At 61.8% G+C, this 55,935-nt stretch carries 56 protein-coding genes (2 of these 56 cut by a window edge); 31 read left to right on the top strand and 25 right to left on the bottom strand.

What is annotated here, in order from left to right; genetic code table 11:
• Together gorA and HKD27_RS01325 are read left to right on the top strand one after the other, a co-directional pair.
• On the top strand, positions 1–375 hold the 3' portion of the coding sequence (gene gorA, locus HKD27_RS01320; RefSeq protein ID WP_194688187.1) for a glutathione-disulfide reductase. Its footprint begins 1,020 nt before the window's first position; 375 of the gene's 1,395 nt are visible here — the last part of the coding sequence; the start codon falls outside the window, past its left edge; it ends in the stop codon at positions 373–375.
• 80 nt (positions 376–455) lie between these two features.
• Positions 456–2,495, top strand: coding sequence for an FUSC family protein (locus tag HKD27_RS01325; RefSeq protein ID WP_194688186.1), 2,040 nt, complete (start codon positions 456–458; stop codon positions 2,493–2,495).
• A 6-nt stretch (positions 2,496–2,501) separates the two neighbouring features.
• Here the strand turns inward: HKD27_RS01325 and HKD27_RS01330 are convergent, their stop codons facing one another.
• On the bottom strand, positions 2,502–3,326 hold the full coding sequence (locus HKD27_RS01330; RefSeq protein WP_194688185.1) for an alpha/beta fold hydrolase: 825 nt from the start codon (positions 3,324–3,326) through the stop codon (positions 2,502–2,504).
• Positions 3,327–3,390: 64 nt separating this feature from the next.
• Positions 3,391–3,798: a hypothetical protein gene (locus HKD27_RS01335; RefSeq protein WP_081107264.1), complete on the bottom strand. Its 408-nt coding sequence runs from the start codon at positions 3,796–3,798 to the stop codon at positions 3,391–3,393.
• Between the two features lie 219 nt (positions 3,799–4,017).
• Between HKD27_RS01335 and alkB the strand changes: the two genes are divergently transcribed.
• From alkB to gltX, 5 genes are all read left to right on the top strand, one after another.
• Positions 4,018–4,671, top strand: a complete 654-nt coding sequence (alkB, locus tag HKD27_RS01340; RefSeq protein WP_194688184.1) for a DNA oxidative demethylase AlkB — start codon at positions 4,018–4,020, stop codon at positions 4,669–4,671.
• A gap of 47 nt (positions 4,672–4,718) precedes the next feature.
• Positions 4,719–6,110, top strand: coding sequence for a class II 3-deoxy-7-phosphoheptulonate synthase (locus HKD27_RS01345; protein ID WP_194688369.1), 1,392 nt, complete (start codon positions 4,719–4,721; stop codon positions 6,108–6,110).
• Positions 6,107–7,321, top strand: coding sequence for a nicotinate phosphoribosyltransferase (locus HKD27_RS01350; protein WP_194688183.1), 1,215 nt, complete (start codon positions 6,107–6,109; stop codon positions 7,319–7,321). Before HKD27_RS01345 ends, HKD27_RS01350 begins: the two co-directional genes overlap by 4 nt.
• Complete coding sequence (locus tag HKD27_RS01355) at positions 7,318–7,782, top strand: hypothetical protein (protein ID WP_194264174.1); 465 nt, start codon at positions 7,318–7,320, stop codon at positions 7,780–7,782. The genes HKD27_RS01350 and HKD27_RS01355 overlap by 4 nt, the downstream gene beginning before the upstream one ends.
• A 99-nt stretch (positions 7,783–7,881) precedes the next feature.
• Entirely contained in the window at positions 7,882–9,216 is a 1,335-nt protein-coding gene (gltX, locus tag HKD27_RS01360; protein WP_194264173.1) for a glutamate--tRNA ligase, read from the top strand.
• 44 nt (positions 9,217–9,260) lie between these two features.
• On the opposite strand, the gene HKD27_RS01365 is transcribed toward gltX, so the two are convergent.
• The 4 genes from HKD27_RS01365 to cysS are packed head-to-tail and all read right to left on the bottom strand — an operon-like array spanning position 9,261 to position 13,293.
• A complete protein-coding gene (locus HKD27_RS01365; protein WP_194688182.1) occupies positions 9,261–10,145 on the bottom strand; it encodes an aldose 1-epimerase family protein in 885 nt (294 codons plus the stop codon).
• Positions 10,146–10,158: 13 nt separating this feature from the next.
• Complete coding sequence (locus HKD27_RS01370; protein WP_194264171.1) at positions 10,159–11,124, bottom strand: ion channel; 966 nt, start codon at positions 11,122–11,124, stop codon at positions 10,159–10,161.
• A 31-nt stretch (positions 11,125–11,155) separates the two neighbouring features.
• The gene (locus HKD27_RS01375) at positions 11,156–11,932 is read right to left on the bottom strand and encodes an RNA methyltransferase (RefSeq protein ID WP_194688181.1); all 777 of its coding nucleotides are present in this window, start codon (positions 11,930–11,932) and stop codon (positions 11,156–11,158) included.
• A gap of 2 nt (positions 11,933–11,934) precedes the next feature.
• The gene (cysS, locus tag HKD27_RS01380) at positions 11,935–13,293 is read right to left on the bottom strand and encodes a cysteine--tRNA ligase (RefSeq protein WP_194688180.1); all 1,359 of its coding nucleotides are present in this window, start codon (positions 13,291–13,293) and stop codon (positions 11,935–11,937) included.
• Between the two features lie 86 nt (positions 13,294–13,379).
• Here cysS and HKD27_RS01385 point away from each other — a divergent pair, with 86 nt between their 5' ends.
• A complete protein-coding gene (locus HKD27_RS01385) occupies positions 13,380–14,774 on the top strand; it encodes an MATE family efflux transporter (RefSeq protein WP_194688179.1) in 1,395 nt (464 codons plus the stop codon).
• Here the strand turns inward: HKD27_RS01385 and HKD27_RS01390 are convergent.
• Positions 14,728–15,942 (bottom strand): MFS transporter, encoded by a 1,215-nt coding sequence (locus HKD27_RS01390; RefSeq protein WP_194688178.1) that lies wholly within the window; start codon positions 15,940–15,942, stop codon positions 14,728–14,730. The two genes, HKD27_RS01385 and HKD27_RS01390, sit on opposite strands and share 47 nt — an antisense overlap.
• Before the next feature lie 100 nt (positions 15,943–16,042).
• Complete coding sequence (locus tag HKD27_RS01395) at positions 16,043–16,513, bottom strand: BON domain-containing protein (RefSeq protein ID WP_194688177.1); 471 nt, start codon at positions 16,511–16,513, stop codon at positions 16,043–16,045.
• 364 nt (positions 16,514–16,877) lie between these two features.
• Here HKD27_RS01395 and rpsD point away from each other — a divergent pair, with 364 nt between their 5' ends.
• The 3 genes from rpsD to HKD27_RS01410 all read left to right on the top strand — a co-directional run bounded on the left by rpsD (position 16,878) and on the right by HKD27_RS01410 (position 19,811).
• The gene (gene rpsD / locus HKD27_RS01400; RefSeq protein ID WP_011253300.1) at positions 16,878–17,495 is read left to right on the top strand and encodes a 30S ribosomal protein S4; all 618 of its coding nucleotides are present in this window, start codon (positions 16,878–16,880) and stop codon (positions 17,493–17,495) included.
• A gap of 162 nt (positions 17,496–17,657) precedes the next feature.
• Complete coding sequence (locus HKD27_RS01405; RefSeq protein ID WP_228120253.1) at positions 17,658–18,062, top strand: hypothetical protein; 405 nt, start codon at positions 17,658–17,660, stop codon at positions 18,060–18,062.
• A 201-nt stretch (positions 18,063–18,263) separates the two neighbouring features.
• Complete coding sequence (locus HKD27_RS01410; RefSeq protein WP_194688176.1) at positions 18,264–19,811, top strand: peptide chain release factor 3; 1,548 nt, start codon at positions 18,264–18,266, stop codon at positions 19,809–19,811.
• 40 nt (positions 19,812–19,851) lie between these two features.
• On the opposite strand, the gene mtnK is transcribed toward HKD27_RS01410, so the two are convergent.
• The 8 genes from mtnK to aroB form a co-directional block, all read right to left on the bottom strand.
• Positions 19,852–21,039 (bottom strand): S-methyl-5-thioribose kinase, encoded by a 1,188-nt coding sequence (gene mtnK, locus HKD27_RS01415; RefSeq protein ID WP_194688175.1) that lies wholly within the window; start codon positions 21,037–21,039, stop codon positions 19,852–19,854.
• Positions 21,036–21,734, bottom strand: coding sequence for a hypothetical protein (locus tag HKD27_RS01420; RefSeq protein ID WP_194688174.1), 699 nt, complete (start codon positions 21,732–21,734; stop codon positions 21,036–21,038). Before HKD27_RS01420 ends, mtnK begins: the two co-directional genes overlap by 4 nt.
• Before the next feature lie 72 nt (positions 21,735–21,806).
• Entirely contained in the window at positions 21,807–22,649 is an 843-nt protein-coding gene (locus tag HKD27_RS01425; RefSeq protein WP_194688173.1) for an endonuclease/exonuclease/phosphatase family protein, read from the bottom strand.
• A gap of 17 nt (positions 22,650–22,666) precedes the next feature.
• The gene (locus tag HKD27_RS01430) at positions 22,667–23,350 is read right to left on the bottom strand and encodes a carbonic anhydrase (protein WP_194688368.1); all 684 of its coding nucleotides are present in this window, start codon (positions 23,348–23,350) and stop codon (positions 22,667–22,669) included.
• A gap of 117 nt (positions 23,351–23,467) precedes the next feature.
• On the bottom strand, positions 23,468–26,107 hold the full coding sequence (gene alaS, locus HKD27_RS01435) for an alanine--tRNA ligase (protein WP_194688172.1): 2,640 nt from the start codon (positions 26,105–26,107) through the stop codon (positions 23,468–23,470).
• Between the two features lie 83 nt (positions 26,108–26,190).
• Positions 26,191–26,703: a GtrA family protein gene (locus tag HKD27_RS01440; protein ID WP_194688171.1), complete on the bottom strand. Its 513-nt coding sequence runs from the start codon at positions 26,701–26,703 to the stop codon at positions 26,191–26,193.
• Between the two features lie 168 nt (positions 26,704–26,871).
• The gene (locus tag HKD27_RS01445; protein WP_041112059.1) at positions 26,872–28,011 is read right to left on the bottom strand and encodes an OmpA family protein; all 1,140 of its coding nucleotides are present in this window, start codon (positions 28,009–28,011) and stop codon (positions 26,872–26,874) included.
• A 316-nt stretch (positions 28,012–28,327) separates the two neighbouring features.
• The gene (gene aroB / locus HKD27_RS01450) at positions 28,328–30,019 is read right to left on the bottom strand and encodes a 3-dehydroquinate synthase (RefSeq protein WP_194688170.1); all 1,692 of its coding nucleotides are present in this window, start codon (positions 30,017–30,019) and stop codon (positions 28,328–28,330) included.
• 60 nt (positions 30,020–30,079) lie between these two features.
• Between aroB and HKD27_RS01455 the strand changes: the two genes are divergently transcribed.
• From HKD27_RS01455 to HKD27_RS01465, 3 genes are all read left to right on the top strand, one after another.
• Positions 30,080–30,493 (top strand): hypothetical protein, encoded by a 414-nt coding sequence (locus tag HKD27_RS01455; protein WP_062456347.1) that lies wholly within the window; start codon positions 30,080–30,082, stop codon positions 30,491–30,493.
• 10 nt (positions 30,494–30,503) lie between these two features.
• The gene (locus HKD27_RS01460; RefSeq protein WP_194688169.1) at positions 30,504–31,439 is read left to right on the top strand and encodes a tyrosine recombinase; all 936 of its coding nucleotides are present in this window, start codon (positions 30,504–30,506) and stop codon (positions 31,437–31,439) included.
• A gap of 63 nt (positions 31,440–31,502) precedes the next feature.
• On the top strand, positions 31,503–32,477 hold the full coding sequence (locus HKD27_RS01465; protein WP_194688168.1) for an acetyl-CoA carboxylase carboxyltransferase subunit alpha: 975 nt from the start codon (positions 31,503–31,505) through the stop codon (positions 32,475–32,477).
• Between the two features lie 46 nt (positions 32,478–32,523).
• Here the strand turns inward: HKD27_RS01465 and HKD27_RS01470 are convergent, their stop codons facing one another.
• Entirely contained in the window at positions 32,524–33,294 is a 771-nt protein-coding gene (locus tag HKD27_RS01470) for a molybdopterin-binding protein (RefSeq protein WP_194688167.1), read from the bottom strand.
• 99 nt (positions 33,295–33,393) lie between these two features.
• Here HKD27_RS01470 and HKD27_RS01475 point away from each other — a divergent pair, with 99 nt between their 5' ends.
• Complete coding sequence (locus HKD27_RS01475; RefSeq protein WP_194688166.1) at positions 33,394–34,287, top strand: SMP-30/gluconolactonase/LRE family protein; 894 nt, start codon at positions 33,394–33,396, stop codon at positions 34,285–34,287.
• Between the two features lies 1 nt (position 34,288).
• Here HKD27_RS01475 and HKD27_RS01480 read toward each other — a convergent pair whose 3' ends face one another.
• A complete protein-coding gene (locus HKD27_RS01480; RefSeq protein WP_194688165.1) occupies positions 34,289–35,296 on the bottom strand; it encodes a bifunctional GNAT family N-acetyltransferase/(deoxy)nucleoside triphosphate pyrophosphohydrolase in 1,008 nt (335 codons plus the stop codon).
• A gap of 1 nt (position 35,297) precedes the next feature.
• Complete coding sequence (locus HKD27_RS01485; RefSeq protein ID WP_228518247.1) at positions 35,298–36,470, bottom strand: Rieske 2Fe-2S domain-containing protein; 1,173 nt, start codon at positions 36,468–36,470, stop codon at positions 35,298–35,300.
• A 254-nt stretch (positions 36,471–36,724) separates the two neighbouring features.
• Between HKD27_RS01485 and HKD27_RS01490 the strand changes: the two genes are divergently transcribed.
• Positions 36,725–39,163: a TonB-dependent receptor domain-containing protein gene (locus HKD27_RS01490; protein WP_194688164.1), complete on the top strand. Its 2,439-nt coding sequence runs from the start codon at positions 36,725–36,727 to the stop codon at positions 39,161–39,163.
• Between the two features lie 49 nt (positions 39,164–39,212).
• Here the strand turns inward: HKD27_RS01490 and HKD27_RS01495 are convergent, their stop codons facing one another.
• A complete protein-coding gene (locus HKD27_RS01495) occupies positions 39,213–39,668 on the bottom strand; it encodes a hypothetical protein (RefSeq protein WP_194688163.1) in 456 nt (151 codons plus the stop codon).
• 53 nt (positions 39,669–39,721) lie between these two features.
• Positions 39,722–40,600, bottom strand: coding sequence for an ATP-binding protein (locus HKD27_RS01500; protein WP_194688162.1), 879 nt, complete (start codon positions 40,598–40,600; stop codon positions 39,722–39,724).
• Between the two features lie 119 nt (positions 40,601–40,719).
• On the opposite strand from HKD27_RS01500, the gene yajC reads away from it, so the two are divergent.
• A complete protein-coding gene (yajC, locus tag HKD27_RS01505; protein WP_024716829.1) occupies positions 40,720–41,064 on the top strand; it encodes a preprotein translocase subunit YajC in 345 nt (114 codons plus the stop codon).
• 89 nt (positions 41,065–41,153) lie between these two features.
• Here the strand turns inward: yajC and HKD27_RS01510 are convergent, their stop codons facing one another.
• Together HKD27_RS01510 and HKD27_RS01515 are read right to left on the bottom strand one after the other, a co-directional pair.
• Positions 41,154–41,762: a superoxide dismutase gene (locus HKD27_RS01510; protein WP_011253320.1), complete on the bottom strand. Its 609-nt coding sequence runs from the start codon at positions 41,760–41,762 to the stop codon at positions 41,154–41,156.
• Positions 41,763–41,830: 68 nt separating this feature from the next.
• Positions 41,831–42,703 carry an NAD(P)-dependent oxidoreductase gene (locus tag HKD27_RS01515; protein ID WP_194688161.1) on the bottom strand — a complete coding sequence of 291 codons (873 nt, stop codon included), beginning with the start codon at positions 42,701–42,703 and terminating at the stop codon, positions 41,831–41,833.
• 80 nt (positions 42,704–42,783) lie between these two features.
• Here HKD27_RS01515 and msrP point away from each other — a divergent pair, with 80 nt between their 5' ends.
• On the top strand, positions 42,784–43,722 hold the full coding sequence (gene msrP / locus HKD27_RS01520; RefSeq protein WP_194688160.1) for a protein-methionine-sulfoxide reductase catalytic subunit MsrP: 939 nt from the start codon (positions 42,784–42,786) through the stop codon (positions 43,720–43,722).
• Positions 43,722–44,348, top strand: coding sequence for a protein-methionine-sulfoxide reductase heme-binding subunit MsrQ (gene msrQ / locus HKD27_RS01525; protein ID WP_194688159.1), 627 nt, complete (start codon positions 43,722–43,724; stop codon positions 44,346–44,348). The genes msrP and msrQ overlap by 1 nt, the downstream gene beginning before the upstream one ends.
• A 16-nt stretch (positions 44,349–44,364) precedes the next feature.
• Here the strand turns inward: msrQ and HKD27_RS01530 are convergent, their stop codons facing one another.
• Together HKD27_RS01530 and HKD27_RS01535 are read right to left on the bottom strand one after the other, a co-directional pair.
• On the bottom strand, positions 44,365–44,928 hold the full coding sequence (locus HKD27_RS01530; protein ID WP_194688158.1) for a hypothetical protein: 564 nt from the start codon (positions 44,926–44,928) through the stop codon (positions 44,365–44,367).
• Entirely contained in the window at positions 44,925–45,533 is a 609-nt protein-coding gene (locus HKD27_RS01535) for an NYN domain-containing protein (protein WP_062456370.1), read from the bottom strand. The genes HKD27_RS01530 and HKD27_RS01535 overlap by 4 nt, the downstream gene beginning before the upstream one ends.
• A 199-nt stretch (positions 45,534–45,732) precedes the next feature.
• Between HKD27_RS01535 and rpoZ the strand changes: the two genes are divergently transcribed.
• From rpoZ to rseP, 12 genes are all read left to right on the top strand, one after another.
• Positions 45,733–46,128 carry a DNA-directed RNA polymerase subunit omega gene (rpoZ, locus tag HKD27_RS01540; RefSeq protein WP_024716831.1) on the top strand — a complete coding sequence of 132 codons (396 nt, stop codon included), beginning with the start codon at positions 45,733–45,735 and terminating at the stop codon, positions 46,126–46,128.
• A gap of 36 nt (positions 46,129–46,164) precedes the next feature.
• Positions 46,165–48,462, top strand: a complete 2,298-nt coding sequence (locus HKD27_RS01545; protein WP_011253327.1) for a bifunctional (p)ppGpp synthetase/guanosine-3',5'-bis(diphosphate) 3'-pyrophosphohydrolase — start codon at positions 46,165–46,167, stop codon at positions 48,460–48,462.
• A gap of 4 nt (positions 48,463–48,466) precedes the next feature.
• Positions 48,467–48,940 carry a holo-ACP synthase gene (gene acpS / locus HKD27_RS01550; RefSeq protein WP_194688157.1) on the top strand — a complete coding sequence of 158 codons (474 nt, stop codon included), beginning with the start codon at positions 48,467–48,469 and terminating at the stop codon, positions 48,938–48,940.
• Positions 48,941–48,949: 9 nt separating this feature from the next.
• The gene (lepB, locus tag HKD27_RS01555) at positions 48,950–49,765 is read left to right on the top strand and encodes a signal peptidase I (RefSeq protein ID WP_228120257.1); all 816 of its coding nucleotides are present in this window, start codon (positions 48,950–48,952) and stop codon (positions 49,763–49,765) included.
• Entirely contained in the window at positions 49,762–50,496 is a 735-nt protein-coding gene (rnc, locus tag HKD27_RS01560) for a ribonuclease III (protein ID WP_062456383.1), read from the top strand. The genes lepB and rnc overlap by 4 nt, the downstream gene beginning before the upstream one ends.
• Positions 50,497–50,521: 25 nt before the next feature.
• The gene (gene era, locus HKD27_RS01565; protein ID WP_011253331.1) at positions 50,522–51,409 is read left to right on the top strand and encodes a GTPase Era; all 888 of its coding nucleotides are present in this window, start codon (positions 50,522–50,524) and stop codon (positions 51,407–51,409) included.
• A gap of 111 nt (positions 51,410–51,520) precedes the next feature.
• A complete protein-coding gene (gene pyrH / locus HKD27_RS01570) occupies positions 51,521–52,261 on the top strand; it encodes a UMP kinase (protein ID WP_194264144.1) in 741 nt (246 codons plus the stop codon).
• Positions 52,262–52,329: 68 nt separating this feature from the next.
• Positions 52,330–52,896, top strand: coding sequence for a ribosome recycling factor (gene frr / locus HKD27_RS01575; protein WP_041112076.1), 567 nt, complete (start codon positions 52,330–52,332; stop codon positions 52,894–52,896).
• Between the two features lie 95 nt (positions 52,897–52,991).
• Positions 52,992–53,672 carry a polyprenyl diphosphate synthase gene (gene uppS, locus HKD27_RS01580; RefSeq protein WP_049750784.1) on the top strand — a complete coding sequence of 227 codons (681 nt, stop codon included), beginning with the start codon at positions 52,992–52,994 and terminating at the stop codon, positions 53,670–53,672.
• On the top strand, positions 53,669–54,517 hold the full coding sequence (locus tag HKD27_RS01585; RefSeq protein ID WP_194688156.1) for a phosphatidate cytidylyltransferase: 849 nt from the start codon (positions 53,669–53,671) through the stop codon (positions 54,515–54,517). Before uppS ends, HKD27_RS01585 begins: the two co-directional genes overlap by 4 nt.
• Positions 54,510–55,736, top strand: a complete 1,227-nt coding sequence (dxr, locus tag HKD27_RS01590; RefSeq protein WP_194688155.1) for a 1-deoxy-D-xylulose-5-phosphate reductoisomerase — start codon at positions 54,510–54,512, stop codon at positions 55,734–55,736. The genes HKD27_RS01585 and dxr overlap by 8 nt, the downstream gene beginning before the upstream one ends.
• Positions 55,729–55,935: the 5' portion of an RIP metalloprotease RseP gene (gene rseP / locus HKD27_RS01595; RefSeq protein ID WP_194688154.1), read on the top strand. Its footprint extends 894 nt past the window's final position; 207 of the gene's 1,101 nt are visible here — the first part of the coding sequence; the start codon lies at positions 55,729–55,731; its stop codon lies off the right edge, out of view. Before dxr ends, rseP begins: the two co-directional genes overlap by 8 nt.

The following is a 55,935-nucleotide window of genomic DNA, read 5'->3' on the forward strand; positions in this document are numbered from 1 at the left end:
TCCTTTGCCACGACGCCCAAGGCCGTGTTCTTCTCCCAGCCGCTCGCCACGGTCGGCCTGAGCGAAGAAGAGGCCGTGCAGAGCCACGACGTGGACATCTATACGTCCAGCTTCACCCCGATGCGCCAGACGCTTTCGGGCCGCAAGGGCAAGACCCTGATGAAGCTGGTTGTCGATGCAAAGAGCAAGATCGTGCTCGGTGCGCACATGATCGGTCCCGATGCGCCCGAGATCATCCAGGGCCTCGCCATTGCGATCACGGCAAAGCTGACCAAGCGGGATTTCGATCGCACGATCGGCCTGCACCCCACCAGTGCGGAGGAGTTCGTGACCATGCGGAGCCTCACACGTCACGTCCCCCGAAAAGCAGGCTGAACCATCATGGCGGCGCGTAACGGTCTTACGGAGGCCCCGCAGTCGGGCCGTCACACAGTTTCTGAAAGGCAGCACCGGGCATGAAGTTTGGCTGGCTGTTTGCCCCGTCCATCACGTCCGTCATGTTTGCTCTCCGCACCACGATCGCAGCGCTTCTGGCGCTGGCGATCGCGCTGTGGATGGAACTCGGTGAGCCGCAATGGGCGGCCATGACCGTCTGGATCGTCGCCCAGAATTCCCGCGGCGAGAGTATTTCCAAGGGCCGCTGGCGTCTCGTTGGCACCGTGATCGGGATTGTGATGGCCATCGTGCTCATGGCGGCCTTCCCGCAATATCCCTGGCTGTTTCTGCCAGCACTCGCGCTCTGGGTCGGGCTGTGTGCCGGTCTTGCGACGCTGACGCATAACTTCCGCGGCTATGCCCTCGTGCTGGCCGGCTATACCTGCACCATCATTGCGCTCGGTGCGGTCAAGGAGCCCGATCACGTCTTCAACGTCGCGATGGCGCGCGGCACCTATATTTTCCTTGGTGTGATCTGCGAGACGGCGATGGGCATGATTGCCCTGCCCAATGTCGCGGGCAGGGCGCGCGAGGAACTTCGCAAGCGTCTTCAGGGTATTCTGACCCGGGCCATTCCTGCCCTGACGGCTGTGTTGCGCCAGAAGCCGGGCGCTACGGATGACCTGTCCACCCTGCTGGGATCGCTTCAGGCTTCCAGCGACCAGATCGAATTCAGCCGCATCGAAATCCGCAGCGAGGGCAACGAGGTCGAGCACGCCTATGTCACGCTCGGGCTGGTCGCGCGCGTCCTGTCGCGCGGGCTGGGTCTGCGGACCCGCATGACGTCTGTCACGCATCAGCCCGAAGCCCTGCGGCCTTTTCTTGAAGACATGACTACTGCCCTGGACGGCCTGCCGGAGCGGCTTCTCACGGATCGTCGTGGTATTGCGGCCCTGGTCCAGACCGAAGCCCTTCTGGCGGAGTGCCGGGGCCGCATGCAGACGATCCTGCCTCGTGATGATGAGGACTCCCTGAACGAAGGGATCATTCTCACCGGCGTGGAAGTCATGCTCTCGGATCTGTGCGAGACGCTGCGTTCCTACCGGGCCAGCGTGGATGGCGCTCCGGTATCCGAACGCCATCGCCTGACCCGCAATCCGGACTGGCGTGCCTCGATGCGCAATGGCGTGCGCACAACGGTGGCCCTGCTGTTCGGTGCCTATGTTTGGGAAGTCACGGCCTGGCCACAGGGCGGCGTGTTCCTGACCTTCATCGCCGTGGTCTGCGCACGTTTTGCCACCTTCGAGAATACCGTCCTGCTGAGTGCGGCCTTCTTCTACGGTGCGGTTTTTGCTGCCCTGGCAAGCGTTATTCCGGTGTTCATCGTCATGCCGGTGACGGCCAATTATCCGTTCTTCTGCCTTGTGGCAGGCTTCTTTATGATGCTCGGCGGTCTGGCGTCTCGTAATCCGTCCACCGCCGTCATGGCGGCGTCCTATGGCACGTTCTTCCCGTTCCTGCTGGGCATGGACAATCAGGGACGCATCAACGAACTCGGCTGGTTCAACACCACCATTGCACTCCTTCTGGGGCTTGGTGCCGGTGTGGTGATTTTCCGCGCCGTGCTGCCCTTCACCCCGGCACGGGCGGGTGAGGTCCTGCGCTATCAACTCAAGCGGAGCCTGCGACGGCTCGCGCTGCCGGGCGTGGTGATGGACGAATATGTCTGGATCAATGAGGGCACGCAGAGCATGGAGCGTGCCGTGCGCTTTGCCGGCTCCCTGTCCAGTGACCGGGCGGAAGCCATGCTGCGCGGGACGCTCTCCGTCCTGACAGTAGGACGTAACGTGCTGATGCTCCGCAAACTTGCAGAGCATGGAAGCCTGCCGGATACGGCGGTGACGGCGGTGGATGGGCTGGTCCGCAACCTGCTGCGTCGCAAGCTGCCCCTGACCCATACGACCGCCACGATCGATCCGACCCTGGACGAACTCTATGCGCTGGAGCGTCAGTCACAGGATCCGTCGATCCGGCATGATCTGGTGCTGGCCATCGGCTCGCTGCTGATCGTGCGTACCGAGATGCCGGTCAGCAGGGCTTTCCTCAAGGGCGCGTTCTGAAGCCCGTCAGGGTGTGGCGAGGAACCGTAGCAGGTCTTCGTTTACCCGCTCGGCATGCGTCATGAACAGCCCGTGCGGGGCGCCGTCATAGGAAATCCACGTTGATCCCGGGATGGCGGCCGCAGCTTTTTCCCCGGCGATCTCTGCCGGGACAGTAGTGTCTCCCCCACCATGAATGACCAGCGTGGGAACGGTAAAGGCCTGAAGATCAGGACGGAAATCCGTCGTCCCCCAGGCATCCACACAGTCCAGCGTCGCCATCGGGCTTGCCATGCAGGCCAGAATGAACGTCCAGTCCAGCACGCCCTGACTGACCGGATGATGCATCAGGCTGACACCATAGAAATCAGGAATGAAATCCTTCAGGAAGCCAAAACGGTCCTGCCGGATCTTCTGCTTGACGCCGTCGAAGACGGAAATGTCCACGCCCCTGGGGTTGTCGGACGTTTTGAGCAGGAAGGGGACGACCGAAGACAGCAGCACGGTCTTGGAAATGCGTGAGCGGCCATGGCGGCTCAGATAGCGCGCAACCTCGCCGCCCCCCATGGAGAACCCGACGAGCGTCGCATCCCACAGGTCAAGCTGTTCGAGAATGACAGCCAGATCATCGGCCAGCGTGTCATAGTCGTAGCAGTTGATCGGATGGCCTGACTGGCCAAACCCGCGGCGGTCATAGGTGACGACGCGGTAGCCCGCCTCGACCAAAGCCAGCGTCTGCTTTTCCCACATGTCCCCGGTGAGGGGCCATCCGTGGATCAGGACGACGGGCCTGCCCGCTCCCATGTCCTTGACGTGAAGGCTCGTTCCATCAGTAGCGGTGATATACGGCATGGTTCTGATCCTCGAAGACATTCATACGAGGACCAGAACTTGCTGCCGGGAGTTTGGTTGCGTCTTACCAGCCGTTTCCGCGCGGGGCTGTCCAGCCATTGCCCGATGCGTCACCCAGCTGTCCGGACTGCGTATTGTTGCTGCCCTGATAGGACGAACCGAACTTGGAGATGTTCGCACCCGTCACGGAATCGCGCTCCACACCGGCTTCATGGTCCGGATCGGGGCCATGTTCGAACTCGTTGGACGGCGTGTCGGAATAACCCGGCGGCGGCTTGCGATGGCCGCGGGCACGGAAATGCTCACCGCCAGTCGTGGTCTGGGACTGCGCATCGCTCTGACCTGACTGCGTCGGAAGCGTCGTGCCGGCCGCGTAAGGCTGACCGAAGGATGCGGTCTGGGCCTGTGCCGCCCCTCCCAGCAGAGCGGTCGCCAGCAGGGCGTGGCAGAAGAAACGGGAAGAGGACAACATGTGATCCGGTCCTTGGCCGATCATGACAACAAGGCTGCCTTCCGGAGGAAACGCGACGTCAGGCTCTGACATCCCCGGCAAGGCGGCATATCAGTCTATAATCGGCCCGCTTTCCGCCGTGTTCAAGACTTCTTTTCCTCTGGAACCGTTTCAGGGCCACCCCATATCAGAGGACATGACGATATCAGTACGGGTTTTTTCGGTTCGGGGCGGTGACTGATGGATGATCTTCTGGCGTCCGTCCGTCCGCGAACCGTCCTGGCCGAAGGGGCCGTATGGCTGCCCGGCTTTGCCTTGGCCGAAGCACCAGCGCTCCATCAGGCCATTGCGGAGGTCTCCGCTCAGGTGCCTTTCCGCCATTTCCGCACCCGTATGGGCCAGATGTCGGCCGCGATGACATCGTGTGGCGCCTGTGGCTGGGTCGCCGATCCGTCCGGCTACCGCTATTCCCGAACCGATCCGCAGACCGGCCAATTCTGGCCCGCCATGCCAGACGCACTTCGTCACCTTGCGGTCCGGGCAGCAACTGAAGCAGGGTACGAGGGCTTCGACCCTGCGTCCTGCCTCATCAACCGCTATGGACCCGGAGCGAAAATGGGTCTGCATCAGGACAGGGATGAAGGGATGCCCGAGGCTCCGGTTGTCTCGGTTTCCCTTGGCGTACCCGCCCATTTTTCGTTCGGTGGCTTACACCGCACGGACCCGAAACGCATCATCGAACTGCTCGACGGCGATGTGGTGGTGTGGGGTGGGGTATCGCGGTTTGCGTGGCATGGGGTTTCGCCCATCCGCGAAACATTCCATCAGCAGACAGGTGCCATGCGATACAATCTGACGTTTCGCGCTATCAACGCCGCGCTTTTTCGGCCATAACCAGCGCCCCGCAACTTCTGCATTCACACTCATCCGGAGGGCATTTGATGCACCCCTCGAGCCAGACCCCGACGTCCACCAACACGATGTCCTGGTCTCCTGCAAGCTGGCGTTCCCGTCCCATCGTCCAGGCTCCATCCTATGCGGATGAAGCGGCGCTTGCTGCTGTCGAAGCTCGTCTGCATCGATACCCCCCGCTGGTTTTTGCGGGTGAAGCCCGCCGCCTCAAGACGCGCCTGGCCGCCGCATCGCGCGGAGAAGCCTTCGTCCTGCAGGGCGGTGCCTGCGCCGAGAGCTTCGACGAATTCACCGCCGACATCGTGCGCGACACGTTCCGCGTCCTGCTCCAGATGGCTGTCGTCCTGACCTTCGCCGCCAAGGTACCCGTCGTGAAGATCGGTCGTATGGCCGGCCAGTATGCCAAGCCGCGCTCGTCCAATACCGAGACGATCGATGGCGTGACGCTGCCCTGCTACCGTGGTGACATCATCAACGGTCCCGAGTTCACACCTGAGGCCCGTATCCCCGATCCCGCGCGCATGGAAACCGGATATTTCCAGTCCGCAGGCGTGATGAACCTGCTGCGCGCCTTTGCGCATGGCGGTTATGCGAACCTGCATCAGGTCCATCGCTGGAACCTCGGATTCGTCGAGCGTTCCCCGCTGGCTGCCCGTTATCAGGATCTGGCCCATCGCATTGATGAGACGCTCTCGTTCCTGCGCGCCTGCGGTTTCGATGGCTCGGCCTCGCAGATCGACGAGACGGAGTTCTACACGTCTCACGAAGCCCTGCTGCTGCCTTACGAACAGGCCCTGACCCGCGTGGACAGCACGAGCGGCGATTACTACGACTGCTCGGCGCATTTCCTGTGGATCGGTGACCGTACCCGCCAGCCGGACGGCGCACATGTCGAGTTCCTGCGTGGTGTGCAGAACCCGATCGGCATCAAGGTCGGGCCAACCACGACGGTTGCAGACCTTGAGAAGCTGCTTGAAATCCTTAACCCGAAGGATGAGGCCGGACGCATCACGCTGATTTCGCGCATGGGCAAGGACAAGGTCCGCGATCACCTGCCGCCGCTGCTCGATGCTGTGAACCGCACCGGCCGCACCGTGACCTGGCTGTGTGATCCGATGCACGGCAACACCACGACCACGGCCAGCAAGATCAAGACCCGCTCCTTCGACAACATCCTGGGCGAGGTTCTCGGTTTCTTCGACGTGTTCGAGGCCATTGGCCGCCGTCCGGGCGGCATCCATCTCGAAATGACGGGTCAGGATGTCACGGAATGCATCGGCGGTGCGCAGTGCCTGACCGAGGCCGATCTGGGCGGCCGCTATGAAACATTCTGTGATCCGCGCCTTAATGCGGAACAGTCACTTGAAATGGCCTTCCTTCTTGCTCAGGAATTGACGGGACGAGCAGGAAAGAAAGAATGACCGCTTCCGATCCCCACAATTCTCCTCAGGCCGCGCTTCAGCGCGCGCTTGGAACACTCGGCCCACTGGACGAGAAAACAATCGAAGCGCGAACGGACGCCTATTTCGGGCGAACGCGGCACATCGTGGAGCATTTCGGGGATTCCCGCGTCACCTATGCGGTGTTCATCCGCCGCCCGGTGATTGCGGCCTGTGGGCTGGTCGTCCAGTGGCTGAAGAACGTGGCGAAGGCTCAGGGCTTCGAACTGGACTGCCGGGAAATGTATGCCGAGGGCGAATGGGTCGGCGCGGGTGAACCGCTGCTGTACCTGACTGGCAGCTTCACCCGGCTGGCTTCGCTGGAAACACTGGTGCTCCAGCGGATCGGCGCGACCTGCGTGGCGGCCCATAATGCCTATCAAATGGCCATGGCCCTGCCGTCCATCCCGTTTCTTGCAATGGACGCCCGGCACTGCGCGGGTTTCGAGATGCAGGAACAGATGGCCTATGCCGCAGGCGTCGGCTCCCGTGCTGCGCAGAAGGAAGGGGCCCGCGGCTTCATCGGCAATGCCAATGACGCCACGGCCGGTTTCTTTGGCCTCGATGCCGGTTTGGGCACCATGCCCCATGCCCTGATCGGCTATGCCGGCTCCACGCTGCGGGCGGCGGAGATGTATGACGAGGTCTATCCGAACGATCCGCTCACGGTCCTTGTGGATTACTTCGGGCAGGAAATCACGGATGCTCTTGCTGTCTGCCGCCGCTTTCCCGAGCGTGCTGCAAGGGGCCATCTGAGTGTCCGTCTGGACACGCATGGTGGGCGCTTCCTTGAAGGACTGGACCCCCAGTCCTCATATGGAGTGCTTGAGCGTCACACGCCCGGCACCATCCGCCGCTACCGTTCCGATCAGGAACTGCGGGATCTGGTGGGGACGGGTGTATCGGCCGCAGCCATCTGGCGCATGCGCGAAGCTCTGGACCATGCCGGTTTCCACCATGTGAAGATCGTCGTGTCCTCCGGCTTCAATGTCGCTAAATGCTCGACGATGCGGGACGCTCATGCCCCGATCGACGTGATCGGCAGCGGGTCCTTCATCCCCGACCGCTGGTCCGAAACCTATGCAACGGCTGACATCGTGGCCTATGACGGGCAGCCCCGCGTCAAGCTCGGACGCGAGTTCCTGCTCCAGAAGGTGCGTGACAGCCACGAGACACCCAAGGACATTTCATGACCGACGATACGATTGACCCTGTCGAAGGCGCACCCGAAACCGTCACTGAGCCGGGAACGTGGAGCGTACGCATCATCGATTTGTCCGGCGCGTCGGAAGGCGAGGATGATACGGTCGAGGTCGTGAAAGACTTCATCGACCTGATGCATGCCAATGCCTATGCTCGCGCCTATGTCCGTGACAGCATCGAGCGCTGCCGTACGCCGGGGGCCAGCAGCAAGGAAGTGATCGAGAACTGGCTCGCCTTCGGTGAGAACGCCGAAGTCGTGGATGCTGGCGAAGACGGCTGGAAATCGTCCACGGAACTTGAGGACTTCGCCGCCAGCCGCGCCACTCCGATGGAGCGCGACTGGCGCGCCATTGACCCGCGCCGCCTCGTCGATGACGAGGAAATCGCTGGTCCGCCGGATGATGAAGACGACGAGGATGATGAAAACCGTCACGAAGTGATCCGTCACTGAACACCCGCTGCAGGGAAGGGGCATGCGCTTCTTCCTATGCGCTGCCTTTCATAAAAACCCGCTCTGGCAACGCGGCGCATCATGCGGCATTAAGGCGTCATGAAACTGCGCTTCGCTCCGTCCCCCACCGGTTACCTGCATGTTGGCAATGCGCGCCTTGCCGTCGCCAACTTCCTTTTCGCACGCCATAACGGCGCCAAGTTCCTGCTGCGGATCGACGATACCGATACCAGTCGCGGCAAGCCCGAATATGAAGAAGCCATCGGCAAGGATCTGTCATGGCTGGGGCTGAAATGGGACGAGTATGTGCGCCAGTCCGAGCGTCTCGACCGCTATGCCGAAGTCATCGAAAAGCTGAAGGCGTCCGGCCGTCTCTATCCGTGCTTCGAGACGGAATATGAGCTGAACGCCAAGCGTGAAGCCCGCATCCGTGCCGGCAAGGCGCCGATCTATGATCGTGCCATGCTCAAGCTCACCGCCGAACAGCGCGCCCGCGCCGAAGCCAACGGTAAGACGCCGCACTGGCGCTTCCGTCTCAGCGATGGCAGCCGCAAGTGGCAGGATCTCGTCATGGACGAGTGCTCGGTCAAGCTGACGGCCATTTCCGATCCGGTTCTGGTGCGTGGGGACGGGACGATCCTCTACACCCTGGCCTCCGTCATCGACGATCTGGACATGGGCATCACCCATATCGTCCGCGGCGAAGACCATGTAACCAATACCGGCGTGCAGATTGACATCGCCGAGGCGCTTGGCGCAAAGCCCGACCATTTCACCTTCGCGCATCTGCCGCTTCTGCTGGATTCCGATGGTGGCAAGCTGTCCAAGCGGTTTGACTCGCTGGCGTTGAAATCCCTGCGTCAGGACGGGCTGGAGCCGATGTCGATCGTCTCCTATCTCGCCCGCGTCGGTTCTTCGGATGATCCGCAGGTCATGACGATGGACGAGGCCATTGCGGCCTATGACATCTCGCATGTGTCCAAGTCGGCCGCCCGTTTCGACATGACGCAGCTTCTTGCCCTGAACCGGCGCGCACTGCACAACCTGCCGTTTGAAGCCGCGAAGATTCACCTGCCGCCCGAAGCCGACGAGACATTCTGGCATGCCGTGCGTGGCAATGTGGATCTGTCGGCTGAAATCCCGCACTGGTGGGACGTGGTGCATGGTACGATCATTCCGCCGTCCCAGCCGGAAGACCGTGCATTCCTTCAGCAGGCCCTCGACACCCTCCCGCCCGAGCCGTGGGGCGAGGAGACGTGGAAGGACTGGACCAACGCGCTCAAGGAGCAGTCCGGCCGCAAGGGCCGCAGCCTGTTCATGCCGTTGCGTCTGGCTCTGACGGGTGAGGACGCAGGGCCGGAACTGCATGTCCTGCTCGGCCTGATGGGCCGTGAGCGGACGGTCGCGCGTTTGCGGGATGCCATTCAGGCCTGAGCCTGTTGCCCGTCACGCTGTTCAAAAGCGCGACGGGCTTTTTTTCAGATTGCCCGGACGGACCAGAACGCCGTCCAGCTCTCACCCGGTTTCAGGTGCAGCAGACCGGGCTTGCATGAAAAATCATCCGCAAATCCCACCGGTGTCGCATATCCGTACCAGGGTTCGATGCACAGGAATTCCGCGCCTGGCTTTGTCCACAGACCAAGTTCCCGGAAGCCGCCCCAGACGAACCGGATGCCATGCCCGTCCGGATCAACCATATCCACGGACCGGCTTTCCGGCTTCTCCAGGATGAGGGCGTCTTTTGCAAACAGCGCATCCGTCAGGGGAAGAATATTGTCCCTGACCGGTGTATGGAACTTCTCGGGCAGCATCAGTCCATCGGCACCGATCCGGCGGACGGGCAGGGGCTCGTCATATTCAAAGACCAGCCTGTAGTTCTCTTTTGCTACCCCCTCCTTCAGCGGCCAACGGAACGCCGGGTGCGCGCCGAGTGAGGCATGGAGGGTCTGGCTGCTGTCCGGGTTGTGCAGGTGGTACGAGACCCGCAGCGTGGCATTCTCGATCAGATAGACCACCCGCAGGCGGAACGCGGCAGGAAAGAGGGCGCGGCTTTCCTCATCGTCCACGAGTTCCAGCGTGCAGCCTTCAGCCGTCCGCGCGATCCATCGGAACACCCGGTCCCGTGCCAGTCCGTGCTGTCTGAGATGCACGGGCTGCCCATTGAGCGTGGCCCTGTCATCGGGGAGCTTCCCGATGATCGGGAACAGGATGGGCGAATGTTTCGGCCATGCCGGCCCCGCGTTCCAGAGCAGGTCTTCCGATCCGCTGCGCAGGGCAACCAGCTCGGCGCCATGACGTCTGACCGAGGCCTTCAGCAGGCCGTTGCCGAAATCATGTCTGTCGTCCGTCACGAAATCCGTCATGGGATATCTCCTGTCAGGGGGTAGGATCAGGTGCCTTGGGCATATCGCCCGGCTCAGTCGTATGGAAGCGACGGAAATCGACCTCCACCCGGCCATCCGGACGATTTTCGATCATATCCGAAAAACGGTAACCGTGTTTCACATGTCCGATCTCATAGGCGTGACGGGCAAAAACGGTCTGGGACGAAATCTCGTCCGTACCATCCATTGTGATGATGATTTCCGCGTTCTGGCCAATCAGCGTCTCCGCGGACAGGCCGTAGAGCGGGCTGTGTTCGTCAATCAGATGGGTTGCGTTCAGGCTGATCCGGAAGATCGGCATGTGGGACTGAATAAGCGACAGCCGGTCGAACCGCCGGACCAGACGTCCACGCTCATCGGGCATCAGGCGCGTCAGGGTCATTTCGATATTGGCGGAGAGGATCAGGGTCCGGCGCTGGTTGGCCAGGCGGATCGTCAGTGTCGGGATCACGTCGTCATAGGATACGACCGCCACATGACTGAACAGCACCCTGGCGCGGGGACGGGAGAAACGGGCGAAGACCAGTCCGGTCGCCACGGCATTCAGCATCATGCCCGCCAGCACTTCGAAGGAGACGATCGTGTTCGTCAGCCGTCCGACGGGGGACATGGTGCCATAACCGACGGTCGAGATCGTTTGAACGCTAAAGAAAATATCGTCGAGGAAATCGCCGTGCGGGACACCGCTCACACTGTGAGGGATGACATAATACATCAGCGCGAAGGCGACATTGATGACGAGATACAGGCCCAGGGACGCCCAGAAGAACGTGAACCAGCTCATGGTCATCAGGGTATGGTAGAGGTCCCCGAAAACGCCTGCATCCAGACCGGTGCGGATGATGTCGCTCCGACCGTTCTCTTCGAGAACATGCGCGCGGATCCTGTTGACCGTTTCGACAACGGTCGGATGCTCCTGCGGTGTAACTGGCGCCCCGGGCTCAGGCCGGTGTGCCATCCGTTTCCTATGGCGCCAGTGGATCATGGGGTCAGCTCCTGTTCCTGCGGGCGCTGCTCAGTTCGCTGACAACGCCGTGAAGGGTGCGAAGCTCCTGTTCCGTCACTTCGCCTCGGGTGAAGAAATGACGCAGGTTCCGCACCATTCCGGGGCGTTTCTGCTCATTTCGAAGGAAATTGGTCTCATCCAGATCGCGGATGAGATGGGACATGAAATTCTCCATCTCCCCCTTGGTCGCCACATGCGTCTCATTGGTCATGAGTTCGCGCGGCGGCGTCATATCCTCCGTCAGGAACCACTCATAGGCCATGATGAGCACGGCCTGTGCGAGGTTCAGCGACATGAATTTCGGGTTGAGTGGATAGCGGACCAGCGTATCGGCGCGGGCCATGTCCTCGTTGTCCAGTCCGGCACGCTCGGGGCCGAACAAAATGCCGGTGCGCAGGCCGCGATTGGCCGCAACACGCAGTTCCGCCGCGGCTCCGCGCGCGGTCATGACCGGCTTGACCACATGGCGCGGGCGCGGACAGGTCGCGAAAATGCGGTGCAGGTCAGCAACTGCGTCGTCCACCGTTTCGAACACCGTCGCGGCATCCAGAATCCGGTCCGCGCCCGAAGACGCATACCAGGCGCGTTCCTGTGGCCAGCCGTCACGCGGGGCCACGATGCGCAGATGGAATAGCCCGCCATTCGCCATGGCGCGCGCCGTCGTGCCGATGTTTTCGGCAAGCTGCGGGCGCACCAGGATCACGACCGGATCGAAATCACCAAGAGGGCCGATATTCGCCCCGCCGTCACGTCCGGTCATGGTTACGCCTTCCGCCATGTTGTGCCACCAGGGCCGTCTTCAAGAGTGATGCCGTCAGCCGCAAGCTGCGCACGGATGGCATCGGCACGGGCGAAATCGCGGGCTTTGCGGGCTGCAAGACGCTCTTCAATCAGCTTTTCGATAGCGCCGGCGTCCACACCGGACTGGAACCACTCGGCAGGCGTGACATTGAACAGGCCCAGCAGCTTTCCGGCGGCCAGCAGGCTGGAGGCCGCGTCCTGATCGCCCTGCATGGCGGCATCCGCCAGCGGGTGAAGGGCGGCAATGGCCAGCGGTGTGTTCAGGTCATCGCACAGGGCGTCCATGACCGCAGCGGGGACGGCGGCGCCGGGCTGTGCGTTTCCGCGTTCAAGCGCCCGGTACAGCCGGTCCAGCACGCGGCGTGCTTCGTCCAGCTTTTCCCAGCTGAAATCCAGCGTGGAACGGTAATGCGCCCCCAGATACAGCAGGCGCAGCGGTTCGGCCGGAGAGCGGTCCAGCACTTCGCGGATCGTGAAGAAATTGCCGAGCGATTTCGACATTTTCTCGCCGTTCGACAGCAGCATCCCGTTATGAACCCAGTGCGTGGCGAACTTGCCGTGCGGATAGCAGCACATGGACTGCGCGCGCTCGTTTTCATGGTGGGGGAACAGCAGATCATCTCCGCCACCATGAATGTCGAAGCTCTCGCCCAGATAACGGTGTGACATGGCCGAGCATTCGATATGCCAGCCCGGACGCCCGCGCCCATACGGGCTGTCCCAGCCCGGCAGGTCCGGCTCGGACGGTTTCCACAGCACGAAATCGCCCGGATCACGCTTGTAGGGCGCGACTTCAACACGCGCACCCGCAATCATGTCATCCAGCGAACGGCCGGAAAGCTCCCCATAGGACGGGAAATTGCGCACCGCGAACAGCACATGCCCTTCGGCCACATAGGCATGGCCGTTCTCGACCAGACGCCCGATCATTTCCAGCATGTCGTCGATATGGTGGGTCGCGCGCGGCTCGATATCGGGCGGCAGAATGAAGAGTGACGCGAGATCTTCATGAAAGGCCTGCGTCGTGCGCTCCGTCAGGGCGGAAATGTCCTCCCCGTTTTCCTTTGCGCGCGCGTTGATCTTGTCGTCCACGTCGGTCACGTTGCGGACATAGGTTACGCGCGGATACATCGTGCGCAGCAGGCGGATGAGGATATCCGCGCACATCATGGCGCGCAGATTGCCCAGATGCGCGCGGTCATAGACGGTCGGTCCACAGAAATAGACGCGCACATTCGCAGGATCGAGGGGCGTGAACGGTCGCTTGTCGCGAAGATGGGTATCGTGCAGGCGGAGCACGTTTGCAGCAGGATCGGCCATACGCCGATCAATGCGCCAGCCTTGGTTCAGGTGCAACAGGCTTTGTTACTCTTGTCGGAAGGTTTGGCCCCTGTAATAGGGGGCGTATGAGCAGTGCCCTTTCCAGTCCGCCGACCGATCCGACAACCCTACGCAGTCACGCGCTGGCGCTCGTGCGGGTCGCTTTGCCCCTTGCCCTGTCGCAGCTCTCCGAAATGGCCATGGGTGTCACGGATACGATCCTGCTGGGTGGGCTGGGCGTGACGGAAGTGGCCATCGGTGGCCTGTCGAGCACGTTCTTCTTTACGACGATGGTGACATTCCAGGCCATTCTCGGCGGGGCGGGAGTGCTTCTGTCACATGGACGCGGCGCCGAAGAACACGGCAGGACGTCCCATGACGGTCGCAGCGTCATGAGTGCGACGCTCATGCTCGCCATTGCGGTGTTCATTCCCTGTGCCCTGCTGCTGGCTTTCTCAAAGACGATCTTTGGCATCATGGGGGAGCCGGTCGAAGTGGTGCTTCACGGCAGCCATTTCATCGACATCCTTCTGCTGTCGCTTTTGCCCGATCTGGCGGTCATCGGCGTCCTGCGGGTAGCGCTTCCGGCGCTGGGGGCAGAGACGCTGCTGCTGTGGATCATGCCAGCCATGGCAGTCTGCAATGGTCTGACCAATGCGGCGCTGATTCATGGCTGGGCCGGGCTACCAGCCATGGGGCTTTACGGTTCTGCAACCGCCACAACGCTGACCGGCTGGGTCGTCAGTTTTGCACTTTTCGGACTGTGCCTGACCCATCCGCGCGTCAGGGCGGTGCTGAAGCCAGCCCCCGTCCGCTGGGACGTTCTGAAAGACCTGCTGAAGCTGGGGGCGCCCATGATGATGGGGGCAGCGGCTGAAATCCTGATGTTCCAGATTACCAGCCTGCGGGCCGGCGAGCTTGGAACGCACAGTCTGGCCGCCCATCAGGTGGCGCTGAATGTCAGTTCGCTGCTGTTCATGGTGTGTCTGGCGATCGGGCAGGCAACCAATGTCCGCGTGGCGTACTGGCGTGGGGCGGGCCGCATGGAGCAGAGCCGTCGTGCGGCCCTGACCGGCACGGGCATCGTCCTGATATGGAGCCTCGCCACGTCCTCGCTATTGCTGATCTGGCCCGAGAAGATCCTGCCGCTCTATTTTTCGAATCGGGCGCCCGATCCCGAAACCACGGCGCTTGTCGTCATCCTTCTGCGGACTGCCGGGCTCTATCAGATCGTGGATGGCCTGCAATGCGTGTTCAGCGGTGCCCTCCGGGGCTGCGGCGATGCCGTCACACCCATGCTGATCGCCGTGGCGAGCTATGGTCTGATCGGTCTGGTTTTCGGAGGATGGCTGGCCTTCCACCAACATGTGGGTGTGGAAGGCCTGTGGATCGGCATGGCGCTGGCGCTGGCCACGACCTGCGTGGCCTTCGGGATCAGGCTGCTGCGTGTGATGCGGAAGCCCGTCCCTGCCAGATCGTGATGAAATAGATCAGCAGACCCAGAGCCGAGAACACGGCTCCGCCCCAGCCAACCGATCCCAGTCCAAACCCGGAGCTGACCAGTACGGCGCCCAGCCAGGCGCCAAAGGCGTTGGCCAGATTGAAGGCTGAATGATTCAGCGAGGCTGCCAGTGTCTGTGCGTCTCCGGCAACTTCCATCAGACGTGTCTGAAGGGCCGGGGAGAGCATGATGATCCCGGCCGGGACAAGGAATGTGACCGGCAGCATGGCGTAGGGCGAGGGCAGCAGCAGCCAGAATGCCAGCATGAAGACGATGCTTGCTGTCAGCGAGACGATCACCGTCCGGTCAATGCTGCGATCTGCCATGGTGCCACCAAGTGCATTGCCCGCCACCATGCCCAGCCCCCACACGACCTGATAGACCGCGACAAGCCAGCCTGGCAGATGCGTCACCTGCGTCAGGCCAGTCGTCAGGAAGGTGTAGATCCCGAACAGACCACCAAACCCGACTGCACTGGTCAGCAGCGTCAGCAGAACCTGTGGTCGCTTGAATGCACCGAGTTCGGACAGCGCGGTTGTACCAGGATGCGGTCTGTCACGTGGCGCGAAGAACCAGATCCCCACAAAACATAGCACGCCCAAAGCCGCGATGCTTCCGTAAGCCACGCGCCAGCCCACATGATTGGCGGCATAGGTAGAGAGCGGCGATCCGATCACCGTCGAAATCATGATGCCCGACAGCACCTGCCCGACGGCCCGTCCGCGTCGGGCACGTTCGACCATCGACGCGCCGATCAACGCCGAAACACCGAAGAAGGCCCCGTGAGGCAGCCCTGTGATGAAACGCATGAGTTCGATACCGGCAAAGCCCGGCATCAGGATGCTGCCGATATTGCCCGCGATGAACAGGCACAGCAGGCAGAGCAGGAGCGTGCGGCGGGGCAGGCGGGCACCAAGGATCGCAATCAGCGGGGCGCCGATGACAACGCCCATCGCATAGGCCGAGATTGCCCAGCTTGCCTGCGAAATGGTGATGTTCAGGGAATGGGAGAATTCCGGCAGCAGTCCCATCATGGCGAATTCGCCGGTTCCGATGGTGAAAGTTGCCAGCATGAGGGACAGCATGGCCGGTCCGACACCGTGGGGTGGGCGCACCCGCTCGACGTCGAGAGGTTCGATGGAGTCCATAAGAAGTAAGTCCGGGAATGGAGGTCAGGACCGCCCTGCCATTGCCGGATAATGAAAAGCGGTAACGGCTCCCTGAGAGGGAGGAGCCGTTACGGACGGATCAGTTCTCGGTTGGCAGACGGATGGTCTGACCCGGATAAATGTCATCCTTGGATGTGACAAGCGGTTGATTTGCATCAAGGAGCTCATCACCCGTGACATCCTGCGGCAGCTTCTCGGCCACCTCGTCCAGAGTCTTGCTGGTCTTGATCTCCAGGAACTCCGGATCGGGCGTGCCGGGCGGCACGGCAATTTCGGCCTCGACGGCGGAGACGCCCGCGACGTTGCCCGCCGCCAGGATCATCTGGTCACGTTCCTTGGCGCTGTCTGCCTTGCCCCGCAGATAGATCGTGCGGTCATCGATCACCAGATGGGACATGTGCATCTGGGCGAGGCCAAATCTCTTGAAAGCACGCTTGATGACGCTTTCCCCGGGCTTGGGGGGCAGGGGCGCATCAAGGGACTGGACCAGTCCTTCGAGGGAGCCTTCGCCGATACGGCCGGCCTTGGGATTGAAGCGATAGATTTTCATGCAAAAACTCGAAAAAGCGTGTTGCTCCCCCCTGGATGGCTTTTTCAAAAGCACAGGGGGAGTTCCGGAGCGATAGCGCAACCGGACACAGGGTGGTTGCGCAATTTCCGAGCCCCCACTGCAAGAAAATGACAGGGCTTGCAAGCAGGTTTTGATTGACCCGCCCCGGGGACTCCTGTAGGCGCGACGGCACAGCCGGAAACGTGGACGTACCGGCCGGACCATCAGTGCGGGATTCTGCATCCCGTCGGCCCGGCATCTGGGTGCGCGCCCGTCCTTTCCAATCCGGGGAAGGGCCTACCGGCACAACAAAACGGACCGCCGTGCAGCATGGGGCGGTTCTGATGAGTACAGGGGTCAACCCATGTCAAAGCGTCTTGAGAGCAAGTACAAGATCAATCGCCGCCTCGGCGTCAACCTGTGGGGCCGTGCCAAGTCCCCGGTCAACCGTCGCGAATACGGCCCCGGCCAGCACGGTCAGCGCCGCAAGCAGAAGCCGTCCGACTTCTCCATCCAGCTGATGGCCAAGCAGAAGCTCAAGGGCTACTACGGCAACATCAGCGAGAAGCAGTTCCGCAAGTATTACGACGAAGCCGTCCGTCGCAAGGGCGATACGTCCGAGAACCTGATCGGTCTGCTCGAGCGTCGTCTGGACGCCGTCGTGTACCGTCTGAAGTTCGCGATCACGCCGTTCGCTTCGCGTCAGTTCATCAGCCACGGCCACGTCACGGTCAACGGCAAGAAGGTGAACATTCCGTCCTACCTCGTGAAGGAAGGCGACGTCATCGAGGTTCGTGACTCCTCCAAGCAGCTCGCCATCGTGCTCGACGCTGTGCAGACGGGTGAGCGCGACACGCCGGAATACGTCGAAGTCGATCACCGCCAGATGAAGGGCACGTTCCTTCGTACCCCGGTTCTCTCCGACGTGCCGTACCCGGTGCAGATGGAACCGAACCTGGTCGTCGAGTTCTACTCCCGCTAATCCGATCCCGGGCCTATTGGCCCGGATCAGAAAGCGACCGGAAAGCGCCGGGCGGGTCTCCCGTCCGGCGTTTTTTCGTTTTGTGGATGCCAAGCGTCTTTCATGTTGCGCCGAGCCTCTGCTGATCGTTACCATAATGTGAGATTAGCGAAGGATCCGGGGATGCGTCCTCTCATGGCTGCGGGACTGTGCGCAATGCTTCCGATGCTCCTCTGCCCGCCGGTCCTGTCCAGGGGGATCAACACCTTCGTTCCGCCAGCGCGTATTCCGGCTGATCTTCCGCCTGCTTATACTGTGACCTCTGCACAGATATCGGGGAGCCCCGGACATTATGTGGATGCCCCGCAGGCACGGATCATGGCGCCGCCTCCAATGCGCCTTACGCGTGCAGGAAAAGTCTGGCAGATCCTGCGCAGTGTTTTGCCCGGCGGGAAAGGGGAGGCACCAGATACCGGCAGCCTGCATGATCCCGTCTCAGGGAGTGCCATTGAAAAATTTGGTGAGGCCTATGCCACATCAGGTCCTATGGGAACCGGGGTCGCACCTCATGGGAACACCGTGGATTAGACGGCTTTGTCGTCAAACCGGCATTTTCCGGACGAGTAGCCCTCCCATCCCTTGACGGGGCAGGGGTCCTTCTGCACATTGCCGCCTCCCGATGGAATAGACTTCGATCAGGGTTGTCCTCTGCTTCTGCTGCCAGGTGATCTGCCTGTCTGGGCACCATGAAGGTTCCAGTCCCGGGTTTTTCTTTTTACCGGAGGCACCATGTCAGAGGCGTTGAGCGCAGAAATTAACCGCGAGATCGCCCGGCGGCGCACCTTTGCCATCATCTCCCATCCGGATGCCGGTAAGACGACCCTGACCGAGCGTATCCTGCGTGCCGGTGGTGCCATCCAGATGGCGGGCAATGTACGCGCCAAGGGCGAGCGCCGCCGCACCAAGTCCGACTGGATGGGCATTGAGCGCGATCGCGGTATTTCCGTCGTGACCTCGGTCATGACCTTCGAATATGGCGACTGCGTCTTCAACCTGCTCGATACGCCGGGCCATGAAGACTTCTCCGAAGACACCTACCGCACCCTGACGGCCGTGGACTGTGCGGTCATGGTTATCGACGCCGCCAAGGGCATCGAGGACCGGACCCGCAAGCTGTTCGAGATATGCCGTCTGCGCGACATCCCCATCGTCACCTTCATCAACAAGATGGACCGCGAGGCGCAGGACTGTTTCGCTCTGCTCGACGAGATCGCCAGTACGCTGGCCCTCGATACGTCCCCGGCAACCTGGCCGATCGGGCGTGCCGCAAAGTTCATCGGCACCTACGACCTGCGCACGAAGGAAGTGCACACCAAGGAGCCGGTCGGCGAGGACGATCCCCGCATCATCCAGATGCGCGAGGAAGTCGAACTGGCCGAAGCCGCCCTGCCGGAATTCGATCGTGAATCCTTCGATGCAGGCCATCTGTCTCCGGTGTTCTTCGGCTCGGCCATGAAGGAAATCGGCGTTACGGATCTGCTCGATGCGCTCGTCGCCTATGGCCCGGCTCCGCGTGCCCAGCAGACCGAGACCCGGGAAGTGAAGGCGAGCGAGGATCAGGTCACGGCTCTGGTTTTCAAGATCCAGGCCAACATGGACCCCAATCACCGCGACCGCATGGCGTTCGCCCGTGTCTGCTCCGGCCGTTTGACACGTGGGATGCGTCTCAAGCATGTCCGCACTGGCAAACAGTTTGCCCTGCACACGCCGCAGTTCTTCTTCGCCCGTGACCGCCAGCTTGCCGAAGAAGCATTTGGTGGCGACGTCGTGGGTATTCCGAACCACGGCACATTGCGGATCGGCGATACGCTGAGCGAGAGCGAAGACCTACGTTTCACTGGTGTGCCGCACTTCGCGCCTGAAATTCTGCGTCGTGTCCGTCTCGATGATGCGATGAAAGCCAAGAAGCTGCGTCAGGCTCTGGTCGAGCTTGCGGAAGAGGGCGTCGTCCAGCTTTTCCGTCCGCAGGATGGTCTGTCGCCGATCGTGGGCGTGGTCGGAACGCTTCAGCTCGACGTGCTCCAGTCCCGGCTTCAGGGCGAGTACGGCGTGTCTATCGGCTTCGAGAGCACGCCCTATTCTCTGGCCCGCTGGATCACCGGTGACCGCGCCAAGATCGAGGCGTTTCAGGATCTGAACCGATCCGCCATGGCCGACGATCTCGACGGAGATCCGGTTTTCCTCGCGACATCATCCTTCATGATGCGCCGGACCATCGAGATGAACCCCGATCTGGAGTTCCACGATATCAAGCAGATCGGCATGGCCTCGGTCTGAAACGGAAAAAACCCCGCTCTGTAAGGAACGGGGTTTTTTCTTACAGTCCCATCAGGGAAAGAACGCTGTCGAAGGATCGGAGCGATGCGCCCTCAACAATCAGCGTCCGGCCGATCTGAAGCGCCTTCTGCCGTGCGAGCAGACGCTCCTGTTCCGTCGTGCAGAGATCATAATCCGCCACCTGAGCAAACCCGACGGTCCGGCGGATCATTTCCAGCCCGCAGAACCCGGCCGTGTCGCGCAGGATTTCGCTCAGGAAGGTTTCGATGAGGGCTGGTCGGGTATCGGGGCCGGACAGGGCCCACATATCTCCGCACCCTGCCCGAAGGCCGGTTCGCAGTTCTTCGGAAAACTTCTGCCAGAAGGCCAGCATCTCTGTTCGGAGAGCAGAGCTCTTGTGCGGCGCCGCGCAGAGATGCAGCGCCAGATTGCCCAGATAGAGGCCGCAGTCAAAGCCAATGGGACCCATCGTTGCGAACTCACCGTCAATGACCCGTACATCCGTGCCATCCAGCATGATGGAGCCTGTATGCAGGTCCCCGTGCAACAGGGCCTGCCGGGCTGTCAGGAAGCGGTCCTGAAGCCGTCCGACGGCCTGATGCAGAATCTGATCAGTCTGAAGTGCCTTCACATCCGTCCGCAGACCTTCTTCCGGCTCTGGATTGCGGTCGCAGACACGATACGGGTCCGTCAGGATCAGATCGACCGTGATGCGGGTAAGGGCGGTATTGCCGGAAAACTGTTCCAACAGATGCGCGCCGGTCTCAAAGGGTTGACTGACCCAGCCTGTCGCCTGGACGGTGCGGGCGACATACGACCCGATCACGCCAGAAAACCCCGGCGTGGCCTGATCGGCGATCAGGGCCGAACGCAACACTTCATGCTCGGTCAGGCATTCCATGACGAGCAGGTACAGGTCCGGATCATAAGCGAAAAGCTCGGGCATCAGCCCCGTAACGGCAGGGGCGACGGCCTGCATGTAGCGCGATTCATACAGGGCTCGTTCCAGAGGCATCGGCCAGTCCGGCGCCACGCGCACATGGGGGAGTGCCTGCTTGCAGCACAATGCTCCCGCCGAACCATTCACCAGAAACACCGTATTGAGATTGCCGTCACTGACTTCGCGAATGTCCCAGTCGGCAGCCGCGCCGCCCAGACGCCCTGAGAGATCATGCCGTTGGGCCAGCCAGTCCCGCAGGGCCGGGGCATCGAGAATACGGTAGGTCATCGGGTTTGCTCCAGCATGGCAGACAGGGTGGGGACGAGCCGTCCGGGCAGTTCCGTATCAGGCTGAACCAGTTTCAGGGCCTGATATTCCGCATTGCCAAGACGACGGCAACGTTCCTTCAGGGCTTCAAAATCCAGTGTGGTGGTAAGATCAATTCCGATATCCACGATATGCGTCCGGGGATGTTCGCAGGCCAGAAGACAGCCCCCGACCTGACAGTCGGCTTCCGTCAGACCCAGTTCCTCGTGACATTCCGCCCGAAGCTGGACCGCCAGATCGATCTCCGCCTCGCCCTCGCGGCTTTCCACATTACCCGCCGGAGCGCCCTGCCAGTAGCCGGGAAGATAGATGGAGTGTTCCGACCGCTGACCGATCACGAGCCCCTCGAGAGTCCGCAGCAGCCCCACAACCGCCAGCGGGCGTAGCATTTGCGGGCCATAAAGATCCGGCTCGCGCATCTGGGCGAGAACCCGGCGGTATTCGGACCAGTGACCGCTGATGACGTCAGGCCCGATTACATCCGCACAGAAAACGCGGCCGTTATACAGGCTGGGATGCTTCGCAAGTGCGGCATTCCAGTGCGACGCCACGCGGGCTTCGATTTCCGGAGAGAGCACCGGCATGGAACGTCCGACCTGCACGATGACGTCGGGTTCCAGAGGCGTCACAGGCCATTCTGACGGGGAAGGGGACATCTGACGCTCCGGACGAGACAGCGAAAAAGGGCCTCTTTCATGGACCGGAATATCCGCCCCCGCAACGTGCCGTCAGGGCATTTCAAGCCGTACTGAAACCGGGCAGTGATCTGAAAGGCCGGCAGGCACCGTATCGTTCCTGTAGGTCATGATCCGCAGGCTGTCGGGCACGAGCCAGTTCCGCGCGGCATTACCCAGCAGGATGTGATCGATGAAATATTCCCCGCCCCAGCAGGGACTGGCCTTGCCTGCCGTTGTGAGCGTAACGGGCGTTTCGTCCTCAATCTGCTGCATCAGCGGATCATGTAGAGTCAGACGGCGGTTGAAGTCACCCAGAACCGCATAGGCCTCGCCCTCATCCTGCCGTTCCAGCATCCAGTCCTGCATGATGCGGACCTGCTGGTACAGGGTCGGGCAGGAGTGCTGGCGCTGGTTCAGCGGCTGGTCCCAGCATCCGGTCTTGAGATGGACTACCAGAAGACGCAGGTTCGCCTGACCGTCGCTGATGGTCACATCCAGCCCCCCCCGCAACTGGTGCGGTGCGTCCGGGCCTGCGACGTTCAGGGCTGAGAGTTCATCATTGACCGTCACGTGCAGATCGCGACGTACGGCCACGCCCACCCGCTGGACCACAGGGTCGGGCGTCAGGATGATCTGATAGGTTGTGGAACTGAAGACACGGGATGCGGCGAGGGGGCCGTCCGTTTCTTCGAAAGCCACGACATCCGAGTCCAGATGTCGGGCATAAGCCGCGAGTTTTGCGAAATCGCGGTGCTCGCCCCCTGGAACATCTTCCGGCAGGGCCGGATCTCCGGACGGGCGCAGCGTCAGCCAGTCCATGTTCCAGGTCGAGAGTTTGAGGGTATGGGCCGAAACGGGCTCCATGCTGCCGGCCAGAAAAAGACCGGCCAGCATGGAAGCCGCAGCCTGCTTCAGGCTGCCTGTCCTTCGGTCGCGCGGATTTCCTCAAGCACGTTCTCAACGGTGCGCGTCTTGCGCGTGCCCTCGTCGAGAATGAGGATTTCGCCCTTCGGGATGTCGTAGAACCAGCCCTGAAGCTTCAGCGCACCCTGTGCCAGCGCCCGGACGACCGTGGGATGCGTGCGCAGATGCACGAGCTGGAGCAGCACGTTGTATTCGGCAAGCGAACGGATGTCTTCCGGCCCGGCATCCTCGGCCTTCAGATCGCCCAGAGCCGCGCGTGCGGCTTCGCCATGGCGCATCCAGCTCTTGACCGTCGGCAGACTGTCCAGCTTCGGCGAGTTCAGATCCATCAGCGCGCCCATGGCGCCGCAGTTGGAGTGACCGCAGATGATGACGTTCTTCACCTTGAGCGCGCCAACCGCGTATTCAATGGCAGACGACACCCCACCCAGCATCTCGCCATAGGCCGGCACGATATTGCCGACATTGCGCACGATGAAGAGTTCGCCAGGCTCCGTCTGGGTAATGAGACTGGGGCTGATCCGGCTGTCGGCGCAGGTAATGAACAGGGTGGACGGAGACTGGCTGGAAGCCAGGCTCTCGAACAGTGCCGCATTTTCCGGATAGACGTCCGTTTCGAATTTCCGGACGCCGCCCAGCAGTTTCGCCAGAGTATCACGACCACAGGCCATGGTGTTCTCCTTCATCTTGAACTACCGGGCAGTTAGAAGGCTTTGTCAGGGCAGGTAAAGCATGATTCCGGTCAACCCATGCTTTGTAACCGCCCTGACATACCATGACGTGTTTTCTTATGCAGATTCCAGTGTCTTGCGCAGCATTGCAAACACCGTTGCCGAGTCCGCATCCGGACCGCCGGCCTGTGCCATGTCGGGGCGGCCACCGCCGCCCTTGCCACCCATCAGCGCCGAAGCCTCGCGCACCAGCTTGACTGCATCCAGGCGGTCCGTCAGGTCCTTGGTCACGGCGATCACAATGCTGCCACGGCCATCGGCACTGGACATCAACGCCACGACACCCGAACCGATCTGCTTGGAGATGCTTTCTGCAAGGCCCTTGAGTTCCTTGGGACTGACATCGCCCAGATCACGTGCCGAAAGCGTGATGCCGTTGATGCTTTCCGTGGCACTCGTGCCTTCGCCGGTCGCGAGCTTGCGCTGAAGATCGGAGACCTGTGCCGTCAGGGACTTGCGCTCTTCCAGAAGAGCCGCCACGCGGGAGGCGGCATCGGCAACCGGAACCTTGAGCAGGTCCGCAATCTGCTTCAGACGGCTCTCGGTCTCCAGCGCCAGTGCTTCAGCGGCGAGACCACAGACGGCCTCGATCCGGCGCACGCCAGCCGAGACGCCGCTTTCCGAGACGATCCGGAACGGCCCGATCTCACCGACGCGTCCCACATGCGTGCCACCACAAAGCTCGATGGAATAGGCCGGACGGTCGTCGTCGCCCTTGCCCATCGAGACCACGCGGACTTCATCGCCGTACTTCTCGCCGAACAGCGCCATGGCGCCTTCCGCCACGGCTTCTTCCTGCGTCATCAGGCGCGTCTCGACCGGGGCATTTTCCCGGATGCGGGCATTGACCTCGGCTTCGACCGCCGCAAGCTCCTCATCCGTCAGCGGACGCGGCTGACTGATATCGAAGCGCAGACGCTCCGGCGCATTCAGGCTGCCCTTCTGCGTGACATGCGTGCCGATCTGCCGACGCAGGGCCTCGTGCAGAAGATGGGTTGCGGAGTGATGGCCACGAACCGCCGTGCGACGTGCATGGTCGATTTCGGCATGAACCGCCATGCCCGGCTTCAGCGTCCCTTCGACGACCTTGCCGTAATGCACGATCAGGTCGCCGTTGCGCTTCTGCGTATCGGTGATCTCGACGCGTACGCCCGGAGCCGTCAGCGTTCCATGATCGCCGACCTGACCGCCGCTTTCGCCATAGAACGGCGTCTGGTTCAGTAGGATCGCGACCGTATCGTCACCCGCAGGAGCCTCGGCCAGTTCGTCATTGCCACGGAAAATGCCCTGGACTTCCGCATCGGCCTTTTCAGACACATAACCGAGGAACTCGCTCGGACCGTGCTTGTCGCGTGCGTCGAACCACACCGTTTCAGCCGCGGCATCTCCCGAGCCGACCCAGGCCGCACGCGCACGCTTGCGCTGCTCGGCCATGGCGGTCTCGAAACCGGCCTCATCAACCGTACGACCCTTTTCACGCAGCGCATCCTGCGTCAGATCCAGCGGGAAACCGAACGTGTCATAGAGCTTGAAGGCCACGTCACCCGGAAGAGCGTCCTTGTCGCCCAGACGGTCCAGCTCGTCCGACAGCAGCGTGAGGCCACGTTCTAGCAGCGCAGTGAAGCGTTCTTCCTCACCCTTCATCGTCTGTGCAATCAGCGCCTGATGCTGGACGAGTTCCGGATAGGCTGCGCCCATCTGCTGGATCAGCGCCGGAAGCAGGCGATAGAACACCGGCTCTTTCGCGCCCATGATATGCAGATGGCGCATGGCGCGACGCATGATGCGACGCAGCACATAGCCGCGACCTTCCTTGGACGGCAGTACGCCATCGGCAATCAGAAATGCAGTGGAGCGCAGATGATCGGCCACAACGCGATGGCTGGCTTTGAACAGGCCATCGGCGTCCTGGTGCATGATTTCAGCCGAAGCTTCGATCAGCGCGCGCATCGTGTCAGTGTCGTAGTTGTCGCGCTTGCCCTGCATGATCGCGGCAAAACGCTCCAGGCCCATGCCGGTGTCGATCGACGGGCGGGGCAGGGCATCGCGCGACCCATCCGGCTGGTCGAGGAACTGCATGAACACGAGGTTCCAGATCTCGACGAAGCGGTCGCCGTCCTCATCCGCGCTGCCCGGAGGGCCACCGAATACGCTGTCGCCATGATCGTAGAAGATCTCGGAACATGGACCGCACGGGCCCGTATCACCCATGCGCCAGAAATTATCGGAGGTGCCGATGCGGATGATGCGGTCGTCGGACAGGCCGGCGATCTTCTTCCACAGGTCCGCCGCGTCCTCGTCTTCCGCATAGACGGTAGCGAGCAGCTTGTCTTTCGGGAGGCCGAAATCGCGCGTCAGCAGCGTCCAGGCGAATTCGATGGCTTCCGGTTTGAAGTAATCCCCGAAGCTGAAATTGCCCATCATCTCGAAGAACGTATGGTGGCGCGCCGTGTACCCGACATTGTCGAGATCGTTGTGCTTGCCACCCGCACGCACGACCTTCTGTGCCGTGGTGGCACGGGAGTAGGGGCGTGTTTCCTGGCCGGTGAAGACGTTCTTGAACGGCACCATGCCAGCATTGGTGAACAGCAGTGTCGGGTCGTTCTGCGGCACCAGGGATGCCGAAGGAACGATGCGGTGGCCCTGCGAACCAAAGTATTCGAGAAAGGCCGATCTGATATCGTTGGTGCTGGTCATGATGAGGGAGCGTCAGTTCCGGGAAGACAGGGAAATAATCTGCCTGTCCTTAGACTATTGTGGCCGCCTTGGAAATGCAGCCCTCAGTCATTGCGGCCATGCGGTCCGGTGCTGTCGTCGGGAAGACCGGACAGGCTGGAGGTGGCGTCCGGTATTGTGCCATCAGCCTGCGCCCGGAAGACGAGGCGTCGCGAAAGATTGAAATTGGCGATCATGCCGCACAAAGCACCTGCGGCAAGTGCAATCACCGGATGACGAACGGTCAACGGAACCGTTGCGTACAGCAGGAAGACCATGCCGCGGTTGAGGAGAAATCCGAACGAATTGGCCAGCAGGAATCGCAGCCACTGCAGGACCATGTGCTGGTTTGAGGCTGCCGAGAGGCGGAAAGTCCAGAACCGGTTGAGAAACCAGTTTTCGGTCGCCGCCACGAAATAGGCGATCAGGGTGGCCGCGGTCAGTCCCAGAGGTGCCCGGAGCAGTGACACCGTTCCCCAGTCCACCAGAAACCCGAGACCGCCCACCGCCCCGAAACGTAGGAACTGATCGATGATTTCCGGCCGGGTGCGCGGATGGAAAATGCGACTGAGTGACAAGGAGCATGTCTCCGGGGTCTCGGGGTGCGCCCGCTCTAGCCTGTAGGGAAAGCCAGCCGCAAGGAGAGTTTCGTTTCCGGCATGGTGGCTACCCAAAGAAAAAGGCGCCCCGAAGGACGCCTTTCTCAAAACCGAAGTCGAAGACCCCGGCGTCAGATCATGTCTGAATTACTTCAGGATGATCTCGACGCGACGGTTCTGCGGCTCGCGGGTGTTCGGGCCGGTCGGAACCAGCGGCTTGGACTCGCCATAGCCGTGGATGTCGATGGCAGCAGCCGGGACACCGTCACGGATCAGCTCAGCCTTCACGCTGGAAGCGCGACGGTTGGACAGACCCAGGTTGTACTTCTCGCCGCGGGGACCCGGGTGAGCAGCAGAGTTATCCGTGTAGCCGTTGACTTCGATGCGCGTCGTCTGGACGTGCGTGGAAGCCTGGGCTGCCTGGGCAACGATCTCACGGGCGCGGCCCGTCAGGTCAGACTTGTCCCAGTCGAAGAACACGAGATACGTGCGGGCCGGGGTCGGAGCCGGCGGAACAACAACCGGAGCCGGCGGCGGCGGCGGCGGAGCCGTGTCGAAGGCATAGCGCAGGCCCAGGATGAACTGGTGCGAGAAGCGCTGGTCGAAGTTCACGTTGCCCTTGTGAACGCCAGAAGCGTTGTAGGCCGTGGAACGATACGGACCGTTGACGAAGTCCTGACCGATGAAGCGGTATTCCGTCGTGACGGCCAGACCCGGAACGTTCGGGATGTCGTAGGCTGCACCGACGATGCCCTGGTACGCGAAGCTGCCCTGCGTGCCGCCCATGCGGTCAACAGCGCCGTTCACGTAGTTGGTCGTGGTCGGGTTGTAGTGCTGCCACAGATAGCCAGCGCCGACACCGACGAACGGCGTGACGGGGACGTTCAGGCCGAAGTTGGCGAGATCGATGTCATACAGCACGTTGACGAGGCCACCATAAGCCTGGTCGGACCCGTGGGTCATGCCGTTAACAGCCGTCGGACGACGGTGGTTGATCTGGGAGTAGTTGTACAGACCCTCGACTTCAACGCGCAGGCCGTTACCGAAGCCCCAGCCGAATGCACCGAAACCGGTGAAGCCGTCGTGGTGGCGGTAGCGGGAGCTCGAAGCAGCGTTGCTGCTCGTGCCGTCAGCCTGCGTCGTCGGCGAGAAGGAGCCGTGCTGCTGCTGAACCAGGTTGTAACCACCGCCGATGTTGACATAGGGGCCGGTGATCGTGCTGGCCATGGCAAGCGACGGTGCGGCGACCATCGACGTCATGGCAAGGAGTGCCGTGCGGAGACGCATGTTTTCGTCCTCTTAGTGACTAACGTTCGAGCCGTTGGAAAATGCTTTCACCAACGGACCCAGCGCGATGCATAAGCGCATATAGAGCGCAGAGTTCCCCGGGACAAAGCCAGTCAGGGTCTTCAGGCTCTACTCGGGGTAGGGGAGTGACATAAAAGCCACAATCCATTTCGCCCGCTTCACGATCTACGCCTCGCGTCTACGTTGCCTTAGCTCATGGTTCCACCAGAAGCCAGAGGCTCGTGCAGAAAGCAGCTATGCAAAAATGGAAGCAAAACAGGCATTTAGCTGCCATGTGACGGAATTTTAACATTCCTCACGGACAGCAGCCTTCGCGGATGAGCAGATTACGCACTGTTTCTGAGGAAATTTCGCGGGTCGTAAAGGCCTTCCCGATCCCGCGGAGCAAAACGAAGGCAACCTTCCCGTCCTGCATTTTCTTGTCCCGAGTCATGTGGCGCAGAAGTATGTCGGCAGAGAACGACTCCCGGAACCAGTCAAAGCTCACCGGCATGTCCAGACTCCGCAGATGACGGTCCAGTCGATGCAGGTCCTCGACGGGCGCGTACCCAAGTTCCACCGACAGGGCCATGGCCAGGTGAATCCCGATCGAGACCCCTTCGCCGTGGAGCAGGCGTCCGTCATATCCCAGTTCCGCTTCCAGGGCGTGTCCGAATGTATGCCCCAGATTGAGCAGCGCCCGGCCGCCGACAGAGGCCTGTTCCTTTTCATCAGCCGCCACGACCGCCGCCTTGAAGGCGCAGGCCTGACGGACGGCTTCCGCCAGGGCAGCGGGATCGCCGTCCAGCACCGCGTGTCCATGCGCTTCGCACCAGGCGAAAAGCTCCGGATCTGCAATGAGCCCGGATTTGACGATCTCGGCGTATCCCGCAACGCGCTGGCGACGGGGCAGGGTCGCCAGAGCGGAACTGTCGGCGAGAACCGCGATGGGCTGATGGAACGCCCCGATCAGGTTCTTGCCCGCTGCGGCATTGATTCCTGTTTTGCCGCCGACGCTGCTGTCTACCTGTGAGAGCAGTGTGGTCGGAATCTGCACGAAGGGCAGTCCGCGCAGGGCCGTAGCCGCGACAAAGCCGGCCAGATCGCCCACGACTCCGCCACCCAGGGCGACAATGGTTGTCTTGCGCTCGATGCCCGTGGACAGAAGCTGGTTCATGACATCGCCGTAGCAGGCGAGGGACTTGCTTTCCTCGCCGCCGGGAACCGAAATCACATCCGCGCGGATGCCGGTGTCCTCGAACGACGCCAGAAGCCGCGGCAGATGCAGTTCAGCCACGGTCGCATCCGTAATGACGACGACACGCTTCTGGGGCAGGTGCGGGGCCAGCCGGGCGCCGGCCCGCGAAATGAGGTCCGGCCCGATCAGCACATCATAACTGTGATGGCTGAGCGAGACATGCACTGTCTCCGGCCTGCGATATTCTTCCAGGACTTCCCGTACGCGCTGCACGCCCTGTTCCACCGTGTCATCTCCACAATCGATAATGATGTCCGCCTCGGCGTAGACGGGGTAACGCAGCCCGACCAGCCGCTCCAGCACCTCATCCGGCCGTCCCTGCGCCAGAAGCGGACGTCCCGCACGTCCGGCAACCCGCTTGACGAGGACGTGCACCGGCGCGCGCAGCCAGACCGAAACCGCATGGCGGCGGACCAGATGGCGCGTCTGGGCATCCATCCAGGCCCCACCGCCCGTGGCGAGGATGCAGGGTGGGCCGTCGAGGAGTCGCTGGATGACGCGGCGTTCGCCGTCCCGGAACGATGCCTCGCCATGGCGGGCGAAGATTTCGGGAATCGAACAGCCGGCCGCTCTTTCGATCTCGATGTCGGCATCCACGAACGGCAGCCCGCAGATCTGGGCTAGGCGCCGTCCGATGGTGGTTTTGCCAGCCCCCATCATTCCAACGAGCACAACCGTGCGTGACGGTATGCCATCGGGCGAGAAAAAGGGTTCCGGCTTGGCTGAAAGGGGGAAAGGCAGGCGTGACATGCCCTGCTACCTATCATAGGAGAAGGAACACGTCCTGCCCTCACTTCGAGACCTTTTTCAATGGCAAATCTTGATCGTTCCCTTTTCCGCCTGCCGATGATCGGCGGGGCTGTTGCCGTCCTTCTTGTTCTGGGCGCCGGCGGAGCGTTTCTGCGTCTGGGCATGACGGCTACTCCGCCGGCCCAGACCATGGTTCACAAGGATCTGTCCGGAGGCGCGTTCGCCGCTTCCGCCACCCCGCAGGCTGCGCTCCCGGCCATGCCGCCCGTGCCGGCAGCCGGACCGATGCCTGCTGCCCAGCCGGCTCCGGCACCTGCCATGGTTCCGGCTTCCGCTCCCGCCGCGGCTGCTCCGGCTGCTCCTGCCGCCGCACCGCTGACGCCTTCCACACCGCTGCCGACGATGCCGGCTCCCAGGGCCGCGCCGGCCCAGCCCATGCCTGCTGCTCCGGTCGCACCGGCTCCCGCGCACTGATCCGTTCCTCATGGCGCGCGACAGTGACGTCCAGGGGGACAGCAGGCATGTCGAGGCTTTTCTGGAGATGCTGGCCGCCGAGCGCGGCGCGGCGCTGAAAACCCGTCAGGCCTACGCCTCGGACCTCGCCGATTTCGCAACGCACTGCGCGCCGCTCTCCCTTTCCGAAGCGCGGGGAGAGGAGGTCCAGTCCTATCTTGCTGAACTCTCCCGTGCGGGACTGGCGGCGCGGACAGCGGCCCGGCGCCTGTCCTGCCTGCGCCAGTTCTATCGCTTCCTGATGCTCGAGTCGGTACGTGAGGACGATCCGACCGAGCGCCAGCAGGCCCCCCGAATAACGTCCTCTCTTCCCAGGCCGCTGGATGAAGACGAAATCCGTCTCCTGCTGGAAACCGGCACGCGCGGCCATGAAAACGAACGCCGGGACATTGTCTCCCGCGCCGCGCTGGAGCTGCTCTACACGACCGGCCTGCGCATTTCCGAACTGCTGGCCCTGCCGGCAACCTGTGTGCATGTCCGAGGACCGATGCTGCTGGTGCGCGGGAAAGGCGGACGCGAACGACTGGTGCCTTTGTCCCAGAGTGCGCGGGAGGCGGCGGATCAACTCGTGCATTTCGATCGTGATCTCGGCAGCCCCTGGCTTTTTCCCGGACGCGATCCGCAGAAACATCTGACTCGGCAGGGATTCGACAAGATCTTGCTCGCCTGCGCCCTGAAAGCCGGGCTCGATCCGGAGCGTGTCAGTCCCCACGTCCTGCGCCATTCGTTCGCCAGCCACCTTCTGGCGCACGGAGCTGATCTGCGGGCGCTCCAGATGCTTCTGGGTCATGCCGATATCGCCACCACGCAGATCTATACGCAGGTCATGTCCGAGCGCCTGCGACAGGCCGTGACGACGCATCATCCGCTGGCACGGAAAGCCGGAGCCCCGGTCGATGCGGACTGAACCGATCATTCCGCTTGTCGCAGGGACTGTTTCCGGACGCGCAGGCGTGCTATCGGGCTGGCCATGCGCCAATTCCTAGATTTCGAGAAGTCGGTCGCCGAACTCGAGACCAAGATCGACGAACTCCGCCAGATGGGCAGCCAGGGCAAGGACTCCGGCACCAGCGGCATCAATATCGATGACGAGATTGCCCGTCTGTCCGAGAAGGCCGACAAGCAGCTCCGCTCGACCTATGCCAAGCTGACGCCGCTGCAGAAAGTGCAGGTGGCCCGTCACGCCCAGCGCCCCAAGGCGCTGGACTACGTGCGTCTGCTGACCACGGACTACACGCCGCTGGCCGGTGACCGCGCCTTCGGTGATGATGACGCCATGATCGGTGGTCTAGCCCGTTTCCGTGGAGAACCGGTCATTGTCGTCGGGACCGAGCGTGGTCACGACACCGAAACGCGCCTGAAGCATAATTTTGGCATGGCCCGCCCCGAAGGTTACCGCAAGGCGCAGCGTCTGGTCGAAATGGCCGGTCGCTTTGGCCTGCCGGTTCTGAGCTTCATCGACACTGCCGGTGCCTGGCCCGGAATCGACGCAGAAGCACGCGGACAGGCCCAGGCCATCGCAAAGTCGATTGATGTCTGCCTCAAGGCACCCGTACCCCTGATCGTAACCGTAATCGGTGAGGGCGGCTCAGGTGGTGCCATTGCCATCGGTGCAGGCGACCGCATTCTGATGCTCGAGCACTCGATCTATTCCGTGATTTCGCCGGAAGCGGCAGCGTCCATCCTGTGGCGCGATCCGAAGCTGGCTCCGGCCGCGGCGGAAGCTCTCAAGCTCACCGCGCAGGATCTTCAGTCCCTCGGCGTGATCGACCGCATCATTCCGGAGCCCCTGGGCGGCGCCCAGCGCGCTCCGGAAGAAGCCGTCAAGGCGGTTGGGAATGCGATTGCCGAAGAGCTTGCATCCCTTCAGGGACTTACCGGCCCGGCACTGATCCAGAAGCGCCGGGACAAGTTCCTCTCCATGACCCGCGCCCCTCTGCACTGAGGGAGCCTTCAAAAGCCGCTGCTTCCCCGCAGCGGCTTTTGTTTTTTCAGGCTGGTTGTTTGTGCGCCGCTTCCCCAGCCAGCGGTTCACGACCATGCGCCATGATCAGATCATGCAGTGCCAGGGCCGCTTTCCCGACCAGATCTCCGTCATAGCCCTTGGCGACCAGCGCCACACCGCTTGCGCCATCCGGCAGGTGGTAGGGATAGGACCCCAGATCGACCGTCGGGAATGTTTTCTGCAGCGTAGCCAGATCGGCGGCGAAATCGCCTTCCTTCAGGCCTGCGGCATGCCAACTGGCGGAAACGAGCGGCGCGCCCTTTTCCAGTTGCGGTACCAGCCACGTGACCATCGATGCAAAGATCGACGGTACGCCGGCCATGACATGGACATTGCCGATGCTGAAGCCGGGTGCCACGGATACCGTGTTGAGGATCGGCGTGGAGCCTTCCGGAAGATAGGCCATGCGCTGGCGGGCCGTGTTGAAACGGTCCGCACCTAGTGCTGCTTCCAGCAGGCGGAAGCTTTCCTCATGCCGGACCAGTGGCGCACCCATGGCCGTTGCGACGCATTCGGCCGTGATGTCGTCATGTGTCGGCCCGATGCCGCCTGACGTGAAAACGATGTCGAATGTCGCGCTGCATTCGCGGACCGTCCGCACGATCCGGTCTTCGATGTCGGGAATGACCCGCACTTCCATGAGCCGGATGCCCTGCGCATTGAGTGCCTGGGCCAGAACCTGCGTATTGGCGTCCTGCGTGCGCCCTGAGAGGATCTCGTTGCCGATGACGAGAAAACAGGCAGTTTTTTGAAGCATCTGTCCGCTCCTGATAGTCTTCGCCACAGAACGTAACGGCTCGCCTCGCGTTGTCGAGGACAAACCCGCTCCGGACTTTCGTTTTCATCAGGAGGAACCATGACCAGCATCCCGCTTCACCAGCCCGAATGCATTCTCGATCTGCGCGCGACGCTGGGGGAGGGGCCTGTCTGGATTGAGGGCGAAAAAAGCCTGTATTTTGTGGATATCCCGGAAGCGAAGATCCATCGCTTCACACCTGCCAGTCGTGCCCATCAGACATGGTCCGCGCCGGACCGTGTGGCGTTTCTGCTTCCTGTCGCGGATGGGACATTTCTGGCCGGGATGCCGGACGGCCTGCGCCGCTTCGACCCGCGCAACGGCGGCCTCTCCGAGCATACGATCGTGGAAGCCGAGAAGCCCCGCAACCGGCTCAATGATGGCTGTGTCGATCCGCAGGGGCGTGTCTGGTTTGGCACCATGGACGATGGTGAGGAGAACCCGTCCGGTTCGATCTATCGCGTCGTTCACGACGGCAAGGGGCTGAACATCACCCATCACGACGAAGGCTATACCGTCTCCAACGGTCCCGCCGTCTCTCCGTGCGGCAAGGTGCTGTATGTCTGCGACAGCCCGGAACAGACGATCTACGCTTTTGACATCAAAGCGGATGGCGATCTCGCAAACGAGCGTGTCTTCGCCCAGCTGGAGCACGGCTATCCCGATGGGATCGTGACCGACAGTGAAGGGACCATCTGGTGTGGTACCTGGGGTGGGGGCCGTGTGGCGCGTTTCAAATCCGATGGTACGGAACTGCCGCCGATTCCCATGCCCGTCACGAATGTCACGAAAGTCGCTTTCGGTGGCGAGGACCTGAAAACGGTTTTCGTGACGACCGCGCGCAAGGGACTGGACGCAGAGACGCTGGCGAAAGAGCCGCAGGCCGGCTCTCTGTTCGCCTTCCGCACGGATGTTGCGGGCGTTCCGCAGCAGGTCTTCCGCCTGAACGGCTGACCTAGCCCAGAAGCTCCTGCAGAAGCGGGATCAGGGGAAGGTCAGGATCGGGCATGGCATAGCGGCCGAGATCGGCGGCCGCGACCCATTCCAGCGTCTGGCCTTCGCGCGGGGTGGGAACACCCCGCCAGCGCCGCACCACGTAAAGCGGCATCAGCAGATGGAACGGCCCGGCGTTTTCGCTGACGAAGGTGAAGGGCGCCAGACAGGCCCCCGTCAGATCCAGACCCAGCTCCTCGCGCATTTCCCGGATCAGCGCCTGTTCCGGCGTCTCATCCCGTTCGACCTTGCCGCCGGGGAACTCCCAAAGTCCCGCAAGACGTTTCCCTTCCGGACGCTTGGCAAGAAGGATCCGCCCCTGCGCGTCGAGCAGGGTAGCCGCTACGACCAGCAATGTCCGGGGTTTGGGCGGTTCGGCGACGACCGGAGTGACCTCAGCCGAGGGTGGAGCGGGGGCCTCGACTGGTTCCTGCGTCTTGGCGAGGAACGTTGCGCGCGGCAGTTCGAACAGATCGATTGGACAGTCCTGTCCGCGCGAGACGAAACGTCGGCTGGAGGTTCCCGTCTTCACAAAGCCGAGCTTTCCCAGAACCGCTGCTGACGCGACATTGTCCTGCGCGGCATCTGCCGTGATCTTTTCCAGTCGCAGAACCGTCAGTCCCCATTCAACGACGCGCTGACCCGCCTGCGTGGTCAGGCCCTGCCCCCATTCCGTGGGGGCTAGCCAGTATCCGAGCGAGCCGGAACGCCGGTCATCGGAGAGCACGAGCGCGATCGCCCCCAGAAGCGCTCCGTCACGGGTCATGGCAAAATGATGCGCGCTGCCCTGGGCGCTGTCGCGACGGGTGGAGTCGATCCATTGCTCCGCCAGTTCGCGGGGATAGGGGAAGGGCAGGCGACTGAGCATCCGGACGACGCTCCAGTCATTGATGAGACGATGGATTGCCGGGGCGTCACCCGGCTGCAGGGAGCGCAGAACGAGTCTCCCTGCCTTGAGTTCCGGTGTCATGTCAGGACGAAGACACCTGGTTGCCCGCCGGCTTGTCGGCCGGAACGCCACACCGGGCCAGAAGCCTGCGAAGCATGTTGATGACCGGGAAGACTTCCTGGTTGTGGTCGCCGCCCAGTTCGTTCCAGGCCGCCTGTTCCAGCTCCACGATGTCCCGGTCTTCCTTGAAGATCCGCTCCGTGAACGCGACGAGGAACGGCCAGGCGATGTCGAGAACCAGCTTCGCCTTCGGGCGGCGGATCGACAGCAGCCCGAACACGCGGCAGGTCTTCTCTTCAGCATCCTGCGGCACGTACACGATCCACAGATCCATGACCGGCGGCTCGTCACCAGTTGCGATGCGCAGCGTCTGGTACGGATATTCCGTCCGGATCGTCATGACGTCCTTATGGGCGTATTTCTCGCTCGCGTCGCGACGTTCGCCGAAGATGAACGTCTCGCCCCAGGGCTGCTTGCCACCGGTGCGGGCGAAGCTGTAGCGCGCCTCGACCAGCGTGGGCTCGTCTCTACCGCCGAGGAAACGCGGCTTCATCTGGCCCATCTGCTTCATGTGCATGAACTGATGGTTCATATCCATCAGGTTCTCATGCATGAAACTGTAATGGCAGGCGACTGTCTCACCGAAACGGCGGGTCTTGTATTCGGGGTTGCCCACCGAGCCCAGTTGCGGGAAGGGCGTGCTCTCGGCTTTTGCCGGATCGCCCGGGAAAATGAAGATCAGCCCGCCTTCCTCGCGGCACGGATAGGTCCGCACGCCGTTGGGAAGCTTGCCCTTGCCCAGATATGGCACGTCGATGCAGCGGCCCGAACGGCCATAGGCCCATCCGTGGTAGCAGCACTGGACCGCTTCACCACTCACCTTGCCAAGGCTGAGCGGAACCTGCCGATGAGCACAGCGGTCTTCCAGCGCAAACACGTTGCCGTCCATGGGGCGCACGAGCGCGATCGGCTGGCCGGCATAGCGCGTGCCGATGGTCTTTCCGCGTTTGAGCTCGCGTGACCAGGCGACCGGATACCAGTAGTCGGGATTGGACAGAACGCGCCGGAGATCCCCGGTCTTGCGGACCACATCTTCCACAGGAGAATATTCACCGATATCCGGGGCGATGACCCGATCGGTGTCCGGAGATGTGCTTTCGACAGTAGCAGAAGAGGCAGAAATAGTCTGCGACATGAGTATCCTGATCCGTGATGAAACCGCGACGTCGTCTTGTTGGGCATCAGCCTAACAGGCAAAGCCCCACCACAGGAAGAGATCATTCTTCACGGCCGCAGCGCGTCTTTCCCGCAACATGCGGCACAAAAACCATTTTTTTCGTGTCATTGAAACATCATCTGGCAATGCTGGCGCTTTTCGGGCGATGCAGGCACGTTTAGGAGACCGCTTCCCAAAGTTCATAAATCCCAGATTCCGGAGTTTCGGCCACGGTGCGAACCAGATCCCTGCTTCTTTCCTCCATCGCACTGTTTGCAGTCCGTCAGTCAGCACTGGCCGCAGGTCACCAGCCTCTTCCGGCAGCCGACGATGCGGCGGCGGTCACGGCCCATGCCCGCACCCATGCGGCATCGCGCCATGCCGGAAACGCCGCTCCGGTCGCGGGAGCCAAAAACACGCCGCTCCGGAATACGTCTGCACGCCATAAGGTCGAGACGCTGGAATCCCGTGCAACGGAAAGTGTCGCTGTTACCGGCCGTCAGCTGACCGGGCGCGATGCCGAGCAGGCCGTCTCCAAGGCCATCATGCGCCAGTATGTTCCGGGAACCAGCGCCTACAAGATGCTGGATCGCACGCCGGGCGTGAGCTTCTCGTCCACCGATCCGTTCGGAATCGACAGCTTCGGCGCCAATCTCTACGTCCGCGGCTTCTTCATGAACCAGATGGGCGTCACGGTGGATGGCGTTCCCCTGAACGATCAGACGTACCAGTCCGTCAGTGGCATGAGCCTCGCCTCCGCCATCATCCCCGACGACATCCAGTCCATGCGCATGTCGCAGGGTGCAGGTTCGGTCGAACTGCCCTCGACCAACACGCTGGGCGGCACGATCCAGATCGGTTCCTCGGACCCCGAGGACAAGCGTGGCGGCAAGGTCAGCCAGTCTTTCGGCAGCTACGGGTCGTATCGCACCTATGTCCGTCTGGACTCCGGCAAGCTGAACCCGACCGGCACGAAGTTCTACACGTCCTATGCCCGCACCGATGAAGGCATGTGGATGGGGAGCGGCGACCAGTTCATGCAGCAGGTCGATGCCAAGCTCGTCCAGCCGATCAATGAACGCAGCCGCATGTCGGCTTTCTTCAACTGGTCCAGCCTGGCGCAGTGGAACTACCCGGATACGTCCATCGGCATCCTGAAGAACCTCGGTTGGCGCACACCACATCTCTATCCGAATTATGGTCTGGCTTACGGGATTGCCAACGGGACGAGCCCGCTGCCGGCCGGTTACGGGAATGTACCGGGTATCGATGGCTCAAATATCGCCATGTATGACGGTGGCCAGGCTGAAACCAACTATATGGGCGGTCTGCATTTCGACCTCGCCCTGAACGATCACCTGACCTGGAACACCACGATCTACGGTCACAGCCAGACCGGCTATTACAGCTATACGGATTCGGACGATCCCTCACCGAATGGGGCGCCATTCTCCGAAGAGGTCTGGCAGAACCGTCAGGAGCGTTACGGTCTCGACACCAGCCTGCGTTACAAGTGGGGCCGTCATACTTTCGAGGGGGGCGTCTGGTACGAGAACAACAACCAGCAGGCAGGCCTGTTCAATTATCAGGAACCGCTTCTGGGGCAGGGTGCGCCGCTCAAGGCCGTGGGTCCTTATGACGTTTACGGCCCGGCCTTCCTCGAAGGCTACAACTTCCAGTGGACCACGAACGTCATGCAGTTCCACCTGCAGGACAGCATCCAGCTCGCCCAGGGCCTGACGCTGCATGCCGGCTTCAAGTCCATGACCGCGACAACTTCCGGCGGTGCGCAGTACAACAACTCCGACTGGACGGGGGCCGATGCTCTGCCGAATGGTTCTCTGACCGCCTCACAGGCCTTCCTGCCGCACGTCAATCTGGACTGGCACATCAACCGTCACCACGAGATCTATGTGGACGTGGCGGAGAATATGCGCGCCTATGAGGTCTCGGCCTATGGCGTCGCGAACTCGGTCTATTCCGTGCAGGATCAGGCTACGTTCCAGGCCCAGAAAAAGTCCCTCGAACCGTCCAAGGCCTGGGTCTATCTTGGCGGCTATCGCTATACGTCCAAGTATCTTCAGGCGAACGCCACCGTCTATCACGCCAGCCTGATTCACCCGATCCTGGCGGCTGCGGTCGGCTCCCTGACCAATCCGGTCTCGCAGGTCATCGATTTCGGCCATATTTCCATGACCGGTGCGAATGGTGACATCACCCTCACCCCGATCGACGGCCTGAGCATCAGCAACAATCTGAGCTACAACAAGGGCACGTACGACCGAAATGTCGACACGGTTGGCGGCTATTACGCCCTGGCTGGCAAGAACATCGTCAATTACCCGGCCTGGATGTACAAAGCAGCGATTGCCTATAGCTGGAAGGGCATGACCGCCCATTTCGATGCGAATTACTACAGCCGCCGTTATTACAGCTTCATGAACGACACTTCGATCGGTGGATACTGGTTGGCCAATGCGGGTGCACAGTACCGTTTCGGCAAGCTGAGCGTTCTCAAGGACGTCACGGCAAGCTTCAACGTCTATAACCTGTTCAACACCAAATACATTTCCATGATGGGTGAGAACGACAATCCGGCCGTGGGCGACTACCAGTCCATGGAACGCGGCGCCGTTCGCGAGTTCTTCGGAACCATCAGCGCGTCGTTCTGACCGGGGGAAGAGGCAGGCGGTTTCGGATGCCTGATGCCTGCCTTCATCGTTAGGAGAAAGCTGGCAAAGCTGCCGGGTCAGGGTCGTCGGCGTTCTGTCCCGTCAGACATGCGCGGGCTGCACTCACAACACGCCTGCTTCGTCTCACTGTGCGTCGGAACAGGTGCCGCAGAACGAGAATATTTTTTCCTATTCCCGTCAGCAGCATCGCGAATGCAAGGCTGGATGCCGCTTCGACGAAGGACATAACTTCAAAACTGGTAGCGAAACCAAGAACATCCGGAGCCATCTGTAGGCTTGCGGCAAAACCATCATGGCCCAGTAGCCACGTGGCACAGCCCACAAGCAGAATAGTTCCCAGCGCAAGAATGCCTGCAGTGTAGGGAAACTCTCTCACCCATCTGACGGGACGTGTCACAAGCCGATCACGACAGATTTTGCCGATAGATGTATCTGGAGCCGCATAAGCCAGAAAAAATGCGGCGATTATCATCAGGATGATCATATTGCTACTCTCGTGCGTTCAACGTCTTGTGCGAGCACAAACAGCCCTGAAATTCAGGCATCCTGTTCGGGGGTTACACCCAGTTCGGCGCTCAGATCGCTGATGAACTGCGAGGCCACACGACCGGATCGGCTGCCGCGCGCCATGGCCCATTGCAGGGCTTTCCGGCGGAGCTCATCGCGCGGAACCGGCAGCTTGTAATAAGCCGCATACGCTTCGACGATCGCCAGATAATCATCCTGCGTTGCGCCATACAGCCCGATCCACAGACCGAACCGGTCCGAAAGCGAGACCTTTTCCTCAATGGCTTCCGACGGGTTGATCGCACTGCCCGTCTCGTTCTCGATCATGTCCCGCGGCATCAGATGACGCCGGTTCGATGTCGCATAGATCAGGACGTTCTCGGGACGCCCCCCGATACCACCGTCCAGCACGGATTTAAGCGACTTGTAATCCGCGTCCTGGCTCTCGAAGGAAAGGTCATCGCAGAACAGGATGCAGCGCCGCTTCGTGGTGCGCAGGACGGCCAGCAGCTTCGGCAGCGAAGACAGTTCGTCGCGCTGGATCTCGATCAGTGCGAGTGTTCCACCGCCCTTCGCCCGCTGCTCCTCGTTCACGGCCGCGACCGACGCCTTCACCAGCGAGGACTTGCCCATCCCGCGCGCGCCCCAGAGCATCACGTTGTTGGCGCTGAAGCCTTCCGCGAAATGCCGGGTATTGGTCATGACCTGATCCATCTGCCGCTTCACGCCCTGAAGTAGCGAGAGCGGCACACCCGAAACTTTCTCCACCGGGGTCAGAACGCCCAGAGCGGCCTGCCACAGAAAGGCGTCGTGTTTATGCAGGATGTCCGCATTCGGCGGGGGCGGGCTCATCCGCTCCAGACTGTCGGCAATACGTTCGAGAACACTGAGCAGGGCATGGTCGGTCATGGAAAACGGTCCCGAAACGAAAGGAGTTGAGATCAAAAGACATCGGCGCCGTGCTTGACGGGCAGCCCCCGGACGATATGGTCCCCGCCAGCTTCACTCAAGACTGGACCCTTACATCCATGAGCAGTCTGTTCATTTCTTCCGCCCAGGCCGCCGATGGTGGTGGCCTGCTGTCCAATCCGCAGGTGCTTCAGTTCGCCCCGATGATTTTCATCTTCGTGGTGTTCTATTTCCTGCTGATCCGTCCCCAGCAGCAGCGCGCCCGCAAGCTGCGTGACGAGCAGGGCTCCCTGCGTCGCGGTGACCGGATCGTGACGGCAGGCGGCATTGTCGGTGTCGTGCAGGCCACCCGTGACGACAGCGACGAAGTGGATGTCGAGATCGCCCAAGGCGTGCGCGTGAAGATCGTCCGCAGCACGATCACGAACATCATGCCGCGTGACAAGCCCGCCAACGATTCCTGATCCGGTCTTCCAAAAGGTCCGTTCATGAAAAACGCCCCGCCCGGAAAACCGGACGGGGCGTTTTTTTATTCTGATGAACCCGGAAGGGATCAGGCAGACTTCAGTTCGGCTTCCGCGAACTCGTAGTTGGCGAGCTTGTCCAGATAGTTCGTGATGTAATCCGGACGGCGGTTACGGAAATCGAGGTAATAGGCGTGTTCCCACACGTCGAGGCCCAGCAGTGCCTTGCCCTGACCTTCGGCCAGCGGGTTGGAACCGTTTGCCGTCTTCGTGACAGCCAGCTTGCCGGACTTGTCCAGCACCAGCCAGGCCCAGCCCGAACCGAACTGCGTCGTGGCAGCCTGCTTGAAGAGCTTCTTGAACTCTTCGACGGAACCGAAGTCCTCAGCGATCTTCTTTTCCAGGCCGGTCGGGATCTGACCGCCCTTGGGGGACAGGTTCTTCCAGAACAGGATGTGGTTCCAGTGTTGGCCTGCATTGTTGAAGACCGGAGCGATCTCGGGCTTGCCGTAGGAGAACGCGATGATCTCCTCAAGCGTCTTGCCAGCCAGTTCCGGCTTGCTCTCAACGAAACCGTTCAGCGCCGTGACATAGGCCTGATGGTGCTTGTCGTGGTGCAGTTCCAGCGTTTCCTGGCACATGCCGGCACCGGCGAGGGCGTTTTCTGCGTAGGGCAGGGGGGGAAGTTCGAAAGCCATGATGTCACTCCTTGGCAGAATAAGACGAGGTGACCGCCCTCAGGGGCGGCCGCTCCCGCATATCGTTCTCATTTATGGGGAAGATTGGCAACGCTGTGTTCCATCGCACCGATGAGGGCCGAGTAGTCCTCATTCGCATGCAGACGGTTTGAAAGAGCCAGCGCCTGATCCGCAACCGCCATACCGGGCATGAATGCCCCGACCTTGCGTCCGGCATCCAGCAGCAGTCCCATATCCTTGGACATGAGGCGCGTCGGGAACTGGGACGGGAACTCGCGGTTCTGGCCCATCTTCAGCTTGCGCTTGTGATGAGGGCTGACGACGGCCACCTGCTGAAGCGTATCGAATACGACATCGCGATCCAGCCCCGCTGCCAGACCGTAGGACACGCCTTCCGCGATGACATTGAGCGTAGCCCCCATGACGCCGTTCACGACCAGCTTCAGCCGCGCCGCCGAACCGGCAGGACCGGCGTGGATCGTCAGCTTGCCGATGACGTCCAGCACCGGCTGCGCACGCTTGACCGTCGCCTCATCACCGCCCACGAGCATGACCAGATCGCCGGTCTCGGCTTCAGGCGTGCTGCCGGACATGGGGGCATCAAGCAGCGAGAACCCATGTTCGATAGCAAGGCTGGCAAAGACGTCGGCCTGATCGGGGGAGACGGTGGAGGTATCGAGAACGAGCTTGCCGGGTGTCAGGGCCGCAAGTGCTCCGTTCTCGCCATGCAGGGATTCGTTTTCCGCCGCATCGTTGGGCACACAGAAGATGATGATCTCGGCAGCTTCGGCAATCGCACGGGGCGAGGGGAGCATTTCGGTCTCGTCCTTGCCGCCCGACGGGGCATAAGCCACCACCGGATAACCGGCTTTCCGAAGATTGGCCCCCATACGCTGGGCCATGGCGCCATAACCGATAAAACCGATCTTTGGACTGGACATGGAAACTGGCTCCTTGTGATGCGTTGCAACAGATTCACGCATCATAGGTGCCAGAGTTTCGCAGAGTCCGGAAATTGATCATGGCGCTTTTTCGCTATCCCCGCCCCCTGCCGTCCGAAATCACGCCGAGGGAGATGTATCTCTCGCGACGCAGCCTCATCGGCGGTGCGGCAGCGCTGGGCGCAGTTTCCGCCACTGCTGACGCAGCAACACTCCAGACACATCCAGGGCCATATTCGGGAAACCTTACGCCCACGCCACACGAAGACGTGACGCATTACAACAACTTCTATGAATTCGGCATGGGCAAGGTTGACCCCGCGACTCAGTCGCAGGCTTTCCATCCTCTGCCGTGGACGCTCGAAATCACCGGCCTCGTTCGCAGGCCGGTCCGCCTGGATGTGGAGCAGCTTCTACGCTCCCCGGCGATTGAGGAACGCATCTACCGCATGCGCTGCGTAGAGGCGTGGTCCATGGTCATCCCCTGGGATGGTATCCCGCTTGCCACGCTGCTGAAGGATGCTGATCCCGATCCTCGCGCCACGCATGTCGCTTTCGAAAGCATCGTGCGGCCCTCCGAAATGCCCGGTCAGAACGAGGCGCTCTCTGGAATCCAGTGGCCTTATGTTGAGGGACTGCGTCTGGACGAAGCCATGAACCCGCTGACCCTTCTAGCGCTGGGCATTTACGGTGAGACCCTGCCGAACCAGAACGGTGCGCCCCTGCGTCTGGTCGTCCCCTGGAAATATGGGTTCAAGGGGATCAAGTCGATCCAGCGCATCCGCCTGCTGGACCACGAGCCTCCGACAACATGGAACAGGCTCGCTCCTGACGAATACGGCTTCTACGCCAACGTCAATCCGCAGGTCGATCATCCCCGCTGGAGCCAGGCGACCGAGCGGGTCATCGGCGCCCATTCCCTGTTCGGCGCCACGCGGCAGCCGACCCTGATGTTCAATGGTTACGGGGAGCAGGTCGCAGATCTTTATCGTGGCATGGATCTGCGGAAAAACTTCTGATGCCGGCACGCCCCCCGCCTGCCGTTTCAGAGATACCCGGCGTCCTGAAACGGCACTGGCGCCTGGTTCTGTATCCGGTCGGCATGATCCCGGCCGTGTGGCTCGTCTGGCAGGGGCAACATGGCGCGCTCGGTGTCGATCCCGTCAATGTCTTTGAACGCTCACTGGGTCTCTGGGCGTTCCGGTTCCTGCTGGTCTGCCTCGCCCTTGTGCCGCTGAGGCGTTTCACAGGCCTGAACCTGCTCCGATATCGGCGCCTGACGGGCCTGCTGGCGTTTTTCTATGCCAGTCTGCACCTGCTGGCCTATGTCGGCCTCGATCATGGTTTTGACTGGTCAGTCCTGTGGGTGGACATGACGCACCGCTATTTCGTCATTCTGGGAATGAGTGCGCTCGTCCTGCTCATTCCGCTTGCCCTCACGTCCAATGCCCTGTCTATGCGTCTGCTCAAGCGGCGATGGAAGTTTCTGCATCGGCTGATCTATCCCGCAGCAATTCTGGCGGGCATCCACTTTTTCCTGTCCTTCAAGACCCTGAACAGTGTGTCCGCTCCTTATCTCGCAGCCGTGGCCCTGATTCTGCTGAGCCGTTTCCTGCCGCGGTCACGGATAGGAAACGGGACCTAGTCACAAGGCAGGCTGCTCAGGCTGCCGGCCGCAGGGCCGCGCGGATTTTCGGAGAGAGTTCCGTTAGGGCCGAGCGCCGCTGCGTCAGCATGTCAGCTGGAATGGGGCGGGTCGGGAAGTGACACCCATCCGCCAGAAGCAACCCGTCCGGCAGATGGGTGATTTCGCCGGGCCGGAAATCAAGCCGCGAAAGCGGAATTCCGCATGCCCCGAGCACGGCGATATGCGCGCTGATTCCAAGCGTCAGGACCAGTTTGAGCCTGTGCATGTTCTGCAGTTCAGTGCACAGGGCCTCGCTGCACTCCTCAAGTTCGGAAGGAAGGGCCAGCGGCTGGGGAGAGAGGGGCTGCATCACGGTGGTGACGCGCCCCACGATCGCGTCCGGCGATGCGGGCGCTGCATCGAAAACGATAGTGTTGGCCCGCAGAAAGGAGCCCAGAGTCTCCACGGCGTCTTCCGGATCAAGGCACACGATCAGCATCTCGGCTGAAAGAGGCCCAATTCCTGAGCGCCCCCCTTCCGAAGCGGGAAGAGGCGGCGGCGGGGAAGCGGTCGGTCCGGTAGAAGCCCGAGGTGTCATGAATCGCTGGTCTCGTCACTGTTGATGTCGGCAGGATGACGGACAGGTCCCTGTCTGGGGGGATTGCGCGGTTCCGCCTGACGGCGCGTGAACGAAGGCGCAATGTCGGCCAGTTCCACGAACAGGTCAGCCTGACGGCGCAGGTCGTCCCCGATCATGGGGGGCGTCGAGCGCATCGAGGAAATGACCGTGACCCGGACCCCGCGCGCCTGTACCGCTTCCACGGCGCGTCGCAGGTCGGAATCACCGCTTACGATCACGGCATGATCGAGGCGGCCGGCCTGCTCCAGAAGATCCACTGTCAGTTCGACATCCATGTTTCCCTTGATACGCCGTCTTCCTGAATGATCCGTAAACTCCCGGGCATTTTTCAGCACGAGGTGATAGCCGTTATAGGCCAGCCAGTCGGTCAGGGGACGAAGGGGGGAATAGTCGTCCGTTTCGGGCATTGCGGCGTAATAGAAGGCACGCTGGAAAAGGCACTGGCTTTCAAACAGGTTGCGCAGGCTGCGGAAGTCGACTTCAAACCCCAGATTGCGGGCTGCGTGATGGAGGCTGGCGCCGTCGATGAAAAGGGCTGTGCGTTCGTTCTGGCGCAGAAGCATAATGGTAATCCTGGTATGTAAAATATGTTTCCCTGTACGACAGGGGCAGAGGCTGCCTTCCAGCTGCGAACGAGCTTGGATGCACTCAGGTTCAATTCCGGAGGTGAGGCAGGTGCGGATTGCAATCGCATGAACCGCATGTTATTGCCAGCATTCTCTCTTATTTTATTCCTAGTCTTACCCGAAGGGGGCCTGTCGCATGGCGCGCGTAACCGTCGAAGATTGCATCGAGAAGGTTCCTAACCGTTTCGAACTGGTTCTGCTTGCTGCACAGCGTGCACGCGGCCTGTCGCGCGGTGAGGAAATCCGTCTGGATCGTGAAAACGACAAGAACACGGTCGTTGCCCTGCGCGAAATCGCCGAAGACAAGGTGAGCCTGCCGGTCCTGCGCGAAGGCATCATCCGCTCCTTGGCCCGTGCGCCGGAGCCGGAGCCCGTCGATGAGGAAGTGCTGGATCTCATCCCGACCGACCAGAACATCTTCGGTCTGCAGGATGTCTCCACCGAGGAAGAGCACGCCCACATGGCAGAGAACATGTCTGCTGACGAGGCTGCCGCGATCGAAGCTGAACTGGGTGGCCGGGGTCGTCGCTGATTTCTGCCCAATTCCACTGAAAGGGGGATATGCTTCATGCCTGATGCATCTTCCCCAACTGCGCCCCCGCCCGTAGCGAGCGGGGACTTCAAGCCGTCCATCGCCGGACTGCTCCGACGGATCGAAAGCTACGATCCGTCCGCTGATCTGACCCGGATCGAAGCTGCCTATGATGTCGCCGCCAATGCCCATAACGGGCAGCGGCGCGACAATGGCGATGCCTACATCACCCATCCCATTGCAGTTGCAAACATCCTCGCCGGTTTCCGCATGGATGCGACTTCGATCATGGTGGGGCTGCTTCACGATACCGTCGAAGATACGGGCGTTTCCTGTGATTCTCTTAAAGCCCGTTTCGGCGAGGATGTCGCGGCTCTCGTCGATGGCGTGACGAAGCTCACCCGGCTTGAACTCCAGTCCGATCGCACCAAACAGGCCGAGAACTTCCGCAAACTCGTTCTGGCCATGTCGCGGGATATCCGCGTTCTCATCGTCAAACTGGCCGATCGTCTGCACAACATGCGCACGCTGCATTACGTGCAGCGGACCGACCGCCGGCAGCGTATCGCCCGCGAGACGATGGATATCTATGCGCCTCTGGCCGAGCGCATCGGTATGGATCGCGTCAAGACGGAGCTTCAGAACCTTTCCTTCGCCCAGCTTGAGCCCGAAGCCGATGCGACGATCCGTGCCCGCCTGAACTTCCTGCGGGGGCAGGGGGCAGATGTCATCGAGCAGGTCCGCCAGGAATTGATGGCCCTGTGCGCCGAAAGCGGGATCGATAAGGTCGAAGTGACGGGGCGTGAAAAATCGCCCTATTCAATCTGGGAAAAAATGCAGCGCCGGAACGTGGCGTTTGAGCAGCTCTCGGACATCATGGCATTCCGTCTGCTCGTGCCTACACGCGACGCCTGCTACATGGCGCTCGGCGCGATCCACGGCGCCTATCCAATGATCGCCGGGCGCTTCAAGGATTACATCTCCACACCCAAGGCCAACGGATATCAGAGCCTTCATACCGGCGTGACCCTGCGTCATCCGCGCAATCAGAAGATCGAGGTCCAGATCCGGACCGCCGAAATGCACGATCTGGCTGAAAACGGCGTGGCCTCGCACTGGGCCTACAAGGAGCATGCGACACCGAGCGAGCGTGAAGCCGCGGCCCTGTCGTCTGCGTTCGGCGCGCCGACCCGCAAGCTCCGCTGGGTTCAGGATCTGCTGGAAATTCTCGAGGACAGTCAGGCTCCCGACGAGTTCCTCGAAAACACCAAGCTTGAACTTTATCAGGATCAGGTTTTCTGCTTTACCCCCAAAGGGCAACTGATTTCCCTGCCGCGTGGCGCAACGCCCGTCGATTTTGCCTATGCGGTGCACAGTCAGGTTGGCGATACCTGTGTGGGCGCGAAGGTCAATGGTCGCCTGATGCCTCTGCGGCACGAGCTACAGAACGGCGATCAGGTCGAGATCATGACGGCCCGTGGCGGCACGCCGTCACCGTCCTGGGAGCGCTTTGTCGCAACCGGCAAGGCTCGCGCCCGTATCCGGCGTTTCGTGGCGCAGCAGCAGCGTCAGGTCCATCTCGACAATGGGCGTGCCGCCATCGCCAAGGCGTTCCGTCAGGAAGGCGTGGACGGTTCCGAAAAAGTCCTCGATGGGATTCTCAAGGAACTGCGTCAGGCTTCGGTGGAAGACCTGTACGTCTCGGTCGGAAACGGTCAGCTCGGTCCCAAGGATGTGGTCAATACGGCCTATCCGGAGCTGCGTCAGAGCGTCCGCGCGCCGAGAATGGTGCCCGGGCTTTCTCCACGTTTCGGCCAGTCCCTCATGCTCGGCGCAGGGCATGCCGGCTCCAAGAATACGGCGGCCCATTCGGGAAGCACGATCAAGGGAATCGGCTCGGGCATCGCCATCAGCTTTGCCGGCTGCTGCCGCCCGCTGCCGGGTGATCCGATCGTCGGGATCATTGCTCAGGGCAAGGGTGTCACGATCCATCGTCGTGGCTGCCAGAACCTGTCCAGTTTCGCCGATACGCCCGAGCGTTTCCTGGAAGTGGACTGGGACTACGAGGCTCTCGGTCGCCGTCAGGGCGCCGAGCCCTATACGGCCCGCCTGTCGGTCGTGGCCGCTAACGAACCCGAGGTTCTTGCAACGCTCACCAACGTGGCCGCCAAGCACAATGGCAGTGTCATTAACCTCAAGATCGTGAACCGTCAGCTCGATTTCATGGAAATTCTGGTCGATCTTGAAGTGAAGGACCTGCGTCACCTCTCGTCCATGATCGCGGCGTTCCGGACAGCGGTGGGCGTCATGCAGGTCGAGCGCGCCAAGGGATGACGCCATGATCCTCGGCATGGGGACGGACCTGTGCATGATTTCGCGCATTGAAAAAAGCGTCGAACGCTTTGGGGACCGTTTCCTGAATCGCGTTTTTACCGAAGCCGAGCGTGCCTATGCTGATCGTTTCGCGGGGGCTGCGCGCATGGGGAGCTATGCGAAGCGCTGGGCGGCCAAGGAAGCCTGCGCCAAGGCTCTGGGAACAGGCTTCGCGAACGGGGTCCTGCTTCAGGATATCGGAGTCTGCAACGGCCCGGGCGGGGCGCCGGAACTCCTGCTTTCAGGCGGGGCGGAAGAAGCCCTGAAGCGCCTGACCCCGCCAGGGCAGGGAGCCCAGCTGCTCGTTAGTATGAGTGATGATCCGCCCTTTGCTCTTGCGCAGGTCATCATACAATCCGTCCCCTTGGTGGGTGTGCAGTCCGCTCCGCAATCATGCGTACGGATTGAACCGCTCGCCAATGCCGCCAAGCTGCGTTAAGAGCGTCTCATGACCAAGGAGAACAGGCCCGTGCAGGGTTCAGAAAGTGCCGGCGACAAGCCCGCGCGCCGCGAAGAGACGCTTGGCGAAAGCATCCGCTATTTCTGCGTGCTGCTGCTGGCCGTATTTGCCGTGCGATCCCTCGTGGTGGAGCCTTTCAACATCCCGTCCGGCTCGATGATCCCGACGCTGCAGATCGGCGATTTCGTTCTGGTCTCGAAGTTCAGCTACGGCTATTCGCGCTTCTCGTTTCCGTTCTCGCCGAATGTCTTCAGCGGCCGGATTCTGGGTTCTGAACCCCATCGCGGCGACGTTGCGGTCTTCCGTTTCACGCGTGATACGTCCGTGGACTATATCAAGCGCATCATCGGCCTGCCCGGCGACCATATCCAGGTCACGGGCGGCAAGCTGATCCTCAATGGTATCGAAGTCCCCCGCACGGCGCTCGGTCACTACGAAGTGCTGGACGAGAACAACCGTCTCCTCAGTGGCGACCGCTATCGCGAAAGCCTCCCGGGAAGTGCGGGTCGTCCCACAGTCGAGCATGACATCCTCAAGCTGACGGATGAGGGATTCGCCAACGACACGCCCGAATATGTCGTGCCGGAGGGCTCCTTTTTCGCCATGGGCGATGACCGTGATGACAGTGCCGACAGCCGTTTTCAGGGCGATGGTCCCGATGATCTCGGCTTTGTCCCGATGCAGAACCTTGTCGGTCGCGCGCCCATCGTTCTGTTCTCCATGGATATGCGTCACCCTGCCTGGCAGTTCTGGTACTGGCCGACCGAGATCCGCTGGAACCGCTTCCTGCATTCCGTCACATGAAACTTTCCCACACAGAAGCCCTGGCCTCGATGCAGGCTGCCCTGGGGCATAACTTCAAGAAGCCCGAACTGCTGAGCGAGGCCCTGACGCACCGTTCTGCCGTTTCCGGGCGCGACCCGCGTCGTGCCCGCCGGAACCAGCGCCCCAAGGGCAGCGGATCGAACGAACGCCTCGAATTCATCGGCGATCGCGTCCTTGGCCTGTTGATGGCCGAGTGGCTGCTGGAGCGGTATCCGGACGAGCAGGAAGGGGCCCTCGGTCCCCGTCACGCCCATCTGGTATCGCGAACCGTGCTGGCCGAAATCGCCGATCAGGTCGGTCTTTCGGCCTCGCTCCAGATTTCCCCGCATGAGGAAGATGCCGGCATCCGGCGTCTGTCCAGCATCCGTGCGGACGCAATGGAAGCCCTTCTCGGTGCGCTGTATCTCGATGGCGGTCTGGAACCGGCCCGTCGTGTGGTGCACCAGTACTGGCAGGCCCGCATCGAAAGCGCCGACCGGCCCCACAAGGAGCCCAAGACGCTGCTGCAGGAATACATGCTCTCGCAGGGGCTGCCGCTTCCGCATTACGAACTCCTGTCTTCGGACGGTCCGTCACATGCGCCGGTCTTTCGCGTCAGCGTCACGACCATGGGGCATACGGGAACGGGAGAAGCCGGCAGCAAGAGGCTGGCAGAAAGCGCAGCGGCAACCGCCCTGCTGAAACACCTCGGTCAGAATGTGGCGTCCTGAGATGTCATCAACAAAGGATCAGAACATGACCACGCGCTGCGGTTTCGTGGCTCTCGTCGGCGCCCCGAATGCGGGGAAATCCACCCTGCTCAACCGGATTGCCGGAGCCAAGCTGTCCATCGTCAGCCCCAAGGCCCAGACGACCCGTTTCAGGACGCTCGGCATCGTCATGCAGGACAATGCCCAGATCATCCTCGTGGACCTGCCCGGCATCTTCAAGCCGCGCCGTCGCCTCGACCGGGCGATGGTCAACGCGGCCTGGTCCGGCTCGCAGGACGCGGATCTGACCCTGCTGCTGGTGGATGCAAAATCCGGCCTGCGCGAGGATGTCCGCGAGATCATCGCCAAGCTGGCCGAAAGCAAGAACCGCATCTGGCTCGTTCTGAACAAGACGGATCTCGTCGAGCGCGGTGAACTCCTGCCTCTGACGCAGGAAATCAGCGGTCTCATCAATGTCGAGCACGTCTTCATGTTGAGCGCCCGTTCGGGCGAGGGCGTGAGCGATCTGATGGCCCGTCTGGCTGCCGAACTGCCTGAAGGCCCGTTCCTCTATCCCGAAGATGACCTGACGGACCTGCCGGACCGTCTGCTCGCTGCCGAGCTGGTCCGTGAGCAGATCTTCATGCAGACGCATGAGGAAATTCCCTATCAGGCCACTGTCGAGACCGAGAGCTTCAAGGAGCGTCCGGACGGATCGGTGCGGATCGAGGTGACGATTTACGTCTCCCGTCCCGGGCACAAGGCCATCCTGATCGGGGAGGGTGGTCACAAGATCAAGTCCCTCGGCGCACGGGCGCGGATGGAGCTTCAGGAGCTTCTGGACCGCAAATGCCATCTTTTCCTGAACGTCAAGGAACGTGCGGGATGGGACGAGGAAAAGGCCCGGCTGCGCGCCATTGGTCTGGACGACTGAAAAAGACAGGTGCCGGAGCGTTTGAAATCCGGCATCCTGACATCGCTTGTTCCAATCCCGCCACGTCTGTATGACAGGCGCACGTCAAGACACATCCAGCCAGAGACGGGCATGATGACCGAAAATCGAGAACAGAGCCCCTCCTACAAACGCGTCCTGCTCAAGGTGTCCGGTGAGGCACTCATGGGCGACGGACCGTCAGGGGTAGACCCCGTAATGGTGGACATGGTTGCCGCCGATATCGCCGATGTGGTGGCTTCCGGAGTGGAAGTCTGCCTCGTCGTCGGCGGTGGCAACATCTTCCGCGGCCTTGCGGCCGCAGCCAAGGGCATGGACCGCGCGCAGGGTGACTATGCCGGCATGCTGGCGACCGTCATCAACGCGCTGATGCTGCAGAACGCGCTCGAGCGCCGCGGCATGGAAACGCGCGTCATGACCGCGATCCAGATGGCCGCCATTGCAGAGCCGTATATCCGCCGCCGCGCCGTGCGCCACATGGAAAAGGGCCGCGTCGTCATTTTCGCAGCCGGCACCGGCAATCCGTTCTTCACGACGGACACGGCCGCCGCTCTGCGCGCCAACGAGATGGAGTGCGATGCGCTCTTCAAGGGCACGCAGGTGGACGGCGTCTATTCCGCCGACCCGCGCCGCAACCCTGACGCCCAGCGCTATGATCGCCTGACCTATCTCGAGGTTCTGGCCCGCGACCTGAACGTCATGGATGCCGCGGCCATCAGCCTGGCGCGTGAAAACAGGTTGCCCATCGTGGTCTTCAACATGCATGCTCCCGGCTCCTTCGGGGCCGTGATGCGTGGGGAAGGGCTCTTCACAAAGATCATCGAAGCGGACTGATCTCCGCATTTTCAACGAAATCTTCAGGCTCTCTCCTGAAAACCACGTCGAACTGAAAGGAACAGCTCATGTCCGCTGCCCTGAATGACCTTCTCGCCGATCTGACACGCCGTATGGACGGTGCGATCGAAAGCCTGCGCCGGGACCTTTCGGGCCTGCGTTCGGGCCGGGCCAGCCCGAACCTTCTGGAGCCGGTGCGCGTCGAAGCCTATGGCTCGGAAGTTCCGCTGTCGCAGGTCGGTTCCATCGCCGTTCCCGAAGCCCGCATGCTGACGGTGTCGGTTTGGGACCGCACGGTTGTCGGCGCCGTCGAGCGTGCCATCCGTGACAGCGGGCTTGGCCTTAACCCGTCCACGGACGGTCAGACGGTTCGCGTTCCCATTCCGGCCCTGACCGAAGAGCGCCGTAATGAACTGGCCCGTGCAGCTGCCCGCTATACCGAAAACGGCAAGATTTCCGTGCGTGGCGTGCGTCGTGACGGTATGGAACAGACCAAGGCGCTGGAAAAGAAGAGCGAGATCAGTCAGGACGACATGAAGACCTGGACTGACGCCATCCAGAAGCTGACGGACCAGTACATCAAGAAGGTCGACGATATTTTCGCGGACAAAGAACGCGAGATCAAACAGGTCTGATTGCGCATTTGTCTGCAGGATCTCTTCCCCGTCACGACCGTATCGTCTCCTCTTCATCCGGAGGCGGCGTGAGCGTCGTTCCCGTCCATATCGCCATGATCATGGACGGGAACGGCCGCTGGGCCCGTGCGCGCAAACTCCCTGTGGCCGCAGGGCACCGTCAGGGTGCGGAATCCGTACAGCAATGTGTTCGCACGGCCATCCGTCAGGGTGTGCGATACCTGACGCTTTATGCGTTCTCTTCGGAAAACTGGCGCCGTTCCGCAGAGGAAGTCGGGGATCTGACATCTCTGCTGCGCTTCTATCTGCGTCACAAGATCAACGAGCTTCATGCCCAGGGCGTGCGACTGCGGATTATCGGTGAGCCCGAGCGCTTCGAGGGTTCCCTGCGCGAAGAACTGCGCCGCGCCGAAGCCCTGACGCTCCACAATACGACCCTGACCCTCACGCTCGCGCTGTCCTATGGTGGGCGCGCGGATATCGTGCAGGCCGCCCGCAGGCTGGCTGAAGACGCCGTTGCCGGCAAAATCGCGGCCGAGAGCATCAGCGAAGCCATGCTCGACGATGCGCTCCAGACTTCCGACATGCCCGACCCCGATCTGGTCATCCGCACCAGTGGTGAGTGTCGACTGTCCAATTTCCTGCTCTGGCAGAGTGCTTATGCGGAGCTGGTTTTCATGGATGTGCTCTGGCCCGATTTTGGCGAAGTCGAGTTTCTCGAAGCCCTCTCGCGCTTTGCAAGCCGTCAGCGCAGGTTTGGTGGCCGCCCCGCATGAGTGCCTCCTCCAGATGGTCTGACCTGCGCCTGCGCCTGCTGTCCGCTGCGGTCCTGATCCCGGTTGCAGCGTTCTGCATCTGGCAGGGGGGGGCGGTCTATGACGCCCTGATCCTTCTGGCGATGTTCGGTCTGGCCTGGGAAGGCGAAACCCTTATCCGCCAGCCCCTCAAGACATGGCGTGGCGCCCTTCTGCTGGCCTGGCCCGTCATCGCCGGTCTGGCAGCCCTGAAAGGGGAGTGGAGCGCAGCCTTCTGGATGATCTGGCCCACGCTGATCTTCGGCTTTCCGGCCAGCGTGCCCGTCGTGGTTGCCATCATCGGGGGCCTGTCGCTCCTGTGGCTGCGGCACCTGCCGCTCGGCATGGCGTCCGTTCTGTTCGTCATCTCCGTTGTGGTCGCGAGCGACAGTTTCGCCTATCTGGCCGGTCGTATTTTCGGCGGCCCGAAGCTGGCTCCTTCGATTTCACCGGGCAAGACACGCTCCGGCGCAATCGGCGGCCTTGTTGGTTCGGCGCTGGCCGGTGGTCTGGTCGCCTGGCTGACCGTGCCGGGCACCCAGCTTGGCGGCCTGGTCTGCGGCGCTGTCCTGAGTGTGTTTTCCCAGAGCGGAGACCTTCTGGAAAGCGCCGCCAAGCGTCGTCTCGGCGTCAAGGATTCAGGTCGTCTGATTCCCGGACATGGCGGTCTTCTGGACCGCTTTGACGGTCTTCTCGCCGCGGCACCTGCCGCAGCACTGCTTTCGCTCGCGGTTGCCGCGCAGCCTTTCTGGTCCATCCTGCCTGCAGATCTGACTGGCGGTTCTGCACACCCACCCATTCTTCAGGGGAGTTCTTCTCATGACTGACGGTTCTGCGCGCTCAACACGCCGCCGCATTACGGTGCTCGGCAGCACCGGCAGTATCGGAACTTCAACGGTCGACCTTCTTGCCCGGATTCCGGATGAGATCGAGGTGCGGGCCCTTGTCGGCGGATGCAACGCCGCCCTGCTGGCCGAACAGGCCCGTCGTCTGAACGCTGAAGTCGCCGTCATTCATGACGAAAGCCGTCACGAAGAGCTGAAATCCTGCCTCGCCGGGACGGGCATCCGGACCGCCGCTGGCCGTCAGGCCGTCATTGAGGCCGGGGCCATGGAAGCCGACTGGACCATGGCAGCCATTACGGGCGCCGCGGGCCTCGAACCCACGCTCGCTGCCGCCCGCAACGGTCATGCCGTGGCGCTTGCGAACAAGGAAGCGCTTGTCTGCGCCGGCGATGTCATGCTGCGCGCTGTTGCCCAAGCCGGTGCGACGCTCCTGCCCGTCGATTCGGAACATAACGCCATCGCCCAGTCCCTCGGCGCCTGCGACATGGACAGCGTCGAGAAAATCATTCTGACGGCTTCCGGCGGGCCGTTCCGTAAATCCTCGATCGAGGAAATGCGCGCTGCTACTCCGGAAAAGGCCCTGAAGCATCCAACCTGGACGATGGGCGCGAAGATCACAATCGATTCCGCCTCAATGGCGAACAAGGGTCTGGAAGTCATTGAGGCGGCCCGTCTCTTTGGCCTGACCGAAGACCGGATCGACGTTCTGGTTCACCCGCAGTCGGTCGTACATGGTCTGGTACAGTTTCGGGATGGCAGCCTCGTCTCCCAGATGGGCTCTGCCGACATGCGCATTCCTATCGCCCACACACTCGCCTGGCCGAAGCGCATGGTGACACCCTGCGAGCGTCTTGATCTTGCTGCCTATGGCCGTCTGGAGTTCGAAGCGCCGGATGAAGTGCGCTTCGCCCCCCTGCGCCTTGCCCGCCAGGTTCTCCGGGCCGGTGGCGCGGCACCAGCCGTTTTCTCCGCCGCGAACGAAGTTGCCGTGGATGCGTTCCTCAACCGGCGCATCGGCTTCCTCGGTATCGGCGAGACAATCGACGCTGCGCTGCAGGCTATGGATGAAAATCCGGAACTCAGGACCCTCGATGACGTGCTGCACTGGGACGCGCGGGGCAGGGCCCTCGCCGAAGCCCATATCCTGCGGCAGAGTGGGGGGCTGCGAAACGACGTGAGCGAGAACGCCCTGAATGCATGATCTTCTGCGGACCATTCTGGCCTATGTCCTGATTCTGGGGATCCTCGTCTTCATCCATGAACTCGGGCATTACCTCGCGGCGCGCTGGCGTGGTGTGAAGGTCGATACCTTTTCCATCGGTTTCGGCCCTGCTTTGCATCGCTGGCACGATCGCTCGGGCACGGAATGGCGCATCAGTGCCATTCCCCTGGGCGGGTTC

Origin of the sequence: Gluconobacter sp. R75690 (assembly GCF_015244525.1) — a bacterium.
Lineage (GTDB): Bacteria > Pseudomonadota > Alphaproteobacteria > Acetobacterales > Acetobacteraceae > Gluconobacter > Gluconobacter potus.

Excerpts from the sequence above, each read along its gene's own strand:
- HKD27_RS01465 (WP_194688168.1), top strand. The coding sequence starts at position 31,503 with ATGCGCCAATTCCTAGATTTCGAGAAGTCGGTCGCCGAACTCGAGACC.
- HKD27_RS01345 (WP_194688369.1), top strand. The coding sequence starts at position 4,719 with ATGCACCCCTCGAGCCAGACCCCGACGTCCACCAACACGATGTCCTGG.
- uppS (WP_049750784.1), top strand. The coding sequence starts at position 52,992 with ATGATCATGGACGGGAACGGCCGCTGGGCCCGTGCGCGCAAACTCCCT.
- HKD27_RS01535 (WP_062456370.1), bottom strand. The coding sequence starts at position 45,533 with ATGCTTCTGCGCCAGAACGAACGCACAGCCCTTTTCATCGACGGCGCC.
- acpS (WP_194688157.1), top strand. The coding sequence starts at position 48,467 with ATGATCCTCGGCATGGGGACGGACCTGTGCATGATTTCGCGCATTGAA.
- msrQ (WP_194688159.1), top strand. The coding sequence starts at position 43,722 with ATGCCGGCACGCCCCCCGCCTGCCGTTTCAGAGATACCCGGCGTCCTG.
- alkB (WP_194688184.1), top strand. The coding sequence starts at position 4,018 with ATGGATGATCTTCTGGCGTCCGTCCGTCCGCGAACCGTCCTGGCCGAA.
- HKD27_RS01395 (WP_194688177.1), bottom strand. The coding sequence starts at position 16,513 with ATGAAAATCTATCGCTTCAATCCCAAGGCCGGCCGTATCGGCGAAGGC.
- HKD27_RS01330 (WP_194688185.1), bottom strand. The coding sequence starts at position 3,326 with ATGCCGTATATCACCGCTACTGATGGAACGAGCCTTCACGTCAAGGAC.
- rpoZ (WP_024716831.1), top strand. The coding sequence starts at position 45,733 with ATGGCGCGCGTAACCGTCGAAGATTGCATCGAGAAGGTTCCTAACCGT.
- HKD27_RS01390 (WP_194688178.1), bottom strand. The coding sequence starts at position 15,942 with ATGGACTCCATCGAACCTCTCGACGTCGAGCGGGTGCGCCCACCCCAC.
- HKD27_RS01480 (WP_194688165.1), bottom strand. The coding sequence starts at position 35,296 with ATGACACCGGAACTCAAGGCAGGGAGACTCGTTCTGCGCTCCCTGCAG.
- HKD27_RS01530 (WP_194688158.1), bottom strand. The coding sequence starts at position 44,928 with ATGACACCTCGGGCTTCTACCGGACCGACCGCTTCCCCGCCGCCGCCT.
- HKD27_RS01335 (WP_081107264.1), bottom strand. The coding sequence starts at position 3,798 with ATGTTGTCCTCTTCCCGTTTCTTCTGCCACGCCCTGCTGGCGACCGCT.
- HKD27_RS01585 (WP_194688156.1), top strand. The coding sequence starts at position 53,669 with ATGAGTGCCTCCTCCAGATGGTCTGACCTGCGCCTGCGCCTGCTGTCC.
- dxr (WP_194688155.1), top strand. The coding sequence starts at position 54,510 with ATGACTGACGGTTCTGCGCGCTCAACACGCCGCCGCATTACGGTGCTC.
- HKD27_RS01545 (WP_011253327.1), top strand. The coding sequence starts at position 46,165 with ATGCCTGATGCATCTTCCCCAACTGCGCCCCCGCCCGTAGCGAGCGGG.
- HKD27_RS01350 (WP_194688183.1), top strand. The coding sequence starts at position 6,107 with ATGACCGCTTCCGATCCCCACAATTCTCCTCAGGCCGCGCTTCAGCGC.
- HKD27_RS01475 (WP_194688166.1), top strand. The coding sequence starts at position 33,394 with ATGACCAGCATCCCGCTTCACCAGCCCGAATGCATTCTCGATCTGCGC.
- gltX (WP_194264173.1), top strand. The coding sequence starts at position 7,882 with ATGAAACTGCGCTTCGCTCCGTCCCCCACCGGTTACCTGCATGTTGGC.
- HKD27_RS01470 (WP_194688167.1), bottom strand. The coding sequence starts at position 33,294 with ATGCTTCAAAAAACTGCCTGTTTTCTCGTCATCGGCAACGAGATCCTC.
- lepB (WP_228120257.1), top strand. The coding sequence starts at position 48,950 with ATGACCAAGGAGAACAGGCCCGTGCAGGGTTCAGAAAGTGCCGGCGAC.
- msrP (WP_194688160.1), top strand. The coding sequence starts at position 42,784 with ATGGCGCTTTTTCGCTATCCCCGCCCCCTGCCGTCCGAAATCACGCCG.
- HKD27_RS01325 (WP_194688186.1), top strand. The coding sequence starts at position 456 with ATGAAGTTTGGCTGGCTGTTTGCCCCGTCCATCACGTCCGTCATGTTT.
- pyrH (WP_194264144.1), top strand. The coding sequence starts at position 51,521 with ATGATGACCGAAAATCGAGAACAGAGCCCCTCCTACAAACGCGTCCTG.
- HKD27_RS01500 (WP_194688162.1), bottom strand. The coding sequence starts at position 40,600 with ATGACCGACCATGCCCTGCTCAGTGTTCTCGAACGTATTGCCGACAGT.
- HKD27_RS01460 (WP_194688169.1), top strand. The coding sequence starts at position 30,504 with ATGGCGCGCGACAGTGACGTCCAGGGGGACAGCAGGCATGTCGAGGCT.
- era (WP_011253331.1), top strand. The coding sequence starts at position 50,522 with ATGACCACGCGCTGCGGTTTCGTGGCTCTCGTCGGCGCCCCGAATGCG.
- HKD27_RS01410 (WP_194688176.1), top strand. The coding sequence starts at position 18,264 with ATGTCAGAGGCGTTGAGCGCAGAAATTAACCGCGAGATCGCCCGGCGG.
- rpsD (WP_011253300.1), top strand. The coding sequence starts at position 16,878 with ATGTCAAAGCGTCTTGAGAGCAAGTACAAGATCAATCGCCGCCTCGGC.
- cysS (WP_194688180.1), bottom strand. The coding sequence starts at position 13,293 with ATGGCCGATCCTGCTGCAAACGTGCTCCGCCTGCACGATACCCATCTT.
- mtnK (WP_194688175.1), bottom strand. The coding sequence starts at position 21,039 with ATGACCTACCGTATTCTCGATGCCCCGGCCCTGCGGGACTGGCTGGCC.
- aroB (WP_194688170.1), bottom strand. The coding sequence starts at position 30,019 with ATGTCACGCCTGCCTTTCCCCCTTTCAGCCAAGCCGGAACCCTTTTTC.
- HKD27_RS01425 (WP_194688173.1), bottom strand. The coding sequence starts at position 22,649 with ATGCTGGCCGGTCTTTTTCTGGCCGGCAGCATGGAGCCCGTTTCGGCC.
- HKD27_RS01495 (WP_194688163.1), bottom strand. The coding sequence starts at position 39,668 with ATGATCATCCTGATGATAATCGCCGCATTTTTTCTGGCTTATGCGGCT.
- HKD27_RS01515 (WP_194688161.1), bottom strand. The coding sequence starts at position 42,703 with ATGTCCAGTCCAAAGATCGGTTTTATCGGTTATGGCGCCATGGCCCAG.
- HKD27_RS01385 (WP_194688179.1), top strand. The coding sequence starts at position 13,380 with ATGAGCAGTGCCCTTTCCAGTCCGCCGACCGATCCGACAACCCTACGC.
- HKD27_RS01355 (WP_194264174.1), top strand. The coding sequence starts at position 7,318 with ATGACCGACGATACGATTGACCCTGTCGAAGGCGCACCCGAAACCGTC.
- HKD27_RS01445 (WP_041112059.1), bottom strand. The coding sequence starts at position 28,011 with ATGCGTCTCCGCACGGCACTCCTTGCCATGACGTCGATGGTCGCCGCA.
- rnc (WP_062456383.1), top strand. The coding sequence starts at position 49,762 with ATGAAACTTTCCCACACAGAAGCCCTGGCCTCGATGCAGGCTGCCCTG.
- HKD27_RS01365 (WP_194688182.1), bottom strand. The coding sequence starts at position 10,145 with ATGACGGATTTCGTGACGGACGACAGACATGATTTCGGCAACGGCCTG.
- yajC (WP_024716829.1), top strand. The coding sequence starts at position 40,720 with ATGAGCAGTCTGTTCATTTCTTCCGCCCAGGCCGCCGATGGTGGTGGC.
- alaS (WP_194688172.1), bottom strand. The coding sequence starts at position 26,107 with ATGACCAGCACCAACGATATCAGATCGGCCTTTCTCGAATACTTTGGT.
- HKD27_RS01485 (WP_228518247.1), bottom strand. The coding sequence starts at position 36,470 with ATGTCGCAGACTATTTCTGCCTCTTCTGCTACTGTCGAAAGCACATCT.
- HKD27_RS01375 (WP_194688181.1), bottom strand. The coding sequence starts at position 11,932 with ATGACCGGACGTGACGGCGGGGCGAATATCGGCCCTCTTGGTGATTTC.
- HKD27_RS01370 (WP_194264171.1), bottom strand. The coding sequence starts at position 11,124 with ATGGCACACCGGCCTGAGCCCGGGGCGCCAGTTACACCGCAGGAGCAT.
- HKD27_RS01420 (WP_194688174.1), bottom strand. The coding sequence starts at position 21,734 with ATGTCCCCTTCCCCGTCAGAATGGCCTGTGACGCCTCTGGAACCCGAC.
- HKD27_RS01510 (WP_011253320.1), bottom strand. The coding sequence starts at position 41,762 with ATGGCTTTCGAACTTCCCCCCCTGCCCTACGCAGAAAACGCCCTCGCC.
- frr (WP_041112076.1), top strand. The coding sequence starts at position 52,330 with ATGTCCGCTGCCCTGAATGACCTTCTCGCCGATCTGACACGCCGTATG.
- HKD27_RS01430 (WP_194688368.1), bottom strand. The coding sequence starts at position 23,350 with ATGGCCTGTGGTCGTGATACTCTGGCGAAACTGCTGGGCGGCGTCCGG.
- HKD27_RS01405 (WP_228120253.1), top strand. The coding sequence starts at position 17,658 with ATGCGTCCTCTCATGGCTGCGGGACTGTGCGCAATGCTTCCGATGCTC.
- HKD27_RS01455 (WP_062456347.1), top strand. The coding sequence starts at position 30,080 with ATGGCAAATCTTGATCGTTCCCTTTTCCGCCTGCCGATGATCGGCGGG.